A 57,671-nucleotide genomic window follows, 5' to 3' on the forward strand; every position below is an offset into this window, starting at 1 on the left:
TTCATGAGGGGAATTATTCTGTGCCTGATGAAGTTTCTCGTGTATTTGACATCGTAGTTGGTTTCGTCAACGACGTATGGAACACCGTTCTTCCTGGCGTACTCTTCTATTTCAGACCTCTTGAAGACAAGAAGAGGTCTGATGAACTCTTCTCTTTTTGGAGAAATGCAGGCAAGACCGAGAGGGCCTGTTCCTCTTACCAGCCTGTGGACGACCGTTTCCAGAAGATCGTTCTTGTGATGTGCGAGGGCGATCTTCGTGGCACCGACTTTCTCTGCTGTTTTCTTCAGAAAATCATATCTTATCTCTCTTGCGATCTCTTCCAGTGTCTTACCCGAATCTCTCCAGAGGGAAGGAACATCCACCTCTGCTATTTCTACAGGAACGTTCCACTGGCGACAGATCTTTTCCACAAACTCCCTGTCCCTTTTGGAAGACTCTCTTATCCTGTGATCGAGGTGAGCCGCTGTGACCGTTATTTTCAAAGGGAGGGAGAATTTTTTCAGAACGTACAGGAGGGTCATCGAATCTATTCCGCCGGAGACTGCTACCAACACGTGTTCTCCTTCTTCAAGCAGCTTTTCTTCCTTCAAAAAATTCAGAAATCTTTCTTCAAATTCGTCGGAAATGTTTCACACCCCTCCATTAAAAAGAAATGGAGCCAGCGGTGGGACTCGAACCCACAACCTGCGCATTACGAATGCGCCGCTCTGCCGGTTGAGCTACGCTGGCCTCCCTCTGGTTTCTATTTTACCAGTCACACAGGAATTTTCAAGACCTCTTCAGGTTGTATAATATCCAAAAAGACCGGGAGGGAAGATCATGACGATCGGTATCGTCGGTGTTGGAAACATGGGTTCAATCTTCGCAGAGAAATTCTCGAAAGAGGCTGAAAGGATTTTCCTTGTTGAAAAAGACAGAGAAAAACTCTCCCGATTCAATGCGTTTCCATACGAAGTTGCCGATCTGGAAAAAGTTCGTGAGGCAGATCTGATAGTTCTCGCGGTCAAACCTCAGGATTCCCACATTGCGCTCAGTACACTGAAGGGTTTCGACGGAATTTTTCTTTCGATAGTTGCCGGCCTGAGAATCGAAGAGATAAGAAAGTACGATATTCAAAAGGTGGCAAGGGTTATGCCGAACGTCGCTGTGAGAGTGGGAGAAGGTGTGCTCGCCGCAGCCTTCAGCACCGACATGAGCCTTGAAGAAAGAAATCTCGTCAAATCACTCCTTGAAAAACTCGGTTTCGTCGTTGAAATAGAGGAGAAACTTTTCTCAGCCATCACCGCTCTAACCGGAAGTGGCCCGGCCTTCATCTTCGTCATGGTGGAGGCATTCCTCGATGCTGCACTGAAGATGGGGATCCCATTTGATACGGCAAAAAAACTCGTTTACAGGCTCTTCAGAGGTTCCGCGGAGCTTTTAATAGAGACGGACGAACATCCGGCTCTGTGGAAACACAGGGTGAGCTCTCCGGCCGGAACAACCATAGAAGGACTCATCACAATGGAGAGGTTCGCCGTGAGAAGTGGTGTTATAGAGTCTCTGGTGTCTTCTTACAAAAGGGCACTCGAACTGGAGGAAAAGTGAATGTTTCCACGAAAGGAACTCCTGAAAGACGGTTCTCTGCTCCTGATAAGAGAAGCCAGCATCTGGGACGCGAAAAGAATCGTGGAGTACATGAAAGAAGTAACATCGGAAACGGATTTTCTGATCACCCGACCGGATGAGGTTTACGATGTTTCCACGGAAAGAAACTACATAAGAATGTACAGAAACAACCCCGGAAAACTCATGATAGTGGGAGAGATAAACCGAGAAATCGTTTCCCTGCTGACCTTCACAGGATTCGGAAGAAAGAGGACGAAGCACGTTGGAGAAATAGGCATAAGTGTGAAAAAGAGATACTGGGGTATTGGAATCGGCACCAGAATGATCACGAGCGCTATAGAATGGGCACGCAAGAACGGTTTCGTAAGGATCCAGCTCGAAGTTCTGAAATCGAACGAAAGAGCCATAAGTCTCTACAGAAAACTCGGCTTCGAACTCGAGGGAATAAAGAGAAAAGCCGTCAGAAGGGACGACGGCTCTTTTGAAGATGTGCTTGTCATGGCGCTTCTTCTGGATTAGAAAAGTGTGAACTGTTCCGTTTCTGGAAGGTCTCTGAGAACCCCCAAACTCTTCATCAGCTCTATGTGATTTTTGTTGACTTTGGTTCTCTTCATGAGGTCTTCCACCGAAGTGAACGGTTTTTCTTCCCTGGCTCTGACGATCGATTCGGCCACACTGTCACCCAGTCCTGGAAGTTTGTTGAAGGGAATCCTCAACGAGTTTCCTTCTATCAGAAATTTTTTCGCGTCGGATTTGAAGATGTCGGGTGGCAGGAAGGAAAAACCTCTCAGTATCATTTCCAGAGCAACTTCCAGAACGCTCTCTTCGTTCTTCTTCTGAGCGTCTTTACCGGGCATCGCTTTGAGTTCTCTCAAGCGCCTCTTTATGGCGTCCTTTCCTTTAAGGACGAGAACCGGATCGAACTGATCACCCTTTATCGTGAAGTAAGCCGCGTAAAACTGAAGAGGGTAGTGAACCTTGAAGTAAGCGATCCTGAAGGCCATGCTCACATAAGCCACAGCGTGAGCCTTCGGGAAGAGATATTTGATCCTCTTACATGATTCGATGAACCAATCTGGAACCTTCAGCCTTCTCATTTCACTCTCCATTTCTTCCGTGATACCCTTTCCCTTTCTGACGTTTTCCATGATCTTGAAGGCGAGGGACGGTTCCATTCCCTTGTGTATGAGGAAGTTCATGATGTCGTCTCTACACGAGATAACCTCGGAGAGCTTGGCGTAGCCGAGGTTTATCCAGTCACGCGCGTTGTTCAACCAGACGTCTGTACCGTGTGACAGTCCTGAGATCCTCACAAGTTCTGCAAAGCTCTTTGGCCTCGTTTCAACGAGCATGCCCCTCACAAATTCGGTTCCAAACTCTGGAATACCGTACGTTCCCACATCGCTTTCCAGCTCAACTGGATCCACACCGAGGGGCTTCACAGAACTGAATATGGCGAGCGTGTCGGGGTCATCCATGGGAATCGTCATAGGGTCAATTCCGGTGAGGTCTTTTAGCATCTTGATGAAAGTAGGATCATCGTGACCGAGTGCATCTATCTTCACCAGATCGTCGTGGATCGTTTCGTACGCGAAGTGCGTGGTGAACACTCCCGCGTTTCTATCGTTGGCTGGATACTGTATCGGAGTGAAATCGTAGACTTCTTTGTCCTTAGGTATGATCATGAGACCGCCCGGATGTTGGCCCGTCGTTCTCTTCACACCAGTGATCATGGAAGCGAGCCTTTCCATCTCTGCTTTTCTGAGCTTCTTTCCAGTTTTTTCTTCGTAGCTTCTCACGTAACCCACCGCACTTCTTTCCGCGATGGTGTTTATGGTTCCTGCCCTGTAGACGTGGTCTTTCCCGAAGAGTTCTTCCACGAAACGATGAGCTCGTTCCTGATACTCTCCCGAGAAGTTGAGATCGATGTCGGGAACCTTGTCACCCTCGAACCCCATGAACGTTTCAAACGGTATGTCGTGACCGTCTTTTTTGAGAGGAACACCGCACACTGGACAGTTTTTGTCGGGAAGGTCGTAACCCGCTCCGTACCTGTCGTCTTCGACAACCTCGAAGTATTTGCACTCCGGACACCGGTAGTGTGGTGGTAGAGGATTCACCTCGGTTATTCCGAGGAGATTGGCCACGAGTGAAGATCCAACGGATCCTCTGGATCCAACCACGTAACCATCGCTCAGAGATTTCTGAACAAGCTCTTGAGCGATGAGATAGAGAACGGCGTACCCGTGATCTATGATGGCACTCAGTTCTCTTTCCACACGCTTTTGAACGATTTCGGGAAGTGGATCACCGTAGATCTCGTACGCCCTCTTCATGGTGAGGTTCCTCACTATTTCGTCGGCGTTCTCTATGATTGGCGGATGGAGCTTCTTCTCAAGAGGTTGCACTTCTTCGATCGTATCGGCTATTCTGTTGGGATTCTCTATTACCACTTCCCTTGCGATCTCTTCATCTTCGAATATCTCCATCGCTTTCTCGAGCATCTCTTCGGTCGTTCTGAGGTAGAGTGCGGGCTGGTTTTCAAAGTTCCTGTTCCCCTGAGGTGCCAGAAGCGCTGCTCTGCCTTTGGCGTCTTCTGGATCTAAGAAGTGAACATCACCGGTCATGACGACGAACTTGTTCAGCTTTTTCGCTATTCTATAGAGCCTTCGGTACACTTCTTTGAGTCTTTCTCTGTCCAGGTCCTCCTCGTCCTCTGCTACAACGTCGAGTGGCATGACTTCTATGTAATCGTAGAACTTTGCGATCTCCTCGAGTTCTGAATCGCTCGCTCCTTCGAGGGCGGCACGTCCGAGTTCACCGGAAATACACGCACTTCCCACAAGCAGCCCCTCTCTGTTTTCGATGAGATCACTCTTGAGGATCCTCGGAACACCGTAGAAGTACTTTATATAGGAGTCAGAAACCAGCTTGTAGAGGTTTTTCAATCCCTTTTTGTTCTGAACAAGGATCGTGCAGTGGAAAGGTTTCAACGCGGTGTAATCTATCGTATCTTTCAACTTTTCCATTTCTGAAAGCTTCGTGATTCCGATCTTCTTCATCATCTCAACGAACCTGAGGAAAACCTGAGCGGTGACCCTCGCGTCATCCAGGGCCCTGTGGTGCCGGAAAGGACCCAGTCCGAGCTTTTCCACAACGGAATCCAGAGAGTAGCTTCTCAGTTTTAGAAGGGATTTCGCGAGGGCGAGCGTATCTATGTAGGGTCTTTCCCAGTTCAACCCCATCACTTTTTTGATCCACAGCCTCAGAAATCTGTAGTCGAAGTTGGCGTTGTGGGCAACGATGATGGAATTTTCCAGAAAACCAAGGAATTCCGGCAGAACTTCCTCGATGCTTCTTTTGTTTTCCAGCATCTCTTGAGTGATTCCGGTGATCTCCGAGCTCCTTCTTGAAATCTCCCTGGAAGGCTTTATGAGAGTGTGGTACTCATCCACTATCTGCCCACCCTGTATCTTCACTGCTCCTATCTCGATGATCTCATCCACCTGGGGGTCGAGACCCGTCGTTTCGAAGTCGAGAACAACGAACGTGGCATTTTCGAACGATGAATCGTCGGAAAGATTCCGTATGACGGGTTCTACATCACTCACCAGATACGCTTCGATACCGAAGATGGGTTTTATTCCAGCTTCTTTCGCCGCGTCGTAGAAATAAGGTATCGCCTGAACGTTCCCATGATCCGTGAGGGCTACTGCGGGGAATCCCCATTCCTTGGCTCGTTTCACATATTCGTTCACATCCGTTATCGCGTCCTGATCGCTGAACTTGGTGTGGGCGTGGAGTTCTACCCTCTTAACCGGGGAGTTGTCCATCCTCTTCGCTTCGGGAAGCTTTGTGATTCCCTTCACGTAAAGGGCGGGCTCCCCGTTTTCGAGAAGGAGGTCTCCTGTAGCAACGATGACGTCCCCAACCGATACCTTCCCCTCGACCCTTTCAACGTCGTTGAAAACTTTGCAGATCAGAGAATCCTCTCCGTCCGTCAGATAAATCAGAAGGACCGCCTTTTTACCCTCAACTTTTTCTATTTTGAAGACCTTGCCCTTCACCGATGTCTTTTTGTTGTACTCGAAAACTTTCGAGGGAGTGAAGACGATCTTTCTGGGCTTCTGTCCAAAGATGTGGTTTTCGTCCTCGATCTTCACTTCTTCACCCTTTGGTTCTTCTCCCTTTTCTGGTTGTGGTAATTCTTTTTTCAAGAGATCTTCTGGAAGTTCCACGACTTCAAGCATGATCTCCGTTCCGGGAGGCAGCAATTCATCGAGCTGTTTTTTCGTACTCCTGAGTTTGGAGGCGATCCTGTCCCGTGCGAAATCTCCTAGTACCTTCAGAATCAATCTGTTTCCCTCGAAAACAACATCCTTTATGTAAGGGACGTTACCGTTGAGGAGGGAGAGTATCTTCTCTTTTAGATTCCCGTTGTTTTTTTGTACACCGTTCACGATGACTCGAAACCGCGTTTCCTTCTCAAGTAAACGAACAAGATTCTCCACTTCGGTGGAAAATTTTCCTACAGAAACGAGAACCACACCAGCGTCGGGATCTATCTCTATACTCTCGAGTGTTACATCTTTCCATTTCAGATTTTCAATTTTCTCCATGTGTTACCCTCCTTGTTCTGCTCTGAAGGGCGTGACACCAAGCTATGGCGAGTGCGTCCGCCGCATCGTCGGGTCTGGGAATTTCCGAAAGGTTCAGAAAACGCTTTATATTTTCCTGAATCTGCTTCTTACTTGCCCTTCCATATCCCGACAGCGAAACCTTCACTTCGTTCGGTGCGTATTCAAAGACAGGTATGTTTTTTTCCGCGAGAGCGAGAAGAAGTACACCACGTGCCTCCCCCACACCTATGGCAGTGGTAACGTTCTTCACAAAGAACAGCTTTTCCATGGCGCATTCGTCTGGAGAGAAGCGCTCAAGAACTTTCAAAAATTCTTCGTATATTCGCTTCAGTCTCTTTTCTCCTGGGAAATCTTTGGGAGTCTCTATCGTTCCGTGGAAAACGTGAGAGATCCTGTTTCCAGACACTTCAATGATGCCTATTCCCACAATTCCATAGCCGGGATCTACCCCAAGGATCCTCAAGGAACCCAACCTCCATTATACTGTTCACATATTTTCGTTTTCTATACCTTGTGTTTAAGAGAAGGGTGTTTTTTCCAAACCGTTACAGAATCAGCATCGCATCGCCGAAAGAGAAGAATCTGTATCTTCTTTTCACGGCTTCTCTGTAGGCTTCCATGACGAACTCCTTCCCCGCGAACGCTGCAACCAACATGAGAAGGGTGGAACGAGGAAGATGGAAGTTTGTAACCAGGGCGTCGACGAGTTTGAACTCGAAGGGTGGATATATGAAGAGATCGGTTTTTCCCACGTATTCTTCCTGCTCGGGAAGTCTGGCGATTGTCTCCAAGGTTCTCACCGTTGTTGTTCCAACCGCTACAATTCTGTTTCCCCTTTCTCTCGTCTCCCTGAGTTTTTTGACCGTCTCTTTTGGAACCTGGTAGAATTCCTCGTGCATCTTGTGTTTCTCCACTTCCTCAACCTTCACGGGCCTGAAAGTCCCTATTCCCACGTGCAAAACAACTTCGGCGAATTGGATTCCTTTTTCCTTCAACTTCTCTATGAGCTCAGGTGTGAAATGAAGCCCTGCGGTTGGCGCTGCGACGGAACCTTCTTCTTTCGCGTACACGGTTTGATACCTCTCGAGGGGAACCTCGTTTTTTATGTACGGCGGGAGAGGTGTCCTGCCCTTCTCGAAGATCAATCTGTCGTCCTGCGGCTGAAACTTCAGAATCCTCGTTCCATCTTCACCACGGCCGAGGCAGACAACGGACAGTTCGTCATCGATCACGAGTTCCGTTCCCTTTTTCACCTTCTGACCCGGTCTCACAAGGCACTTCCAGATACCTTCCTCTAAGCGTTCTATCAAAAGAATTTCAATGCTGGCACCCGTTTTCTTCTTCGCGTGAAGACGGGCGGGTATCACCTTCGACACGTTCAGAACGAGCAGATCGCCAGGTTCAAGGTACTCTATTATCTCCCGAAATATGCGGTGTTCTATTCGCCACGTCCTTCTGTGGAGTACCATGAGGCGAGAAGCGTCCCGCGGTTCCACGGGTTCCTGCGCTATGAGTTCTGGTGGAAGTTCATAATCGAATTCCGATACCTTCATCCCTTTCACCTCGCAGTCTGGAAATGAAAACACTGACTCCTGCCAGAATCACAGAGAGGTAAAAGAACCAGTCTCCGTATCTGACGTAGAACGTTTCACCTTTTCTTGCTTTGATGTGGAACTCTCCTGCCAATCTCACCTGCGGAGGAATAGCATCTACTATTCTACCGTACTCGTCAACGAGACCCGTGATCCCGGTGTTCGCCACCTGAAGGAACTGTCTCCTCGTTTCAACGGCCCTGAACACTCCCTGGACGAAGTGATTCAACAGCGCCGCTTTATAGTGAAACCACCCATCGTTCGTCACAACGATGAGGAGTTCGCTCCCGTTTTTCACGAAAGCGCGTGATACCTCCGGAAAGTAACTTTCAAAACAGATCTGAACAGAGAGTGGGGGACTCTCCCCAACGTTGAAGACGGAAAAATTCCGTCCGGGCTCATAGTAGGACAATCCTCTCAAGAAACGGAAAACTCCAAAGACCTTTGGGTACGGCAGTTTCTCCACAAAGGGAAAGAGTTTCACCTTGGAATAGACCTTTCTGAATCTTCCATCTTCCAGAACGAAAACGCTGTTCTGGTTGTCTGCAGGAAATCCTATCACGAAGGTGTTCTCCTTCGAGAGCTCTCTTAATTTCTGTGAGTACCGCACGTCCTCCAGAAAGAACGCTTCAGGAGTGATCACAATACTTCCATGAAAGTTCTTTGTCATCGACTCGAAAAGCTCATGCATCTCTCCACTCGACACAGAATACTTCAAAGAAGTGGGAACATTTGGTTGGAGCGCAACCATCTCGAAAGAACCGCGTTCAGGAACGGGAAGAAGATGCACAACAGAAGAGTTCAGCAGATAGACGAAGAAAATCACAGGAAAGATGAGAAAGCCCTTTCTTTTCTTCAAGAACTCATAGAAGAGGACGTTCAGGAAAACTATCAAGAAAACGAGGCCCAGTGTTCCCGTGATGGAAGCGATCTGTATCAGCCCGGTGTGGTTGTAAAGCGCTTCTGAGATTCTTCCTCCGGTGAATCCGAGTTCTCCCACACCGCGGAGATACTCGAAGATAGTATAGACGGAGGCAAGGTAGAGAGTTTTCAAAACGATCGATCGCGGTGCAAAGTACGAGAGAAATCCAAAACCAAGAAATGGGACAGCTTCAATGATTCCCATCAGCACAAACACCACGATTCCAAGCCAGGAAGGGTATCTTCCAAAGACGAGGGGCATGTTTTCCGTCAGAGTTGGAAGCACCCAGAAAAAGGTCACCAGTATGTGGATGAAAAAGTAAACGAAAGAAAGAAGCGCCCTTTTCCACACACCCCTGCCTTCCATCGCGTACAGGAGTGGAATCAAAGAGAACCAGATCAAAGCTCCGGAGAGGAATCCCGGCATTGAAAGAGCGGTAAGAAGGCCGGAGAGAACGCTGAGAAGAAGGCTAACCAACCTTCTCCACCGCCTCTCTGAGGATCTCAACTACCGTCTTCTGTTCACTTTCTGTGATGCTCGTGAAGAACGGAATGGCGAGTGTCTTCTCAGATTCCCTCTCTGTCACGGGAAGCAATCCTCTCATGGTGCCGAAGAGTTTTTCGTAGAAGGGCTGAAAGTGGACGGGATAGAAGTAGTTTCTAACCTGGACTCCCTTTTCTTCCATGTACCTCATCACACGGTTTCTATCTGGACCTTCCAGTCTCACGACATAGACAAACCAGCTCATCTTAGTGACGTAATCTTCCACAACGGGTACCTTCACCCAAGAAAATTCTTTCAACATCTTTGAATATCTCTCCGCCGCTTCTGCGCGTTTTTCCACGATCTCCTCGATTCTTTCCATCTGAGAACATCCAAGTGCAGCCGACATCTCATCGATTCTGTAGTTGTAACCGAAACGCACATGGTAGAGCCATTCGTTCCCCTCACCTCTCCCCTGGTTGCTCATGCTCTTCACGACGGTGTGTATCTTTTCGTCGTTTGTCACAACAACGCCGCCTTCTCCCGTTGTGATCTGCTTGTTCGGATAAAAAGCAAAGGCACCGGCTATCCCAAAAGTACCCACCTTTTTTCCTCTGTACTCGGATCCGAGAGCCTCACAGGAGTCTTCCACCACCGTGATGCCGTACCTCCGACAGACGTCGAGAATCCCATCCCAGTCGAGGGGATGGCCAAAGACATCAACGGCCATGAAAAGTCGGGGGGGTCCTTTTATCTCAAAGTTTCCCTGTTTGAATCCTTTGAGACACCTTCTCACCGTCTCCTCCAGTGTTTCTGGAGAAACGTTCAGAGTTCTCTCGTCCACATCCACGAAAACGGGAACTGCCTTTTTCATGAGGATCACGTTGACAGAAGCGATGAAGGTGAAGGAAGGCACAAGGATCAGATCTCCCTCGTCAATATCGAGACTCTCCAGGATGAGGTGGAGCGCAGCCGTTCCACTGCTCACCGCCCAACCGAATCTGGTGCCCGTGTATTCGGCCACCATCTCTCCGAAACGCTTTGTGTACTCGCCGAGACTGAGCCTTCCGCTTTTTAAAACTTCCACTACTCTTTCGATATCCTGATCGTTTATATCCGGTCTTGATAACGGGATCATCGATATCACCTCGTCTCAATGATATCAAAAAATCCCCCTCCATCGGAGGGGGAAAGATCACCAAAGGGGGCTGTATTAACATTGAGGGGAGGTTCTCTATCTCTGGTATATGAAACTCACGAAGACTTTCGCTCCATTCCTATAAATGTAAAGGGCGATGTAGTCACCTTTCTCAGCAGAGGCTATAACTTTCTTAAAATCCTCTACAGAATTTATATCATACCTTTTGCCGTTCACGTACACAGTGGTGATGACATCCCCATTCTGGAGACCGAACTTCCCGCTGCTCTCCTTTACTATGACTCCGTTTATCTCTTCTGGGATCGAATAAGTTTCTCTGTCGGCCGGCGTGATGTTTGACACTGTGATGCCAAGAATATCGATTTTTTCTTCACCGGTCGTTGTTTTCTCTTCTTCAGATGAGGAACCGAACGTCACTTGAACCTTCATGATCTTTCCTTTTCTCTCTATGGTGAGAACGGCTGTGTCGCCCGGTTTGTAAGTGTGAATGATGGAGATCAGTTCTTCGTGACTTCTCACGTCCTGATCGTCAACTTTGAGGATCACGTCCCCTTCCTTGAGTCCGGCTTTTTCAGCGGGAGATCCTTTCTGAACGCTCGTTATCAGAGCACCGCTTGTAGATTCAAGCCCCAGAGCTTTTGCTGTTTCTTCGGTGAGGGTCATGACCGTCACACCGAGATAGGCTTTCTCAATTTTCTTCTGGGTGAGTATGGTGTCGAGGAATTTTTTCACTGTGTTGATCGGGATGGCAAAACCAAGGTTCACGGCTTCTTGAGGATTGACGATGGCGGTGTTTATACCTATCACTTCACCGTGTATGTTCAAAAGGGGTCCGCCACTGTTCCCCGGGTTGATCGCCGCGTCGGTCTGAATGAGCCCCACGTAGTAGCCATTCCCGTCCGGTTTTGGAATTCTCCTGCTGGTGGCACTGACCACCCCTACTGTCACCGTGTGTTGGAAACCGAGGGGATTTCCTATGGCTATCGCCCATTCACCGATCTTCACCTTGTCAGAGTCTCCGAATTCCAAATAGGGGAATTTCTTATCACTGGCTCTGATCTTTATGACCGCGATATCGAGTTCTTCATCTCCTCCTATGTATTCCGCATCGTATTTGCTTCCATCGAGCATGGTCACGGTGATGTTGTCCGCTCCACCGACCACGTGGTAGTTGGTGAGAACGTAACCTTCTGGGTCGAAGATGAAGCCTGATCCAAGGCTGGTAACCTGTCTTTCGAAACCGGGAGGAAGTTCACCGAACCATTTTTTGAAGAACTGTTCAAAATAAGGATCGAAGAAAGAAGTCTTCACCGTCTTCACAACGTCTATCTTCACAACGGCCGGTGCACACGCTTCGACCACGTTAACGATGGGACTCTCATAGTCGGGGTTGACGTATGGGAAAACACTGGTAAGTATCAGTGCTACAGCGATGGTCAGAAAGAGTTTCTTCATCTCCTACCCCTCCCTTCGAAAGGTTTCCGGTTTCTTAGACATACACCCTGAAAGACTGGTTCAAAAACGTGTGGTATGCTTAATATTAGTCGGGAAATCGGGAGGTAAAAAGGATGGGACTCTTTGACTTTCTGAAAAAGGGACTTCAAAAGACGAAAGAAACGTTTTTCGGGCGAGTGGTGAAGCTCCTCAAGGGAAGAAAGCTGGACGATGAAACCCGCGAGGAACTGGAAGAGCTTCTCATTCAGGCGGATGTGGGAGTCGAGACAACGGAGTACATCCTGGAGAGACTGGAAGAGAAAAACGGGGACGCTCTCGAGTCCCTCAAGGAGATCCTTCTGGAAATCCTGAACTTCGACACGAAACTGAACGTTCCTACCAAGCCACCGTTCGTGATCATGGTCGTCGGTGTTAACGGAACGGGAAAGACCACCTCCTGTGGAAAGCTCGCGAAGGTGTTTGCTGATGAAGGAAAGAGTGTGGTACTCGCCGCAGCGGATACTTTCAGAGCGGCCGCCATAGAACAGCTGAAGATATGGGGAGAACGTGTCGGTGCCACGGTGATAGCCCACTCGGAAGGGGCTGATCCGGCCGCCGTTGCTTTTGACGCGGTGGCTCACGCTCTCGCCAGAAACAAAGATGTGGTCATAATAGACACCGCAGGGAGACTTCACACGAAAAAGAATCTCATGGAGGAACTGCGAAAGGTTCACAGGGTTGTCAAAAAGAAGATCCCCGATGCCCCACACGAAACACTTCTCGTGATAGACGCCACCACTGGTCAAAACGGACTCGTTCAAGCAAAGATCTTCAAAGAAGCGGTGGATGTCACCGGTATAATTCTCACAAAGCTCGACGGAACCGCAAAGGGTGGAATAACCCTGGCCATCGCTCGAGAATTGGGGATTCCCATAAAGTTCATTGGTGTCGGTGAAAAAGCGGAAGACCTGAGACCTTTCGATCCTGAAACCTTCGTGGAGGTATTGCTTTCAGAATGAGCAAGTTCTGGGAAAAAGAATTCACCTGTCCTTTCTGTGGAACGAAGTTCAAAAAGAAGATGGTCTTCTTCGACTCCATAAAGATCAAAGCCAGGGATATCGACTTAAAACCTGTTTTTGAGGATGTCAACCCGATGTTTTACGAAGTGGTGACCTGTCCGAACTGTTATTTTTCCGCGTTCGATAAAGATTTCGAGACCATTACCATAAAAGGAGAAGAGACGGAAAGAAAGTTGAAAGAACTGCTCGAAGAAGCCCAGAGAAAAGTAGAGTTGAAAAACATGGAGAACCACACAGAAGCGATCAAGCGCTATGCTTTGAGTGGAATAGTGTATTCCGTTTTGAACCAGAGAAAAAAGGTTGCGATCTCTTATCTCAAGATCGCCTGGCTGTTCAGAGAATTGGGAAAAGCAGAAGAGGAAAAGCGCTATCTCGAAAGAGCTTTGAAGGAATTCGAAAGCCACTACAAGTACGACTATTACGAAGAATCGGACGAACCCATGATACTTTTCTATCTGGGTGTTTTGAACCAAATCTTGGGCAAAAGGAAAGAAGCCGCAAGGTGGTACGAACTCCTCCTGAGAAAGTACGACAGCAAATCCCTTTACGCGAAGGTGGGGAGAGAAAGATGGCTGGAATTAAGAAGATCCTAATGTTTTCTCTGATGCTGGTATTTCTTGCAGCCTGCGTTTCTCCTGAACTGAAGGAAAAATTGGACAATTTAGAAAACCAGATAAAACAGCTGAACGCTCAGATAGACTCCATTGAAAAGAAGATGCTGGACTTGGAAAATAAGGTGAAGGCACAGGAAAGTTCTCAGGAAGAACTGGAAGCGCTGAAAAGAGATGTGACATATCTCAAAGAGGATCTATCTTCCCTGCAAGAAGAGTTTTCCAGCAAAATAAGCGATCTCGAGAACAATTACTACTCCATCTCCATGAAACTTCCCGCTGTGGAAAAAGCCGTTTCCATCTTCTCCGAGATAGAAAACATAAAATCGAAGATCTCAGAATTAGAAAGAAAAGTGAGTATTGTTTCACTCGGAAGTTCTCCGGAAGTCTCAGAAGATCTGAAACACATCCTTCTTGATCTCGAAGAAAGGGTTTCCAATTTGGAAAAGAACGTTTCGGTGGTGGATCGAATAGAAGAGAGGCTGGAAAGTACTGAGAAACTTCTCTCCAAAGTGGCCTTGCGCGTTCTTTCACAGGGCGAAACGGAAGCGAAAGTGGTGAACGTTTCAAACGATGAGCTGGAAAGTAGAATTTCTGATATCGAGAAAAAGCTCTCCTATCTCGAAACAAATCAGAAAAATCTGGAACAGATCGTTCAAAACCTGAAAGAGCAGCAACCTTTCGGTTATGCAAACATAGATGTTGAAAGTTACTCACAGCAGCTGAAAAAGTACCTCGACGAATTCAGAAGACTCGTGAGGAGCTATGAAGTCGCGAGGATCCTTGGAATCGAGGAAGGATACGTGTTTGTAAGAGTGGAGCGGGGTGACACCCTCGCAAAGATCAGCGAGGCTTTCAACCTGGGTCCCGAAGGTGTGGAAAGAATCATGAAACTGAACGGTATAGACGATCCGAGGAAACTCGTAGCGGGGAGAATCATAAAGGTTCCCGTTACGAATCTTTCGACGAGTTTTCCCGTTGGAGAAAAGCCCGATCCAAAGGTGATCGTCTCCGGCTTTGGCCTGAAAACCGACGGAACTTTCTCCACGGGAGTTGAGGTGGAAAGCGATGGGCAGAAGGTAAAAGCCGCACTTCCAGGGCGAGTGAAGAGTGTGAGCAGTCAAACCGTCGTCATATATCATGGAAACGATGTAGAAACGGTGTACAGGAATCTCGTCGTAGTTTCGGTGAACACCGGTGATTGGGTGAAAGCGGGCGACACCATAGGATACGGTGGAAAGAACGTTGTCTTCGAACTGTATGTGGAAGGAGAACCTAAGGACCCCATGCTCCTTTTCTTTTCCAATATGGGAGAGTTCGAAATCAGTTTCTACACGGAGTGGGAAGATGGAAAATTACCGGAACACCCCGCCTTCAGACTCACAAAATCCGGCAAAATTCCTGAAGATTGGAAAACAGCGGCCGCGGATACCACCATCTTTCCCCTTGGTTCCGTTCTCTACATACCCGAACTCAGAGACACGCCCAGTGGTGGGGTTTTCGTTGTGGAAGACATCGGCGGGGTGATCAAAGGAAGAAAGATCGATATATACCTGGACAGCATAAGAGAGGCGCTCCAAAACAGAAAGATCGTATCCAGAGTCTTCGTGTGGAGGGATTGAAATGTTCACGATGCGAAGTGAGTACGCGCTCAGGCTCATGATCGTGATGGCAAAGGAGTACGGACACTACCTTTCGATGACAGAAATACTGGAGAAAGCGAAACAATCAGTCCCGAGAGAATTCGCAGAAAAGATCTTGTACACGCTGAAAAAAGCTGGACTGGTGAAGACAAGAAGAGGAAAGAGTGGTGGATACATGTTGGCACGTCCGCCAAAAGAAATAAGGGTTTCCGAGGTTGTTTTTCTTCTGGATAGAAAATCGAAGGTCTTCTTCGACATGCCCGGCTGTCCGGACGAGCTGGATTGCGTTATCAGGTCCCTTTGGAAAAGAGTAGAAAACGAGATAGAGAAGATTCTCAACGGTGTAACTCTCGAAGATTTGATAAAGGAACAGGAGGAGAAAATGAAACAATGAAGCCCGCTTCTGGCGGGCTCATTTTACTTTCAGACTGAGTTTTTCTTCAAAAAAGACCTTCTTTCCATCCACCTCGAACTCTTTTATCCCCGTTCTCTGACTGTACTCCCTCAAAACTTCCTCGATCTCTTTCTTCTCTGCCCTGAGTTCTTTCATGAGATCTTTGATCTCCACATACCTTCTCACCAACTGCTCAATGGTTGGGTTCTCCATGCGCTACACCTCCTCACAGATCGACAGCTTCTCTGTTGAATATAGATACTCTCCATCGTATTTTACCCTGAACACGCCGATCTCAACACCACTGTTCAAAGCGTGCCAGAAAATCTCTGAAAAAGCCGGATCAACGTTTCTGTTCGGAAGAAAACAGTTGCTCTCGAGAAAAACCAGAATCAACAGAAGAGCCTTGAAACCACTTTCCACAGACTTGATCAACTCCCCGATGTGTCTTCTTCCACGGCCTGTGGGTGCGTCTGGAAACATCGCGACGCCATCTTCTTCGTACGTGCATCCTTTCACTTCCACAAAGATCTTTTCGTCGATAAGGAAATCGAACCTGCTGTTTCCAAAGCGTTTCTCATTTTCTATCATGGAACCAGTGAACAGTTCTTCCAGAATTTTCCTGGCCACGATACTGTGGTAGCCTGAATGGACGAAGACGAATTCCCCTCTGTGTTCAACTGCCAGAAGGTCCCAGTTGGTCTTTCTCCGACCGGATTCTGCACGCTTCAGGAGAACTCTTTTTCCTTTTTCAAGAAGTGGGAGGCGCCCTGTGTTGTGGATGTGTATCGGAGTCTCTTTCTCTTCGACAAGAGCAACCCCTGTGAACTTACTCTTTCTTTCCAGAAAGATCCCTTCCGCATCAAATGGAAGTTTCAGTCTCATCTTTGAAGTACCTTTTCGATCCTTCCAAAAAACAAGGTGTGAAATCCATGGTCCTTGTAGAACTTATCGATGATTTCCACGGGAAGAATGAAAGGTTCCACGTTGTTTGCGAAGGTCACAGAACATTCGATCAACGTGTGGGCCTCTTTAATGGGAGCGGTGAATCCCTCTACCTCGTCTAAGTGGAGAAGTCCTTTCTTGAACTTGTCTTCTTGGTATCCACTCACCCGTCCAAAGTAATTCAGCGCCTCTCTGTATTCTTCGCTTAGAAAATTCAGGGTGAATCTTCTGCTCTCTTTGACAAGGCGCCAGGTGAATCTCTGAGGTCTGATAACCGTCACGAAATAATCCTCTGCCCACATCACACCGAAAAAGCCCCATCCGATGGTCATGCCGTTAACTCTGTTTCCCGCCTTGCTCGCCAGTATTACTCTTCCTTCTCTTAGATCTTTCAGCAATTCTTCGTACACGTTCATTCCCCCTTTTCAAAAGAAGATACACATCGAGCATTCTGTCTACGGGGCGTCTCAGAGTGACGGAAAGAGTACTCAACACAAAGACCCTGAATGGGATGTATTGTTTCACCTTGACTTTTCTCAACAAGAACACTGAGGAGAATCTGAAGATTCCTGCCATCAAAAAGAGTAACTGAAGGCCGAAGATTTCGAAACCGTTGAGATTTACGTAAATACCAGAGAGAAATTTCGCCGTGATTCCTCCTGCGAATGAGCCTATAAGACTTCCAGCGCTGGCAAAAGACGCGTTCAGACCGAAGAAAATGGGATCGGACTCGAAAGCAACCTCCATAGGAAGGATGGCGAGTGACAGGTTTATGGCAGACCACGCAATGGAAGAAAGTAAAGCGTCCGCTATCATGAGAGTTCTGTAAGTAGTGGTGTTCATGAAGAACCACATACCGGAGACGAAAGAAGCAAGGATGATACCGAACTCGGCTATCGTTTTGTGCCCGGCCTTGTCAGATATCTTTCCCAGAATCCTGTAAACCAGCATCGCCACAAAGTTATTAACAATCATCATGTAAGCGATATACGTGTAATTTACCCCCAGGTTCTTCAAAAGATGGTAGTGATAGAAGGCAGAAGAGAACGTGACCGCCATGTTCCAGTAAAAAGTGAAGAAGACAAACTTCATAAAGTTTTCGTCCTTGAACACCACTTTGAGAGGTATTCCCGTACCTGTTTCCTTAACTGGAACGTCCGGTATTTTGTTCATGGCGAAGATAGAAAGAACGGTTCCCGCTGTGGATATGAGAAGCACAAGAACGAATCCCGAAGAAAAATGATCGACTATAGAAGAATAGAGGTATATTATGAGGGCGTTCCCTATGGAGAGAAACATGTTTCTGTTTCCAAACACCCTTCCTCTTTCCTCTGGAGGAACAAGATCTCTCATCCAGGAGTTCCATGTACTGCTGGAAAGAGCCGCGAAGACCTGAGAGATCATAAGCGCAACGATGAAAATCAACGGTTCTGCTTTTCCAAGCAGTAGGAAAACGACAAGAGAAGCGAAACTGAATCTACTGAAAGCGTTGAACACGTTGACCAGAAAACGCCTCTTCTTGTATTTCTGAACAAAGAAGGAGGCAAACAACTGAAAAAACTGCATCATGGGAGGAATTGCGGCAGCGACACTCAGGAGAAACTCGTCCAGGTTGAAAAGCATCGCAAGACCTGTGAACACAGGTCCCTGTACTAAAAGCGCGTAGAACAGTGAAAAGACACCCTCGAGCGTGAGAAAGAGATAGGCCTTTTTCATGGATTGGGTCTCCAGAAGAAACGTCCCGTCCTTTTCTTGTACACAATCTTTGCCATCGTGTAGCATCCAAGAAGATCGAATACGAGATCCAGCATGGTGTCGTCCAGCCCTTTTTGTGTGTTATAGCCGGGCAGTATTTCGTCCGTTATGAATTCGGCTATTTCCCACAGAACTCCGGAAAAGACCCCGAGCAGGAATGCCATCAAAACGGCACCCGGAACCTCGTCCCAGAATCTCGATTTTTTCGTCAGAATCTGGTAGAAAAAGTACGTTATGACGAAAGATCCGTAGAAGTGAAGTATTTTGTCCCAGAAGAAAATTCTCTCGTAGAAGTTCAAAAACTGTCCCATCACAGAGTGGAAAAATATCGATGAAGAGAGCATCAACTTCGTTTTTTCAGGTATCTCCTGATGGATTATTTTCTCATAGATGTACGGTGAAAAACCACCGAGCCAGAATATGAAATATCCTATCGTTTCAACGATTCTGGTTCGAATAATGGAAAAAACAACTGGAATTCCCAGAAGGGTCACTAAAACTCTGTTAAATTTTTCTTCTCGCTTCTTCACCGGTACTTCGTTTATTTTCTCATCACCTCCATGTGCTATTATATTTCACTGGAGGGATGAAAAGATTGAAATATCTGTTACTCTTCTTCGCAACGTTTCTTTTCGACAACTCGGGCACTCCCGTTCCTATTCTAACAGCAACAGCGCTGATTTCCATCGGGAAACTGAAGGTTTTTTCATCTTTCCTTGCGATCTATCTGGGGCTTTTGAGCTGGGATACTCTGACGTTTTTTGCTGGAAAAAAGCTCAAATCGGTGTCTTTCAATCTCAGGTGGAAATTCGTACGAAAGGTTCTCATAGAGTTCTTAAACATCTACATTTCTTCAGAAAAAATACTGCTGCCGCTTTGCAAATTCGTTCCCTGGGTGGGCAAGTTCACCCCGTTTCTGGCAGGCTACACGGGAAGAAACCTCCAAGCACTCCTCATCGTATGGCTTGGAGGCTTGCTCTACGAGAGTACTTTCTTTTTCTCCAGCCTGATAGCTGGAAGAGTTTTCCTGAAATTTTCAAAAATTCTGGGAATCGTTCTTTTTGCAGTTGTAATACTTGTTTATCTTCTCTGGAAGAGAAGAATTTCGAAAGACATTGTGAGGCATCGGGAATAGATCATCTAATGTTCAACCTTTCTTCTGCCGCTTTGAGAATCGCCTCCAGCATCTCTGCGTAAGACATCCCCGCGATCTTTGCCATTTTCGCAAGATGTCCATCCCAGCACCATCCAGGATTCGGATTCACTTCAAGAAGTTTCGGATTACCATCGGCATCGAGTCTCCAGTCGAATCTGCAGTAATCTCTACACTCGAGTCTTTCAAAGAGTTTCAAACAACAATCGATGATGAACTTCTCCGTTTCTTCAGGGAGATCCGCAAGGATGGACTTTATGTTCCAGTACGGGGAATCCGGCAGCCACTTCGCTTCGTACCCGCATATCCTCGGAAGCTCTGGAGGGAGTGCGGAGTAGTCTTCCTCTATTATCGGCAGCACTATGTAAGAATCCGGTGGATTTCCTATTATACCCACACTCAGATCCTTTCCCGTCAGGAATTCTTCGACCAACACAGGCTTGTCGTAACCGAACTTATCCCTTATCTCTGAGACGGCATTTATGAGTTCTTCCGGTGTGTACACAACACTTCTCTGCGTTATTCCAAAACTGGAATCTCCAAAGTTGGGTTTCACGATGGCAGGGAAAGAAAACGGTAGTTCGAAAGTGGTGTCTTCTGGCTTGATAAAAACAGCCCTCGGGACAGGAATCCCCATCTCCCTTGCAATTCCTCTGATGAGAGACTTATCGTAACAGAGGACAAGCGTCTGGGGGCCAGAACCAGTGTAGGGGATTCCCAGCATCTCCAGAAGCGCCGGAACGTGGGCTTCTTTCCTGGGATCGTTGTTGAAACCTTCGTCGCACAGGTTGAAGACATAATCTATTTTCCCTTTCAGCTTCATCAGATCGGTGATTAACGTGTCGTGATTATCGAGATAGGAAAAGTTGTACCCTTTCAAACTTCTGAGAGCCGCTTTCATCTGATCGATGGTGTAAAAATCATCTTCATCGAAAATCGACTTCGGTTTCAGGGGATCGGGTTTTCTGGGATCTCCCAGAACGACCACCACGTTCTTCGTAACCTTCTCGGTTTTCTTTTTGACAGGTGTCCATTCTTTTTTCGCAACGGCCGTTACTAAGATCCTTCTTTCCATCATTCCAAGATCCTGATTTCTCTGCGATGCGGGGGAGAGCTCACCATGGAATTTCACATCGCTGAATCCCGCCGCTTTCAGAAGATGTTCCAGTTCTTCATGCGTGTAAAGACGCTCCGCGTAGAACTGATCTGCTATAACTCCTTTTTCAGCGTTGACAATCACCTCACGTGAAATGAGTCTTTTCCCATCGACTGAAAGAGATCGTTCTCTACAAACGAAATGTTTCTTATCTATCCATTCCCAGGATCTTGGCTGGAAGTTGTTTTTCAAATACTCTCCATTCGCCACATCGATGAGAACTCTTCCCCAAGGCTTCAAAACTCTGAAAACCTCTTTGAGAACTTTTAAATCCTCCTCCACAGCTTCAAAATAACCGAAACTGTTACCGAGGATCAACACCACATCGAACGTGTCAGTAGAGTACGGTAGTTTTCTTGCATCTCCTTCCCTGAACCTGACGTTCAATCCCTCTTTCTTTGCCTGATTTTTCGCTCTTTGAATCAGATAGTGAGAACGATCGAGTCCCTCGACGTTTCGGAAGCCGCGTCGTGCCAGTTCGAGGGAATGCCTGCCGTGGCCACAACACAGATCGAGGATACGATCATCCCGGGAGAGATTCAACACACGTGAGAACAGGTCTACTTCTTCTCTGGTGATGTTTATATCGTCCACCACATCCGCATCTGTTTTCAGATAGAGCGAATTGAAGATACGACTCCACCAGTCGGGTTCCACATGTTCTTCCAGATCCGCAACAGGACCAAGAAATCTTCTGTACTTCTTCTGAATGTTCCTCTTAGGAGATCCGTTGTTCTTCATCTTTTAAATTCCCCCCTGGGTAATTTGTGATTTTCTGAAAGTATTTATTACTCTGATTATCATTACATCTCAATCGACTGTCCAGATAATTTATTATTAAGCAATGATTAAATAAGTATTAAGTTACGAATCACAGCCACTTCTTTTTCCTGAAGTAGATCACCATGATGACAGCGATCACACCCATGACAACGAGAATCACGGGATAGCTCCATCTCCATTTGAGTTCCGGCATGTATTCGAAGTTCATTCCGTAGATACCCGCTATGAAGGTGAGAGGCATGAAGATCGTCGCTATGATGGTGAGCACCTTCATCACTTCGTTTGTTTTGTTACTTACACTCGAAAGATACACATCAAGAAGACCGCTCACGATGTCTCTGAAGGTTTCTACGGTGTCTGCAATCTGGATAGTGTGATCGTATACATCTCTGAAATATGGGACCGTTTCTTTTTCTATAAGAGGAGGAACATCTCTGTAAAGAGAACTCAACACTTCTCTCAACGGCCAGATCGTCTTTCTAAGTTCAACCAGATTTCTCTTGAGTTGATGTATCCTCTGAACTGTCTCTTTTTCAGGTCTTTCGAGCACTTCTTCCTCCAGTATATCAATCTCATCGTCGATCTTCTCCAGCAGGACAAAATAGTCATCCACCAGTGCATCTATCAGTGAGTAGAGGAGATAATCCGCTCCCTTCTTTCTTATGATTCCCCTGTTGTATCTGATTCTTTCCCGTACAGGATCGAACACGTCCCCTCTCTTTTCCTGAAACATGAGAACGCAGTTTTTTGTGAGTATCAAACTGACCTGCTCCGATTCCAGTTCATGAAGATTTTCATCATAGGTGAACATCTTCAGAACGATGAACACGTAGTTCTCAAAAAACTCCACTTTCGGTCTCTGATGCACATTGAGGATGTCTTCGAGCACGAGAGGGTGAATACCAAAGAACTCACCTACCCTTTGAACCACATCCGTCCTGTGTATGCCTGTTATGTTTATCCAGGTAGGTGTTGAAGAATCTCTAAAGGAAAGGACGGATTCAACATCTGTGGTTTTGAACTCGCGAAATTCCTCTACGGAGTAATTCATCACTTCGATCTCAAAATCTTCCCTGTACTTCCCTGTGTAAACGAGCGTTCCTGGAGGGAGACCTTTCTTAGCAGACAGCCTCTTTTCCTCCACTGCGATCCCTCCCGATCTTTTTGATCCTATTTTAAAACAAAAGGCGCACCCAAAGGTGCGCCTGCCTGAATTGTTGAATCTTCACTTGAGGAATTTCGAAACGAACGGCGAAGTTTCACCACGTCTCATGAAATGGCCAGATGGCCCCTCTCCGAGGAACTCGGAGAACCAGGATTCGTGTTCGATCTCTTCGTTCAAAATTGCAAGAGACAGTTCGTAGGTCCTGTGATCTTTACCCGCGGTCATGTTGCATATCTCGGTGTACCCTTTCACCGCGCATCTTTCAGCGGCAACGAGCACCCTCAGAATCTCCTGAACAGTTGGTTTGTCCGGAAGTCTTGCTGGTGGACATGCAGAGAGATCGTGGAACTCCTTCATACAATCTGGAAGTTTCCCACCGAGCTCGTAGATTCTGGGAACAAGCGCTTCGAAGTGATTTCTGTCTTCGATTCTTGCAACTTCCGCAATCTCTTTGATGGTTTCTCCCTCAAGTCCTATGAGGTTCGCTCTCAAGATGGTGTAGTAGTAATAAGTTGTGAGTTCGGCCGCCGCATTCTTGATCAGAAGCTCCAGCAACTTATCGACATCAACCCCTGCTTTTTCCACCATTTCCCTCGCCACTCTCGCCATAGTAACACCTCCTGCTCACTCTCTCGACTCAGTACGCGTTCTTTTCGTGTTTGTAACAAATCGTAGTTGTTCTATTTTTACTTCGAAGTTTCATTCATTGTATCACATCCAACAGATAATTCAACCTGTTTTTTTCTCATCAGATAGATCGCCACATCCGTGTTCTTTCTGATTGCTTCTTTTATCGCTTCTATGTTCTTCTCCGACTTCACAAGGGTTTTCCACGAGTAAACGTGCCAAAGTTCGTGAAAATCGGAGTTCGCCACGTATCGATACTTTTTCACACCAACAGAGTTGAACAGGTCATCACGATTCGCGACTTCCCACGCGTCGAACATGTCCTTGAAACGCTCCATGTTCGCCCAGAGATACCAAGAAAGGTGTTCTTCATCCTGCTTTTTTCTATCCGGATGCGCGGCTATAACAAGAGCGTTTTGCTCCTTCAACTTCTCCACAATTTCTTCTACAGGCAGTGAAGGATCTACGTACTCCTTCACATCCACGGCGACTATGTGGTACAGATCCGTGTTGTTCGTGATTTCGACACCCGGTATGAGGATCATTCCATATTCTTCCCAGGCCCTTTTCTGTTCTCTCCAGAGAAGTTTCAAATAATCCTGAAACTCATCTTCTGTGATCGCTCCGAGTGGTTCACCGCTCCTCTTTCTTTGCTCGAGGGTTCTTCGGTCGACTATATGATCTGTTATGGCAACCACGTCCACTCCATGTTTTCCAAACAGATCCACCACTTCTCCCAGAGGAAGATGCCCGTCACTCATGTTCGTGTGTACATGGAAATCACAAAGAAGCCATTCCGTATCGGTTCTCATTGATCGTCACCTCCTTGTTCAGTTTAGAAAATGATGTTTAAGCTACTGTTCAGTAATTTCTAGAACTTCGCATTTATTGCATGAAAATTCTCAAATTTCAAATGTTTATTCCAAATTAAAGTCCTGTGACTTTCCTTTAATTCAAAGTAAAGAAAAAGATGGGAGGTCCTTTCAGCGGGTATAATCTCTGAGAAAGGGAAGGAGGTGCAGCATGTCCAAGAAGGCACTTCTCGCTTTAGAAGATGGTTCGTTTTTTTTTGGACAGAGTCTTGGTGCAGAGGGTGAAACTTTTGGTGAGCTGGTCTTCAACACGGGAATGACAGGCTATCAGGAAGTCCTCACCGATCCCTCCTACACCGGTCAGATCGTCGTCATGACCTACCCGGAAATAGGAATCTACGGAGTGAACGACGAAGACGTAGAATCAGATGGAATAAAAGTTGCCGGTTTTGTTGTCTACAGAAGCGTGGATACCCCTTCCAATTGGAGAGCCACTATGTCTTTCCCCGATTACCTGAAAAAGTACAACATCGTGGCCATAGAAGGAGTGGACACCAGAGCACTCACCAGGAAAATTCGAGTGAAAGGTGCTATGAAAGGTGCCATATCGACCGTTGATCTCGATCCGGATTCCCTTGTAAAACGGGTGAAAGAAAGCCCCAGTATCGTTGGAAGGGATTTAGCCGGTCTTGTTTCACCGAAGGAAGTTATCGTAGAAAACCCGGAAGGAGATTTCTCAGTGGTGGTACTCGATTCCGGTGTCAAATGGGGTATTCTCAGAGACCTGAAGAGAGTGGGAGCAAAAGTGATGAGAGTTCCTTACAGTGTTGATATAGACGACATCAAAAAGTTGAATCCCGACGGTGTTCTGATCTCGAACGGTCCCGGTGATCCCGCCGCCCTTTTGAAAACCGTCAGATTGATCAAAGACCTTCTGAAAGAAGAAATTCCACTCGCGGGGATCTGCCTTGGGCATCAGCTCCTTGGCCTCGCTGTTGGCGGAAGGACTTACAAGATGAAATTCGGTCACAGAGGCATCAACCATCCCGTTAAAGATCTGAGAACCGGTCGTGTTCTGATCACAACGCACAACCACGGCTTCGCTGTGGATCCAAAGAGTTTCGGCCTTCCAGAACTGGGAAGCGAAGATCAGGACGCGAACGTTCTCACGAAAAATCTTCAGAAGATATCTGTCCTCGAAGGAATCAGTCCTCAGGGAATAAAAGTCGAGATCACCCACATCTCCCTGAACGACGGAACGATGGAAGGAATGAGGCTGGTTGATTATCCAGCCTTTTCTGTTCAATATCACCCCGAAGCCTCTCCCGGACCTCACGATGCCAAGTACTTTTTCGAAGAATTCAAACGCCTCATAAAGGAGGTAAGGTAATGCCGAAGAGAGAAGACATAAAGAGGATCCTCGTTATAGGATCCGGTCCGATCACAATCGGTCAGGCTGCGGAGTTCGACTATTCAGGCACTCAGGCTCTGAAGGCTCTCAAAAGCGCCGGCTACGAGGTGATCATAGTTAACTCCAACTCCGCAACCATAATGACAGATCCGGAGTTTTCCGATGCCGTTTACATAGAACCTCTAACGGTGGAGTTCCTCGAAAAGATCATTGAAAAAGAAAGACCGGATGCCCTGCTCCCCACCCTCGGAGGACAGACCGCCCTGAATCTCGCTGTGGAACTTGCCGAAAGGGGAATCCTCGATAAATACGGTGTTCAGTTGATCGGTGCAAAGCTCGACTCGATAAAGAAGGCCGAGGATAGAGAACTCTTCAAGGAGACCATGGAAAAGGCAGGCCTTGAGGTTTTGAGAAGCAGGCTCGTGAACAATCTCGCCGATGCACTGGAAACGGCAAGAGAATTCGGCTACCCCGTCATAATAAGGCCGAGTTTCACCCTGGGTGGAACGGGTGGTGGAATCGCGTTCAACGAAGAAGAACTGAGAGACATCGTAACAAAGGGTCTCATCGAAAGCCCGGTCCACACGGTCCTCATAGAGGAGTCAGTCCTCGGCTGGAAGGAGTACGAACTCGAGGTGGTAAGGGATGGAGCAGGAAACTTCATCGTGGTGTGTTCCATAGAGAATCTCGATCCCATGGGAATACACACCGGAGATTCCATAACGGTGGCACCCGCACAAACACTCACGGACGTTGAGTACCAGAGAATGAGGGATGCGGCTTACAAAGTGATCGATGCGATCGGTATAGAGACGGGTGGATCGAACATTCAGTTCGCCGTGGATCCAGAGACCGGTAGGATGGTCGTCATAGAGATGAATCCAAGGGTCTCCAGGTCGTCCGCACTGGCATCTAAGGCGACGGGCTATCCCATCGCGAAGGTCGCAGCTCTCCTTGCTGTTGGTTTCACTCTTGATGAGATACCGAACTACATCACCGGCAAAACGATGGCCGCCTTCGAACCTTCAATAGACTACGTCGTGGTGAAGATACCGAGATTCCAGCTCGAAAAGTTCCCCGGGGCCGACCCAAGACTGAACACCCAGATGAAGTCCGTAGGAGAAGTGATGGCGATAGGTAGGACCTTCAAAGAAGCCCTGGGAAAGGCCCTCAGATCCCTCGAACTCGATGCCGCTCCCAAACTGGATCTTGAACACATAAGGGAATATCTTGCAAATCCAACGCCGGAAAGGATCTCCTACGTCTTCGCCGCGTTCAGAAACGGAATGGATGTAGAAGAGGTGCACGAACTCACTAAGATCGACAGATGGTTCCTCAGAGAAATGAAAGCGTGTATAGAACTCGAGGAGGAGCTGAAATCGAAAAAATTCGACGTGGAGATCTTGAAGAAAGCAAAACAGTGGGGATACTCAGACAGGGAAATTGCAGAGATATGGGGTGTTTCAGAAAAAGAAATCAGAAAGATGAGAGAAAACAACCGGATCTTTCCCGTCTACAAGATGGTGGACACCTGCGCTGCTGAGTTCGAAGCACAGACTCCGTATTACTACTCCACCTACAACGGCGTTGAGAACGAAGCGATACCTTCAGACAGAGAGAAGATCATGATTCTGGGATCCGGTCCCAACAGGATAGGTCAGGGAATAGAATTCGACTACACGAACGTCCACGGGGTGTGGGCCTTCCAGGAAGAAGGATACGAAACCATAATGGTCAACTCCAACCCCGAAACCGTTTCGACTGACTACGACACTTCAGACAGGCTCTACTTCGAACCGCTCACCGTTGAAGATGTTCTGGAGATCGTGAGGAACGAAAAACCGAAAGGAGTGGTGGTGGCGTTCGGCGGTCAGACACCACTGAAGATAGCGAGACACCTCGTAGAAGAGAAGGTGAACATCATAGGAACGAGCTTCGAATCGATCGAGATCGCCGAAGACAGAGAAAAATTCGCTAAGCTTTTGAAACAAATCGGGTTGAAGTGCCCTCCATTTGGAACGGCATCGTCCGTGGAAGAAGCGTTGAGGGTAGCGGAAAGCCTTGGATACCCCGTTCTTGTGAGGCCGAGCTACGTGCTCGGAGGAAGGGCCATGGCCATTGTGGACACTCCTCAGGAACTCGAAATGTACGTCAAGGAAGCGGCCGTTGTCTCACCGGGATACCCCGTTCTGATAGACAAATTCCTCGAAGACGCGATAGAACTCGACGTGGATGTCGTGTCGGATGGAAAATACGTGTGGATAGCAGGATTGATGGAGCAGATAGAAGAAGCCGGAATCCATTCGGGAGATTCCGCGTGTGTTCTGCCCCCGGTGAGTCTTTCTGAGAAACTCGTGGAAGAGATAGAAAAGACCGTCTACAAGCTGGTAAAAGCGCTGAAGGTTGTGGGAGTTGCCAACATACAGCTTGCGGTGAAAGACGATGAGATCTATATCATAGAGGCGAATCCCAGGGCATCGAGAACGGTTCCCTTCGTGAGCAAAGCGATCGGTATTCCCGTGGCAAGAATCGCCGCCAAAATCATGGTGGGAAGAAATCTGCCAGAGCTCCTCTCAGAGTACTTCCCCTATCCCACAAGACCAGGGATAAAAGTCGATAAACTGGGAGAGAGCGAGATCCTCCCGACTCCCTGGCCGAAGATGTTCTCCGTGAAAGAGGTGGTGATACCGTTCCACAAATTCCCGGGAACGGACGTGCTTCTCGGACCGGAGATGCGTTCCACAGGAGAAGTCATGGGAATCGGTGAAGATTTCGCAGAGGCATTCGCGAAGGCTCAGATAGCCGCCGGGAACCCTCTGCCACCAACGGGAGCCATCCTCGCAACCGTCGCGGACAAAGACAAGAGGGAAGCCGTTCCTCTCTTGGCTCACCTCGCGGATATGGGCTTTGAGATATACGCAACCAGAGGAACGGCAAAGGCTCTGCAGTCACACGGTGTGGAAGTGAAGGTTGTTCCAAAGGTGGGAGAAGGAAGACCGGACGTGATAGATCTTCTGGAGCAGGGAAAGATCTCCCTCGTCGTGATCACCCAATCCAGTGATGAGCCTGCGCTTGTCGCCGTCTCTCACGGAAAAGAACCTTTCAAAGTTGAGGGAAGAAGAACGGTGGGATACATGATAAGAACCACGGCGTTGAAGAGGAAAATCCCATATCTGACCACAATCGAGTCACTCAGAGCGGCGGTGGCAGCGATCAGAAAGATGAGGAAAGACTCCATCGTGAAGGTAAGAAGACTCACGGATACATGGAAAATGTGAAGGGCCCTGAAGGGCCCTTCACCATATTTCTTCGAGTTTTTTACATACGAGGTCTCCCATCTGAGAGGTCGAAACTGCCTTTTCTGGATCCTCTGCGATGTCTCTGGTTCTGTATCCCTCTTCTATAACCAGCTCAACCGCCCTTTCTATCTTTCTTGCCTCTTCTACCATTCCAAAGGAGTGTTCAAGCATCATAGCGAGAGAAAGGATCTGTGCGATCGGGTTGGCGATGTTCTTTCCGGCTATGTCGGGAGCAGACCCCCCTGCTGGTTCGTAGAGGTTTTTGTCACCGAAAGATGCGGACGGCAGAAGACCAAGAGAACCAGGAAGCGCCGCGCTCTCGTCCGAGAGAATATCTCCGAACATGTTCGTTGTGAGAATCACGTCGAACTGCGATGGTTTCAGGATGAGCTGCATGGCAGCGTTGTCCACGTACATGTGTGTCAGCTCCACGTCGGGGTATTCTTTCGCTACTTCGTTCACGACCTTTCTCCACAGCATGGAACTGTAGAGGACGTTCGCTTTGTCGACGGAAGTGACCTTTTTTCTTCTGTTTCTTGCGATTTCGAAGGCAGTTCTCGCAATCCGTTCCACGGTCTTTCTGTCGTAGATCATGGTGTCGAATCCTTTTTCCTCATCCAATCCCCTTGGTTGACCGTAGTAAATCCCGTAGGAGAGTTCTCTGACGGTCACAAGATCGATCCCGGATCCGATCACCTTTTCTTTCAGGGGAGAGACATGAACAAGGGATCTGTAGACCTTTATCGGTCTGATGTTCGCATAGAGATTGAGCATCTTCCTCAGGGCGAGGAGACCCCCTATTTCCGGTCTCTTCTCTGGAGGAAGATCGTCCCATTTGGGTCCTCCAACACTTCCAAGAAAGATCGCGTCGGCTTCTAAACATATCTTTTTTGTCTCTTCAGGAAGAGGCTCACCGAATCTGTCTATGGCATCTCCTCCGATGTGTCCAAAGACTTTCTCAAAGGTTTTCCCTGTTTTCTTTTCTACCACCTCGAGCACTTTCAGGGCTTCTCTTACAACCTCGGGACCTATGCCGTCTCCAGGCAAAACCGCTATCTTCATCCGTCACTCCCCCACTTCTTTGAGACAGTATTCGAGCCATCCACCCGCTTCCATGATCTTCATGAGAAACTCGGGATAAGGTCTTATTCTGTACTCTTTGCCCTTGGTGAGATTCCTCACCACTCCGTTTTCCAGATCCACCTCTGCCATGTCGCCCTCTTCGAATTCGTCAGCTTCTTTCAGTTCGACGATGGGAAGACCGATGTTTATGGCGTTTCTGAAGAAAATCCTTGCAAAAGACTTGGCTATAACACAGGAGATTCCAGCCGCCTTTATGGCAACGGGAGCGTGTTCTCTCGAAGAACCACATCCGAAGTTCTCCCCTGCCACGATGATCGAGCCTTTTATATCGTCCCGTCTTCCAAAGCCGGGCCTTGCGTCCTCCATACAGTATTTCGCGAGTTCCTGAGGGTCCGAAGTGTTGAGGTACCTGGCCGGTATGATCTCGTCCGTGTTCACGTTGTCCCCAAAGACGAAAACCTTTCCTTTTATCTTCACCACCATCACCTCACAACTTTCTCGGATCTGCGATGTATCCCTTTATTGCGCTGGCCGCGGCAACGGCAGGAGATGCCAAGAAGACCTTGCTGTTCGGATGTCCCATCCTTCCGACGAAGTTCCTGTTCGTCGTGGATATTGCAACTTCTCCTTCCGCGAGCACTCCCATGTGTCCACCAAGACAGGGACCGCACGTGGGTGTGGAAACAGCACAGCCCGCGTCGATGAAGATATCGATGAGTCCTTCCTTTAGAGCCTGTTTGTAAACCTTCTGCGATCCCGGAATTATGATGCATCGAACGTCCGGTGATACTGTTCTTCCCCTCAGAATCTGTGCAGCGAGTCTGAGGTCTTCTATCCTTCCGTTGGTACAGCTTCCTATCACTACCTGATCTATCTTTATCCTCTCTTTCTCCGCTTCAGAAACATCCTTCGCGTTGGATGGGAGGAATGGATAGGCAACCTGAGGTTCGAGTTTAGAAAGGTCCATCTCCACTTCTCTCACGTACTTCGCATCTTCGTCAGGGTACATCTCTTCCACTTCTATGCCTCTTTCTTTCTCGTAGGCAATGGTGATTTCGTCTACCGGAAACAGTCCCGTCTTTCCTCCCGCCTCGATCGCCATGTTCGAAACGGTGAAACGGCCGTCCATACTGATCTCTTTCACACCGGGTCCGGAGAATTCTATCGCCTTGTAGTTGGCCCCATCTACTCCCAGTATGGAGATGAGCTTCAACACGAGGTCCTTGGCAGTCACCAGATCCCCGAACTTCCCACGAAGAGTCACCTTTATGCTCTCAGGGACACGAAACCACACCTTGCCTATGAGGTAGAAGCCCGCTATGTCGGTGGACCCCACCCCGGTCGCGAACGCTCCAAGGGCTCCGTAGGTACAGGTGTGCGAATCTGCGCCTACCACGAGATCTCCAGATTTTACGATTCCTTCTTCTGGAAGCAGCACGTGTTCAATTCCCATCCTGCCTATTTCAAAGAACTTTTCGATCCCCTGCTCTCTTGCGAATTCTCTCATCATCTTTACCTGCATAGCAGACTTTATGTCCTTGTTGGGGGTGAAGTGATCCGGAACGAGCACCACTCTGTCCGGATACTTCACTTTCTTTCCACCGTACTCCTTGAACTTCTTTATCGCAAGCGGAGCCGTTATGTCGTTTGCAAGGGCGACGTCTGGCTCCAGAAGGAGAAATTCTCCCGGTTCCACCTTTCTTCCCGCTTTTTGGGAGAGTATCTTTTCTGCAAGTGTCATATCACTCAGCACCTCCGTTTTTTCTGAGAAAACCTTTGGCGATGAGGTACTTGTTTATCGCGTTTATGTAAGCTATCGCGGAAGCCTCCACTATGTCCGTGGAGACACCCCTTCCACTGTAGAGTTCACCGTTTATTCTCAACGTGAGTTTGACCTCTCCCTGTGCGTTCTTTCCAGTTCCAACCGCCTGAATTATGTACTCCTCGAGCTTCGGTTGAATACCGAGCGCTTTGTCTATAGCCTTGAAGATAGCATCCACTGGACCGTTTCCTGCCTCTGCTGCTTCTTTCTTTTCATCTCCAACCTGAAGCACGACCGCCGCGGTTGGAAGCAGCGTGTTTCCGGTGTGTACATGGAAGTGAACGAGCTTGTAACCGTTGATGGGCTCCCTCAAAACTTCCGAGACGATCGAGAAAAGATCATCGTCGTAAACCTCTTTCTTTCTGTCGGCGAGTTCTGTGAACTTCTCGAACACTTTCTGGAAGGTCTCTTCGTCGAGTTTGATGCCGTAGCTCTCCAGCTTCTTTCTGAGGGCGTGCTTTCCGGAGTGTCTTCCAAGCACGAGCGTCTCGGAAGACCTGCCGATATCGGATGGTTTCATGATCTCGTAGGTCTCCCTGTGTTTCAGCACACCATCCTGGTGTATACCCGACTCGTGAAGGAACACGTTCTCTCCCACTATGGGTTTGTTTCTGGACGGGATGAGCCCCGTTATATGTGTGAGGAGCCTGGAAGCGGGGTATATGAGCTCTGTCTTTATACCCGTCTCGTAGGGAAGTTTGTCTTTCCTCACCTTGAGGATCATCACGAACTCTTCCAGGGCACAGTTTCCTGCCCTCTCTCCGATACCGTTCAGAGTCACTTCGACCTGGGTGGCTCCGTTCTGAACGGCAGCGAGGGAGTTCGCCACAGCGAGTCCAAGATCGTTGTGACAGTGCACAGAAAGATCGACATTCTCTATACCGGGCACACCCTCTCTCAAGGTCTTTATGAGTTCTCCAAACTCATCGGGAAGGGCGTACCCCACCGTGTCCGGAACATTGATCGTAGTAGCTCCGGCTTCGATCGCCGTCTTGTAGGCTTCTATCAAAAAGGGAACCTCCGTTCTCGAAGCGTCTTCCGCCGAGAACTCCACAAGGTCGAAGAACTGTTTTGCGTAGCCGACGTATCTTCTGATCCTCTCGAGGATTTCCTCTTTCTCCATTCTCAGTTTGTATTTTCTGTGAATCGGAGAGGTCGCTATGAAAACGTGTATCATACGTTTGTCTTTTGGTCGATCCTTGAGAGCCTCGTACACCGCGTCTATGTCCTTTTCAACACACCTTGCGAGTCCCACCACTATGGGTTTCTGAACGGCGCTCGCAACTCTTTTTACAGCTTCAAACTGCACGGGAGATGAAACGGGAAACCCAGCCTCGATGAGATCGACACCGAGATCCTCTAACATGAGTGCCATTTCTACTTTTTCCTCAACCGACATCGAAGCCCCTGGGGATTGCTCTCCATCCCTCAACGTTGTATCGAAGATCTTAATTCTCCTCATCGTTTCTCATCTCCTCTTCATCCCTGTGAAGCTTGTACTCTAAGGATTCGAGAAGAGCGGTCCAGGAAGCCTCTATGATGTTTGGTGAGACACCAACAGTTCCCCACCTTCTCTTTCCATCGCTGGACTCTATGAGAACCCGTGTTGTCGCTCTGGTACCCGCCTGCTCGTTCAGGATTCTCACCTTGTAGTCTGTGAGTTTCGTGTCTTTCAGAGACGGATAGAATTTTTCGAGGGCCTTTCTCACCGCTCTGTCGAGCGCTTCTACCGGTCCTTCTCCTTCTGCCGCGGTGTGTTCAAAGGGTTCGTCGTGTCCCAGTTTTTTTGCAACTTCGTCCGGGACTCTGACCTTCACGGTTGCTTCGGAGAAACTCTCCTCATCCCTGTTCTTTATGGTCATCACGGTGAAGCCGAGAAACTCAAAGTACTTCTTTCTTTTCCCAAGCATATCCCTGACAAGGAGTTCAAAAGATGCTTCCGCTCCTTCGAAATGGTATCCCTGCGCTTCCAATTCCTTGATCTTTTCGAGAATCTCCCTGACCTTGGGCGATGATTCATCTACTTCGAATCCCATTTCTCTTATCTTCTCCAGCACGTTGCTCTTACCGGAAAGCTCTGAGATGGATATGATCCTTCTGTTTCCCACAAGCTCTGGGTTGATGTGCTCGTAAGTCCTTGGATCGCGTTTTATAGCGGAAACATGAACTCCTCCCTTGTGTGCGAAGGCGTAATCACCCACGTAAGGCATGTTCTCGATGTGAGGTCTTCCGGAGAGTTCCGCCACGAGGTGTGCCACATCGAAGAGTTTCTTCAAGTTCTCTCTTGGTATAACCTCGAGCCCCATCTTGAGGACGAGATTTGGGATCACCGAGCAAAGATTCGCGTTTCCACATCTCTCCCCAAGTCCGTTTATGGTTCCCTGAACGTGCACAGCTCCTTTTCTCACGGCCACAAGTGTGTTCGCCACCGCCACATCCGAATCGTTGTGAGCGTGTATACCGAGCGGAGCTTTCACGTGTTTTTTCACATCTTCGATGATCTCCTCGATCTCGTGGGGAAGCGTTCCCCCGTTCGTATCGGCAAGAACAAGACAATCAGCACCCGCTTCCTCTGCCACCTTCAGGGTCTTGAGGGCGTATTCTCTGTTCGCCTTGTACCCATCGAAGAAGTGTTCCGCGTCGTATATCACTTCATCGGCGAATCTTTTGAGATATGAAACTGTGTCGTATATCATCTTCAGATTCTCCTCGAGCGTTGTTCGCAGAGCTTTCTCCACGTGAAGATCCCAGCTTTTCCCAAAGATCGTGTAAACAGGTGTTTCTGCTTTTATGAGGGTCTGTATGTTCGTGTCTTCTTCTACTTTCACGCCGGGTCTTCTTGTGGAACTGAAAGCCGCCACTTTCAGGTTTTTGAAGTTCATACCTTTTACAGCTTTAAAGAACGCTATATCTTTTGGGTTGGAGCCAGGCCAGCCCCCCTCCAGATAGTGAACACCGAGACTATCGAGGGCCTCGGCGATTCTGATCTTATCCTCGAGTGAGAAAGAAACCCCAAAAGCCTGTGCGCCGTCCCTGAGTGTTGTATCGTAGACCTTTATACTCAAAAGACCACCCCCTCAGGGCTTCCTGAAGGTCGCCCCTTTGCTTGCTGACTGAACGAAGAACGCGTACCTTCTCAGGTAATCGCTGTCCACTTCTTTAACCAGAGGTGTGAATTCTTTCATTCTCCTTTCGAACTCTTCGTCTGAGATCAAGAGGTTCAGGGTTCTCTTTTCAAAATCTATCTCGATGAGGTCCCCGTCTTTCACGATACCTATAGGACCACCTTCTGCCGCTTCCGGAGAAACGTGCCCTATCACAGCACCGTGTGATCCTCCCGAAAACCTACCGTCCGTGATGAGAGCCACGTCCTCCGCAAGGCCCATTCCCACAATGGCAGAGGTGGGTGAGAGCATCTCTCTCATACCAGGACCACCTTTTGGTCCTTCGTAGCGGATCACGACCACGTCTCCTTTTTTGATCTTTCCTGAGAGAATGGCTTTTGTTGCCTCTTCCCCATCTTCAAAGACAACGGCTGGACCAACGTGGTGCATCATCTTCTCAGGAACACCAGAGAGTTTGGCAACCGCCCCTTCTGGAGCGAGGTTTCCAAAGAGAATTCCGAGCCCACCCTCTTTGTGGTATGGATTATCGAAGGGTCTGATCACGTCTTCGTTCAGGATCTTAGCTTCCCTGACGAGATCACCCATTTTTTTCAGATAGATGGTCATGACGTCTTCTCTCAAAAGACCATTTTCCTGGAGACGTTTCATCACAGCGTAAATGCCACCGGCGTCGTCGAGATCTTGTATGTGGTACGGACCAACGGGAGAGATGTTGCAGATGTGAGGGATCTTCCTGCTGAGTTCATCAAAGACCCTTATATCGAAATCGATTCCAAAACTCTCGGCTATCGCTTTCAAATGCAGAACCGTGTTGGTGGAGCCTCCTGTTGCGAGGTCCACCATAACAGCGTTCATGAAAGAGTCCAGAGTGACGATATCCCTAGGCTTTATATTTCTTTTTACAAGTTCCACAACGAGCATTCCCGCTTCTTTCGCTATTCTCAACCTCTTCGCATGAACGGCCGGGACGGTCCCATTCCCCTTCGGTGCAATTCCGAGAGCTTCCGCCAGGGAGTTCATCGTGTTTGCGGTGAACAATCCGGCACACGAACCGGCTCCGGGGCACGCGAGGTCTTCTATCGCTTTGAGCGTTTCTTCATCGACTTTTCCCACTCTGTGTCCACCAACCGCTTCGAAGACGGTGATGAGATCGATGTCCCTGCCGTTGTAACGACCTGCAAGCATGGGACCTCCGGATATCAGAACGGACGGGATGTTCAATCTTCCCATGGCCATCATCATGCCGGGTGTGATCTTGTCGCAGTTGGGAACGAAGACCAAACCATCGAATGGAAAACCGCTGGCAACGATCTCTATGGAGTCTGCTATGAGCTCTCTCGAGGGCAACGAAAATTTCATTCCCCTGTGGTCCATGGCTATTCCGTCACAGATCCCGATCGTTGGGAAGACAAAAGGAACTCCCCCGGCCATCCTCACACCGGCTTTCACCGCCTCGACGACCTTGTCAAGGTGGACATGGCCGGGAATGATCTCGTTCCACGAAGACACTATACCGATGAACGGTCTTTGCATTTCGTCGTCCGTTATTCCGAGCGCTTTCAAAAGTGATCTATGGGGAGCCCTTTCGAGACCTTTCTTTATCACATCACTCCTCATCCACGTTCCTCTCCTTGAGCCAAGACATCATTTTTCTGAGTTCTTTTCCTACTTTTTCTATGAGATGCTCTGATTCTTTCTTTCTCATGGTGTAGAAGTAGGGTCTTCCCGCCTGATTTTCGAGTATCCAGTCCTTGGCGAACTTTCCCGTCTGAATGTCCTTGAGCATCTGCTTCATGTTCTCTCTCACTTCTTTTGTAACGATCTTTTCCTGACTGATGTAGTCACCGTACTCCGCGGTGTTGCTGACGGAGTATCTCATGAAGGAAAGGCCACCTTCGTATATGAGGTCGACGATGAGCTTGAGCTCATTGAGACATTCGAAGTAGGCGATTTCCGGTTGATAACCCGCATCCACAAGAGTTTCGAAACCAGCTTTTATGAGAGCCGTTACTCCACCGCAGAGGACCGCCTGCTCTCCAAACAGGTCCGTTTCCGTCTCTTCCTTGAAGGTCGTCTCTATCACACCCGCCCTTGTCACACCGATACCTTTGGCATAAGCGAGCGCTATATCTTTGGCTTTACCGGTGTAGTCCTGATAGACCGCTACGAGAGCCGGCACACCCCTTCCCTCAACGTATTCTCTTCTCACGATGTGACCAGGGCTCTTCGGAGCGATCATCGTCACATCCACGTTCTTCGGAGGTATGATCTGGTGATAGTGGATGTTGAACCCGTGGGCGAACATCAGCATCTTACCCTCGGTGAGGTGTTTTTCTATGTATTTTTTGTAGATCTCCGGCTGGTTCTCATCTGGGATGAGCATCATGATGATGTCGGCCTCTTTTGCCGCCTCTTCTATGGTTTTCACGGTTAAACCCTGTTCTTCCGCTTTTTTCCAGCTCTTGCTTCCCTCCCTCAATCCAACCACGACGTTGAGACCGCTGTCTTTCAGATTCAACGCGTGCGCATGCCCCTGACTTCCGTACCCTATGATCGCGATCTTTTTGTCCCTGATCAGTTCGAGATCCGCGTCTTTGTCATAATAAATCACTGCCATCAGAATCCCTCCCCTTCTTTTACATTCCATCTGTTCATGGCCACGATACCTGTTCTCGCTATTTCTTCCACCTGCTTCTGAGGAAGAAGATTTATGAAAGCCTCCACTTTGCTCCTTGCGCCAGTGATCTCTATGATCGCACCTTCTCTGGAAACATCAATGATCTTACCCCTGAATATCTCGACGAGCTGGAAGATCTCCTGTTTGTCCTCATCGAACCTCACCTTGATCAGAGCCATTTCTCTCTCCACACGGTTCTCTGGAAGGGGATCGATGGGAGTTACCTTCACAACCTCCACGAGTTTGTAGGCCTGTTTTTCTATCTGCTCGATCGTTTTGTCATCGCCCTTTACCATGATGACGAGCCTTGAAAGACCCGGAGTTTCTGATTCTCCAACGGTGATACTGCTGATGTTGAATCCCCTTCTGGCGAACAGATTCGCCACTTTCCTCATCACACCAGGTTTATTGTGGACGAGCATGGATACAAGATGTTCCCGAATCTGGTTCGTCATCTTTCATCACCTCTCCTGCCCTCTTCGATGACCTTCAGAACTCTTTCCACGAAAGTTTCATCGTATGGGGCTTCAAGAAGTGGTGTCCCCACGTCTCCTCCCGGTGGCACCATCGGAAGAACGTTCTCAGCGGGATCAACGACGGCGTGGATGAGCATCGGTTCTCTGGACATTGCGAGCTTTTCGATCGCTTCATCGACTTGATCGGGTTTCTCTATTCTCATCGCTTTTATACCAATGGCTTCCGCTATCTTCGCGAAATCCGGGTTGTCAGACAGAATAGTGGCAGAGTATCTGCAATTGAAGAAGAGTTGCTGCCACTGTCTCACCATTCCCAACGCTTTGTTGTCCATCACGATGATCTTCAGAGGGAGGTTGTATCTCTTTATCGTCATGAGCTCCTGTATGTTCATCTGGAAACCACCGTCTCCGGCGAAGACTACAACTTCTCTGTCAGGAACTCCTATTTTGGCTCCTATCCCGGCAGGAAGGGCATATCCCATCGTTCCAAGTCCTCCGGAACACAGGAAAGACCTCTGATGTTTGAATTTGTAGAACTGTGCAACCCACATCTGGTTCTGTCCCACATCCGCAACGACCACCGTGTCATCTGGAAAGACTTCGTTCACCTTTTCCACAACGTACTGAGGTTTTATGAGCTTCCCATCCCTCTTGTAGGTGAGCGGGTGCTTTCTCTTTATCTCCTGAAGCTCTTCGACCCAGTCTGAGAAGTCCGTCTCGATTTCGTATTTCAAGAATTCCTGTAGGACACTCTTCAGATCACCGACTATGGGCACGTCTACCCTTACGTTCTTCCCGATCTCGGCGGGATCTATGTCAACGTGGACTATCTTGGCGTTCTTTGCGAATGTCCTGGGATTTCCGAGGATCCTGTCGCTGAATCTCACACCGAGGGCGATGACAAGATCCGCGTTGGCCACAGCGTAGTTTCCATAGTAAGTACCGTGCATTCCTATTCCGTCATAGTAAAGTCTCTCATCGGAAGGGTTAACCCCACGTCCCATGAGGGTACTGACAGCGGGAACCCTGAATTTGTCGATGAACTGGTTTACGAGATCCATTGCACCGGAAAGATTCGCTCCACCACCTACAATGACAACAGGGCGTTTCGACTCTTTCAAGAGTTCAACCGCTTTCTTTATCTGTTTGGGATGACCTTTCACCGTGGGTTTGTACCCCAATATTTCTACCGTATCGGGATAATTGAATTCTCCTTCGGCCGTTTGTATATCTTTTGGAAAATCCAGGACAACGGGTCCTGGTCTCCCCGTTGTGGCAACGTAGAACATTTCTTTTATCGCGTAAGGAAGTTCTTCTATACTTGTGACGAGATGGTTGTGCTTGGTAATGGGCATGGTGATTCCTGTGACATCCACTTCCTGGAAGGCATCGGTTCCTATTAAAGAAGTTGGAACCTGACCGGTGATCACTACGATCGGAATCGAATCCATGTAGGCTGTGGCTATGCCCGTGACCGTGTTCGTGGCACCCGGTCCGGAAGTGACGATGACCACTCCGGGTTTTCCCGTGACCCTCGCGTAACCATCTGCCGCGTGTGTGGCTCCCTGCTCGTGTCTGAAGAGATAGAATTTTATCTTATCTTCGTAATTGCAGAGTTCGTCGTATACGTTGATGATTGCACCACCAGGGATACCGAAAATCGTATCTACTCCTTCCCTCAGAAGGGCTTCAAATAACATCTTTGAACCTTTCATCTTCACGTGAACCACTCCTCTCGGAGGTTGAATGATTATACCAGATCTGGAATAATAAATAAATCAAGAGGGGTTTTTAGGAATGGTATATCACTCGCTTTAAAATGTCAAGTTGTTGAATCGAATTTTTTGTTAGAAGTAGCATTTTTATCATGAAAATGTAAAATTTAGGATAAGATGCGAACATATCGATCCTTTAAAATGTTCACAAACTCTTCCCAGGGAGTGAGAAAAGTGCGGGTAGGAATCGCGGGGCTTGGAACTGTGGGCGGCAGTATATATCGCATACTGAAAGAAAGAGGAAATGAAATAGAAAAAAGAGTCGGTGAAAAGTTCATCATTTCAAAGGTGATAAATCGCTCTCCTAAAAAATACGAACTACTCGGTGTGTCGAAAGAGGAGATAGCTTTCGATTTCGATGATCTCATCTTGAACAGCGACGTGGTTGTGGAAGCAATAGGTGGGACAGACGTGGCGGTCGATCTCGTGCGACGTGCTTTGGAGCTGGGGAGAATCGTGGTAACCCCAAACAAGAATCTCATCTCCGAGTACGGCAATGAATTCTTAGAGTACATAAAGAAACGAAAGCTTTTCTTCGAGGCATCTGTGGGTGGGGGTATTCCCATAATATCTCTCCTTCAGGATTATCTGATCTTTCAGAAAGTCACAAGGATACGTGGAATAATGAACGGAACAACGAATTACATCCTCACGGAGATGAGCAAGGGAAGATCTTTCGAAGAAGTTTTGAAAGAGGCTCAGGATCTTGGCTACGCTGAGGCTGACCCTACAAACGACATCGAAGGTTACGACGTGGCGTACAAGGTTTCCGTTCTGGCCGGTGTGGTAACGGGAAGGTTCCCGGGCATAGACAGCGTGCAGTTTGAAGGCATAACCAGAATAGATCCGGAGTATCTCAAGGAGATCGTTCGCTCTGGAAGAAAGCTGAAGCTGATCGGAGAACTCGACTTTGCGACAAACAGATACGAGGTGCGTTTGAGAGAAGTAACACCGGAGGATCCGTTCTTCAACGTGGACGGTGTGGACAACGCGATAGAAGTTTCAACCGATCTCGCTGGAGATTTCCTTTTGAAGGGAAGGGGAGCGGGTGGATATCCCACCGCCAGCGCCGTGATAGCGGATCTCTTCAGAGTGGCGAAGTACAAAGTTCTCGGTGGTGCCGAGAAGTTCTCAGTTGTGGTGATGAAGTTCGGTGGAGCCGCCATCTCCGATGTGGAAAAACTCGAGAAGGTGGCCGAGAAGATCATAAAGAGGAAGAAGAGCGGTGTGAAACCCGTTGTCGTACTTTCCGCTATGGGAGACACCACAGATCACCTGATAGAACTCGCAAAGACAATCGACGAAAACCCTGATCCGAGAGAACTCGACCTCCTTCTTTCGACAGGAGAGATACAGAGCGTGGCTCTCATGAGTATCGCACTCAGAAAGAGAGGTTACAAATCGATTTCCTTCACTGGAAATCAACTGAGGATCATAACCGACAAACGTTACGGATCGGCAAGGATCATCGATATCAACACGGATATCATTTCGAGGTATTTGAAACAAGATTTCATACCTGTCGTCGCCGGGTTTCAGGGTATAACCGAGACGGGGGACATCACCACCCTCGGGAGGGGTGGATCGGATCTCACAGCGATCGCTCTCGCTTACTCACTGGGAGCGGATCTGTGTGAACTCTACAAAGACGTGGACGGGGTGTACACGGCGGATCCCAGGATCGTAAAGAACGCGCGGGTGATAAAAGAGCTCTCCTGGGAAGAGATGATCGAGCTTTCAAGACACGGTGCCCAGGTGCTGCAGGCAAGAGCGGCAGAATTCGCGAGAAAGTACGGTGTCAAGGTTCTCATAAAGAACGCACACAAGGAGACTCGTGGAACTCTCATATGGGAGGGGACAAAAGTGGAGAATCCAATCGTCAGGGCGGTTACCTTTGAAGATGGTATGGCGAAAGTCGTTTTGAAGGACGTGCCAGATAAACCAGGTGTTGCAGCACGGATTATGAGAACTCTCTCACAGATGGGAGTGAACATCGACATGATCATACAGGGAATGAAAAATGGAGAGTACAACACTGTAGCATTCATCGTTCCAGAATCCCAGCTTGGAAAACTCGACATCGACCTTTTGAAAACAAGAAGCGACGCAAAAGAAATCATCATTGAAAAAGGACTCGCAAAGGTCTCCATCGTAGGGGTGAACCTCACCTCAACACCTGAAATCTCCGCCACTCTCTTTGAAACACTGGCGAACGAGGGGATCAACATCGATATGATCAGTGCATCGAACAGCAGGATCTCTGTGATCATAGACGGGAAATACGTGGAGGATGCCGTGAAGGCGATCCACAGCAGATTCGAACTGGACAGGGAGTGATGAAATTGGGAATACTCGAAAAGTACAGAGAATTTCTTCCCGTAACAGACAAAACCCCCATGCTCTCTTTGAATGAAGGGAACACTCCTCTCATACCCCTCGTGAACATGAGTAGGGAACTCGGAATAAACATCTACGTAAAATACGAAGGGGCCAATCCGACGGGGTCCTTCAAAGACAGAGGAATGGTCGTTGCCGTCGCAAAAGCACTGGAAGAAGGCTCGAAAGCCATCATGTGCGCTTCGACGGGAAACACCTCCGCGTCCGCTGCCGCGTACGCAGCAAGGGCGGGAATAAAGGCGATCGTTCTGATACCGGAAGGGAAGATCGCGCTCGGAAAATTGGCTCAGGCGATGATATACGGCGCTGTGGTGCTTCAGGTGAGAGGAAATTTCGACAAGTGTCTGGAATTGGTCAAGGAAATCACATCTAAATATCCCATCACACTCGTGAACAGCATCAATCCCTACAGACTCGAAGGGCAGAAAACGGCCGCTTTTGAGATAGTCGACGAGCTCGGCGATGCACCGGATTACCATTTCATACCCGTGGGAAACGCGGGCAACATCTCCGCTTACTGGATGGGGTACAAAGAGTACTACCAGCATGGGTTCTCTACCAAACTGCCGAAGATGATGGGATTCCAGGCGGAAGGAGCTGCCCCCATAGTTCGCGGCCATCCCATAGAAAACCCGGAGACGATCGCCACTGCCATAAGGATTGGTAACCCCGCAAACTGGGAAAAAGCGGTGCGGGCACGCGACGAATCTGGCGGAGACATCGACATGGTGAGCGACGAAGAAATACTACGTGCCCAAAGGCTCTTAGCCCAGAAAGAGGGAATCTTCTGCGAACCCGCGTCCGCTGCTTCAATAGCGGGTCTTTTGAAGAAGCACAAGCAGGGAATCTTCAAAGGTGGAGAAACCGTCGTGTGTACCCTCACCGGGAACGGTTTGAAGGATCCAAACATCGTCATCTCACAGCTTGAGCCCCCAAGGACCATAGAAGGAAGAGTAGAAGAGATTCTGGAGGTACTCGACATATGAAGATCCTGGTGCCGGCCACAACAACCAATCTCGGAGCGGGATTCGATGTCTTTGGACTCGCGCTGGATCTTTTCAACGAGGTAGAGTTTTCCTTCGATACGAAAGAGACAACCATAGAAAGTGTTGGAAAATACGCACCGGATTTGAAAGATCATAATCTGTTTTTCAAAGTCTTCGAGTTCTTCGAAAGAAGAACCGGGTACAGGGTACCACCTGTCTGGATCAAGCAGACGTGCAACATTCCTGTGTCGAGTGGCCTTGGATCGAGCGCAGCCGTGATCGTTGCGGCACTCCACATTGCGAACGAAGGAACAGGTAGGAACCTTTCACGGGAAGATCTCATGAAACTCGCTGCGGAGCTGGAAGGCCATCCCGACAACGTTGTTCCCGCCTTCACAGGAGGTCTCGTTGTTTGTTATCAAAACGGAAGTCACTTTGATTTTGAAAAGTTCGAAATCGACCTTTCTCTCACCTTTCTCGTTCCGAACTTTTCAATGTGCACGAATGAAATGAGAAAGATCCTTCCGGAGAAGGTTCCTTTTGAAGACGCTGTTTTCAACATAAAGAATTCGTGCCAGTTCCTTGCAAAGATCGCAGCCGGAAAGATCACAGAGGCCCTGAAATACGTAGGAGATCGTCTTCACCAGAACTACAGAATAAACGGCAACAGGAAGATGAAAGAGTTTGTGGAAGCCATTTTGTCAAAAAATCCCGAATACTGGTTTGTGAGTGGATCCGGTCCTTCTGTTTGTTCCAGCATAAACAACTTCGACGGAATTCCTTATCTCAAAGACGTTCTGAAGCTGAGAGTGAACAACAGGGGGATGATAATCTCAGAATAGGGGGTGTATCGATGGAGGCAGTGATTGTAAAGGATCTGAAAAGAAGCATTGGAAAGAAAGAGATCCTGAAAGGAATTTCTTTTGAGATCCAAGAAGGAGAGATCTTTGGTCTCATAGGACCAAACGGTGCGGGGAAGACCACCACACTCAGGATCATCTCAACGCTGATCAAACCTTCTTCCGGAACTGTCACCGTATTCGGAAAGAACGTTGTCGAAGAGCCACACGAAGTGAGGAAGTTGATCAGCTACCTTCCCGAAGAAGCGGGTGCCTACAGGAACATGAGGGGAATCGAGTATCTGAGATTCGTTGCGGGTTTTTACGCTTCCAGTTCAAGTGAGATGGAAGAGATGATCGAACGGGCAATGGAGATCGCCGATCTCGGTGAAAAGATAAAAGAAAGAATCTCAACCTACAGCAAAGGTATGGTGAGAAAACTCCTCATAGCGAGGTCTTTGATGGTGAATCCTCGTCTCGCCATCCTCGACGAACCCACCTCCGGTCTCGATGTCCTCAACGCAAGAGCGGTGAGAAAGATATTGAAACGGGCATCTCAGGAAGGTCTCACCATACTGCTCTCCTCTCACAACATGCTCGAAGTAGAGCTCCTCTGTGATCGAATAGCGCTGATCCACAACGGAATGATCGTGGAAACGGGAACCGCCGAAGAACTCAAAGAAAAGTACAGAGCACAGAACATCGAAGAGGTCTTCGAGGAGGTGGTGAAATGTTCGGAAGACTTCTGAAGAAAGAGATAAAAGAGCTTCTCAATCTGGGGACGATCGTCTCTGTCGTTGTGATGGCTGTTCTGTACGCTTCACTGGGTAACGTGTTCAAAAGCGCCGTAGAGAAATCCACTGCTGGTCAAAAGGTGGCGATTGTGAGGGAAGATACGGGAACGATCGCCAAACTCGCAGAGAAAACACTCAGTGATGTGGTAAACGTCGTGTACGCAGGAAGCGATCTGAAAGAAGCGGAAGAAACCGTGAAAAAGGAGAAGGCTTCTGCGATCATTGTGATACCCGAAGATTTTTCTCAAAGTCTGGAATCGGGTGAAAAAGCACGGTTGGAAATTGTGTGGTACCTAAGAGGAACCGGCCTGTCAGAAGCGGTCTCCACAGGTATGATCTCATCTCTGATCGAATCCCTCAAAGTGCAACTCGCTTCATTTGTACTGAATGATCCGAAAAAAGCCCAGCTTCTGTTCAATCCATTCGAAGTCGTTCAACATACCTATTTGAAGGGCAAACTCTTTGAAAATCACTCACCAAAAGAGATAATGAACGTCTTCTACTCTCAAAACATAACGATTCCCATTCTGATCATGATGCTGATTGTCATGTCAGGATCTTCCCTCATCACCTCACTCGCACTTGAGAAGGAGAACAAAACTCTCGAGACACTCCTCACGATGCCTGTGAAAAGGGAACACATCGCACTCGCAAAGATCGTGGGAAGTGCGATCGGTGGTTTGATCTTTGCGGGAATATACATGGCAGGCTTCTACAGCTACCTGAATTCTCTAACGCAGGATGTTCAGGGAATGGGATTGAACTTTAAAACCGTAGATTTTCTACTGATGGGATTGAGTCTCTTTCTTTCCATCTTGGCTGGCCTTTCTCTCTGTATGCTACTCGGTATGATGGCAAAAAACGAGAGCAGCGCTCAGCTTCTCACGTTTCCCATTTCGATACTCGCACTGGTTCCGATGATAGCGAACATGATCATGGATTTTTCGAACCTTCCAGGAATTCTCAAGGTAATTGTTTTCCTGATTCCTTTCTCTCATCCCATAATGTCTCCGAAGCTGACTTTTTATGGGGAATATGGTCTCATTCTCTCGGGAATTCTGTACCTTCTCATCTTTTCCGTCGTCACCACGATCTTTGTATTCAGAATTTTCAACTCAGATTACATCGTTCTTGGATGGCAGGGGGAGAAAAGTTTGAAGTTTTTCTCACGTTGAATCTCTGACAGCGGTATAAACGTTCAGATGAACCTTCATATCGAAGGCTTCTGGAACGATGCGTTCTGGTTCTGGTTTGCATGAACGAGCGATGGCTTCCACGGCGGAGAGAAGCATATTCTTTGTGATCTTAGATCTTTTCTCCACAGCTCCTTTCATAATACCGGGAAAAGCGAGGAGGTTGTTCACCTGGTTTGGATGATCTGACCTTCCCGTCGCCACGATGAAGGCACCCGCTTCCCTCGCGAGTTTTGGATCTATCTCAGGTACTGGATTTGCGAGGGCGAATATCACAGGTTTTCTGTTCATTTTCTCTATCCACGCTGGTTTCAGAATGTTTCCCCTCGAAACACCTATGAAGAAATCAGCGCCTTCTAGGGCTGTTTCAAGATCACCTGACAATCCTTCTGAATTGGTGATGCGTGCGATTTCGAGGTGATACTCGTTCAAACAGGTCTCTGGGTTTCTTTCGTTGAGGATGCCGTTTTTATCGACAGGTACAACGTTTTTCACACCAAGATCGAGCAAAAACTTCACGATGTTGTAGCCGGCGGCTCCTATACCGTTCACAACCACCTTTACTTCTTCGATCTTCTTCCCCGTGAGTTTCAACGCGTTGAGAAAAGCTGCAGAAACCACCACTGCAGTTCCCTGCTGGTCATCGTGGAAGACGGGTATGTTCATCTCTTCCGAAAGACGCTGAAGGATTCTGAAACACTTCGGCGCTCCTATGTCTTCAAGATTTATTCCACCAAAGCTCGGCTCAAGACTCCTAACGATAGAGATTATTTTTTCCTCGTCAGATTCGGAAAGACAGATGGGAAAGGCGTCGAGATCGGCGAAGGCTTTGAAAAGAAAGGCTTTTCCTTCCATCACTGGAAGGGCACCGTAAGGTCCAATATCACCGAGTCCCAGAACGGCGCTTCCATCCGAAACAACGGCAACCATGTTCCATCTCGAGGTGTAAATGTAGGTCTTTTCTGGGTTCTCAGCGCAGATTTTGGCAACGTCCGCGACACCGGGTGTGTAGAGCAGAGATAGCATCTCCCTGTCAACCTTTTCGACAGGAAGGATAGTTCTTATCTTTCCCTTCAGAAATCTGTGTATCTCGAGCGCATCCATATCTCTCACTCCCTGAAAATCGTGTTCCCGCTGCTGTCGATCGCCACAATAAGGGGAAAGTCCTCCACTTCTATTTCATAGACCGCTTCGGGCCCGAGGTCTTCAAAGGCCAAAACTCTCGACTTTTTCACCCTCTTCGAGAGGGCAGCGGCTGTGCCGCTTGGTGTAACAAAATAAACCCTCTTCCATTTTCTGCAGGCCTCTATCGCCTTTTTTGAACGCTTTCCCTTCCCTATCGTTGCGGTGACCCCAAGATCGAAGAGCATCTCCAGGTAATCATCCATTCGAGCACTCGTGGTGGGTCCTATGGCACCCACAGGCTTTCCGGATGGTGTTTTGGCAGGGCCCGCGTAAAAGACAATTTGCCCCCTGAGATCCACCGGTGGTTCTTCTCCTCTATCGACGATCTCTTTCAAACGTCTTTGAGCTTGATCTCTCATCACGATGAGCTTACCGGAGTAACGAATTTCCTGACCGGCTTTCAGATCTTCAATTCTCAAAAGTCACTTTCCCCCTTCTGCAGAGGTAACAATCCACCGAAACGGCAACCGGCAGGGTGGCGATGTGGGTCGGAAAATGTTCTATGTGAACGGAGTAAACGGTGATACCCTTTCCGAGACCTTGAAAGCCTATTACGAGAAAGTTGAGTTCCTCTTCGAGTTCCTTCTCGAGTTCTGCGTATTTTGGATCTTTGTTCCTCTCCTCGAAGCTCTTCGTAAGCGCTAACTTCGAAAGGAGAAGAGCCTTATCGGCTGTTCCTCCGATCCCGATACCCACGTGGAGCGGTGGGCAGGCCTTTGCTCCGTGTGCTTTGATGTGCTCGATAACGAATTCTTTGACTTTCTCCACATCTGAGGTGGGAGTCATCATACGAAGAACCGTGAGATTTTCACTGCCTCCACCTTTCACCAGAAATCTGATCTCAAGGGATTTTCCCTTCACCTGGAAGATGTGGACGATTGCGGGAGTGTTCGTTCCAGTGTTGATTCTTTCAAAGAGTGGATCGGTGACGATCGAATAACGAAAAGGATACTCGCTGTACACCTCTCCAACGGCCCTGTTCAGGGTTTCCTCAATAGGTTCTTCCAGTTTCACCTCGTGACCCATGAAAACGAAGAATTCCACTATTCCTGTGTCCTGACAGAGTGGAAGTTTTTCCTCTTTGGAAACGCGGCAGTTTTCCTTTATTATATCTGAAAAGGGACCTTCGTACCGCTCGATGATTTCTTCTACTTCTGGATTGATCTTTATGTTGGCTTCGATGATGGCTCTCTTGATCTTTTCGGAAATAACGTGTTTGTTTATCAAAGCTCTTCACCTCAAGAGAGATTATATCACTGAAGGAGGGGGAATATGAGAATTGTTGTGAATTTGAAACCTGAGGAAATCCCAAAGCACTGGTACAACGTACTCGCAGATCTTCCGTTCAAACTCGATCCGCCGCTGGACCCCGAAACGAAACAACCCATTTCACCCGAGAAGCTCTCTGTTATCTTCCCCATGAGTTTGATCGAACAGGAGGTCTCAGAAGAGCGTTTCATCGAAATACCCGAGCCCGTTCTGAAAGAATACGCCGTTTACAGACCCACTCCCCTCATCAGAGCCACTTTCTTAGAAGAGTACCTCCAGACTCCGGCGAGGATCTACTACAAGTACGAAGGAGTGAGCCCCACTGGAAGCCACAAGCCGAACACAGCCATCGCCCAGGCCTACTACAACAAGATAGAAGGGGTCAAAAGGCTCGTCACAGAAACGGGGGCGGGACAATGGGGTAGCGCTCTCTCATATGCCGGCGCCAAGTTCGGATTGGAAGTAAAAGTGTTCATGGTGAAGATCAGCTACCAGCAAAAACCGATGAGAAAATACATGATGAACCTCTTCGGAGGAAAGGTAACTCCAAGCCCCAGTGAAGAAACGAACTTCGGAAAGAAGATCCTGAGTGAAGATCCAGACAATCCAGGTAGTCTTGGCATCGCCATCAGTGAGGCACTGGAAGTGGCCGTGTCTGATCCGAACACGAAGTACTCCCTCGGAAGCGTATTGAATCATGTTCTGCTCCACCAGACGGTTATAGGCCTCGAGATCAAGAAACAGCTCGAACTCATAGGTGAAAAACCAGACATCTTACTGGGATGTCACGGAGGAGGCTCGAATTTTGGAGGAACGATACTTCCCTTCGTTCCAGACAAACTTTCCGGAAGGGATATCAGGTTCGTCGCCTGCGAGCCTGCCGCGTGTCCATCCCTGACGAAAGGGAATTACGATTACGATTTCGGAGACACCGCGGGACTCACACCTCTGCTGAAAATGTACACCCTTGGAAAGGACTTCATTCCTCCGAAGATACACGCGGGAGGTCTCAGATACCACGGCTCCGCTCCGATAATCGCAAGACTTGTGAAAGAAGGGCTCGTGGAGGCACAGGCTTTCGATCAGGACGAAACGTTCGAGGCAGCGAAGACATTCGCAAAGCTTGAAGGGATAATTCCCGCTCCGGAATCCGCCCATGCCATTGCAGGAGCTATAAGAGAAGCAAAGAAAGCGAAAGAAGAAGGAAAAGAACGTGTGATAGTATTCACTCTGAGCGGCCACGGTCTGCTCGATCTCACAGCGTACGTGTGAGGAGGTAAAACACGTGAAGAAGAAACTGCTGTTCTCCATATGGTTGAACGCCATCATAACGCTCTCTGAAGTGGCCGGCGGCTTGATATCTGGGAGTCTCGCCCTTCTGGGCGACTCCCTTCATAACTTTTCCGATACCATGAGTCTTATTGGAAGTTTCATCGCGATGAAGATCAGCGAGAAACCGAAAAACAAAAAGTACACCTTCGGTTACAGAAGAAGCGAAATCATTGTGGCTTTCTTGAACTCCGTATCCATCTTCGTTGTTTCAACACTCGTTGTCATCGAAGCGGTGAAAAGATTGGGGAACCCCGCCACCGTTCACACGTCGGTGCTTCTCCTCGTCTCCTCGATAGGTCTCGCTGCCAACTTCTTTTCCGTCATCCTTCTTCACACCCACAGCAAAGAAAGTATGAACGTTCGATCCGCGTACCTGCACCTCATAGCGGACACCCTGTCCTCGATCCTTGTGGTTCTTGGGGCTGTTTTCATGAGGGTCTGGAAAATATACTGGCTCGACCCTGTTCTCGCCTTCGTTATAGCCTTATACATGTTCAAAGAGGCTTATGAAATAGTGAAAGAGTCCTTTGAGATCCTCATGGAAGCTTCACCGAACCTGGACTTTGAGAAAATAAAGGAGGAAATTGAAAAAATAGAAGGTGTGAGGAACGCCCACCATTTTCACGCCTGGAGAGTGGGAGAGAAAGAAATCCACTTCGAGTGTCACGTTGAAGTGGACAACATGGAACTGAAAGACGCCCAGAAGATCATAGACGAAATAGAAAAAAGATTGAAAAAATACGGGATAACCCACACCACCGTTCAGCTCGAATGTGAAAGGTGCAGCAAAGAGATGATCTGCAGTTAGAGTTTCAAAACGGGTTCTTCTTTCAAAAGCCTCCTGTCGCTGGTGAATAGTACAACCTGTCTGGTCTTGGACACCTCTTTCAGTTCCTGCCAGAGTAGGTCTATCTTCTCATCGTCCAGATCGACAAAAGTGTTGTCCACAACAAGGGGGCTCTCAACCTCCAGAACACGACTTATAAACCTCTTCATCTGAAAACTCAGGAGTTTCAAAGCGGAGGTGTTCAACACATCGACAACCTTTTTTTCTTCGGGAACGTTGATCGTCACCATCAGATCCGGAGAAACCTTGAAAACCTGATTTTCCTTGAAGAACCTTCTGTAAACATCCGTCAACTCTACTGCCAGATCCCTTGTGTAACCCCTCAACAGTTCCTCGTGTTCTTTTTTGATCCGATCCTTAAACTCGGGAATGTAACCAATGGCCCGCTCAAAAATCTCGAGTTCAACCTTCTTCCTGAAAAGCGCTTCCAGAACATCGAAAGGTTCTTCGAGAGGTGAAACCACGAGTTTCTCCAGTTCACTTTCTATCTGTTCCACTTCTCTTTTGAGTTCTTCTATTCTCGCGTTTGATCTGCTCGATTCTATCTCTTCTTTTTCTTTCATGAGGTTAGCGATTTCTTTTTCCAGTGAATCTCTGGTTTTCCTCAGATTTGCACGTCTTTCCAGAAGGTCTCTCAACACCTTCAATTCATCTTCGCTGTCGACTCCTATTTCCTTCAGCGTGTTTTTCAGTACTTCTTCCTGCTCTCTGGAGTACTCCTGCAGTTCTTCCAGATTCTTTTTCTTGGCAGATAGAGAAGCCTCAACGGAGCTTTTCAAAATCAGAAGTTCTCTCATCTGTTCTTCCACGTTTTCAACCGCCTTTCGTGGTTCACTTCCGTACTTCGAAAGAAACGGTATTCTTTCGAAGACCTTCTTCACGATCTGATCCCTCAAAAATTTTTCGAGTTCTTCGATGTTATCAACACCTGCGGTTTCCTTCAGCTTGCTCACGATCTGGTTCTTTCTCTCGATCAACGACCTCTTTTGCGTCGAAAGATTCATGAGCTCACTTTCAAGTTCAAACAATTTCCTTCTCAACCTGTAATAGTTCCACATGGAAATCGCAGAGGCACCTGTTCCTGCCAGTGTCAGATAGAAGAACAGGTATCCCGACTTGAGAAAGGCAAAGATGATGGAAACCAGTGCAAAGGTCAGGAAAACGGCAACAAAAATCCTGAAAATAGAAAGTGTTTTGTCGAAGCGCTTCATGTCGTCACCTGTATTTTCGATCTTTGCCTGAGTTTCTTCGAGTTTTTCATCTATTTCCCTGAGAGGCTCTCTGAGATGACCTATTATCTCGTTCAGCTTTGCTTTCTGTTCGTTTTCCACCAGTTCTATCTGTAACTTCATGTTCTCCAACTTGAGTTTCAGTTCCTCAAGACTGCTGACGGAGAAGTCTTTCATGATCGTCTTCAGTCTTTCTTCCGTATCTTTCGATTTTTCCTCGAGTGATTCTATCTCTTTTTCCAGTTCTTTACCGCGCTCTCTCAAATAATCCAGTTTCTGGGCAATCTCGATCGCTTCACGAACTTTTTCTTCGGAAACCGCTGTTTTCCTTTCGATCTCCTCGAGTTCTTTTTCAACACGGAGAAGCTCCGCTTTCATCTCATTGATTCTGGCTTCGATAGAAGACAATCTCTCAGATTTTTCACTCTCGAATCTATTGATCTCTTCCTCCAGAAGTCTTCTCTTCTCCTGAAGATCCCGCGAAAGCTCTTTCTTTCTCTTCAAAACCAGAAGGAGCGATCGCCTTTTTTCTTTCCAGGCCTCAACTCTCTCTTTCAGGTTTGAGATCTCAGCCTCCAGTTCTTTTGTCTTCTTCATCAAGACAGAGAAATCCTCGTTCAATATCCTTTCAAGTTCCACTGCTTCGGGTCTGTTTCTGTAGCTTTCCATAAGGAAGGAAGCGACCTTTTTCGAACCGTTGAGGGTGTTGTCCACTCCCTCCGATATGAAAGAAGTGAAGGAAAACAGTTCGGGATCCAGTCTTCCCTGACCGAATTCCACCCTTCCCTCACTCGTCTCGAGATATCCCCCAAACCTGTTCGAAAACCATGGCCTGTAGTTCTCAAGTTCGGGAAGCTCTCCCGTGAGGCAGTATCTTATAAAATTCGCAAGGGTGGTTTTTCCAGCTGCGTTCCCTCCGAAGATGATGTTCAACCCGCTTTTCAGGGGGAAAGAAAAATTCTCGAATTTTCCAAACCCTTCAACGTGTACACGCTCTATTTTCATGTTTCATCCCCCGTTTCGATTTCTTCCAGCAGCAATGCATCAAGCTTTGGCCGGTTTTTCTTTTTCAAGATTTTACCAGTGAACTTTACGCTTCTTCTGTTCTTTATTCTCTCAACTTCCCTATCCCAGAAGATCCCTTTCAAAAGGGTAAAAGACTCCTCGGGAACTTCCATCAATTCGTCGAAAACGCTTATTTCTTCGAGCTTCACTTTGAAACCCGAAAGATCTATTCTTTCGAATTTTTCACCATCGTACACGAGGCATTCACATTTTTCAGAGAGGGGAGAAGACGTGAACTCAGGGTAGGAAAAATCCAGCCTTCGTTCAACAGAAACATCGAGATAATCCACGATCTCATCCAGAACAATCGAATTCTGAGGAATATAGTCCTTTATGAATTTTTCAGCGATGATAGGATCCACCTCTTCTGAAAAGAGGTTTATAAACACAAACACTCCTTCAAATGTCCTCAAGACGTGGTTCAAAAGTTCAAGTTTTGCGCTGTCCAGTTCTTTCCGAAAAAACAACCAGCCCCCCGGGTAGTCGAAAAACCTCAAATCTTTGATCAAAATGTACTTCATTTCACCCCTCCTTTTTCAAGGGTTTTTCAAGAAAATTTAAGGCGTTCTTTTTGATCGTTTCAAGAGGATGTTACGGAGATCGGTTAAATTCTAACTTGCGTGTCCCTCATCCCCCCGATCCCCCCTGACCCGATGAAGACAAGACACAAAGTATGGGAGGGACGAAAGTCCCTCCTTGTGTTTTTATTTAGGTATGTAAAGCTTCAAATCACGCTCGATGTTGTCTATTCTGGTTTGCTGCACCTGAACGATCTTCGTGGGATGGTAGGTTGTACCAACCCCGAAAACGAGCAGGAACACCCTGTTTGGAATCCCCACTATTAAGGTGGCGTCTCGCGGTATTACAATATCGTATTCTGTGGAGATCTTCGGTTTTTTGTAGTAGAAGAACCTGTAAGGTGAAAGACCTGGCTTCACATCCCTTGAAAAGAGTACTTCATTTCCGTCCTTGACGGTGATCCACACGGGATCGTTCCCTATGACGAAGATCCTCATGTATCCAGTCGTGGTATCGTCTTCGATCTCAGAAAATATCCTTTCAAAATCCACGCTGGCTTTTTCAAAGTATTCGTACGCAGTTATATAGCGACTGATAATGGAATTGGGTTTCAGAAGTTCCTCTACCACCTTCAGTCGTTCCTCGTAACTCTTCAGTGTAGATTGAAACTGTTTTTCCACTTCGTCCATCCTGGCTTCAAGCTTCTTCAAAAAATAGAAATTGAAAACAGACAGCACGAAGAAGAGTAAAATAGCGATGACTATCAAAGAAGCGAAAAACGTTACGAGACTGTCTTTTTTCATCTTCGATCACCCTAATCCAGAAATCATTCTCTTCACCTTCTGAACCGTGTTGTCAACTTTCTTTGTGTTCACACCGAGCTCTTTCGCTATCTCGCTGTATGAGCATCCATCAAGCCATCTGAGAAAGATCTCTTTTTCTTTTTCATTCAATAGTTCAAGGACTGTTTCTAAAATTATGCCAGAAAATGCGCTTCTGGCAACATCGGTCTCGCTATCGGGCACTTCAAAAGGTGCGTCATCTTCCTCTTTTTCCATACCATCCACGTTCACAGCGTCTGAGAGCATCCTGTTCTTCTTTCTGTTCAGATAAGTGAGAAAGGACTTTATCTCGGAGTCAACACTCCTCCATGCAAAAGACGTGAAAGAGCTTTTGGTTTTATCGTAATAGAAAATCGCCTTTATCAATCCCACAAGGCCGTTTTGAACTATATCTTCGTGTTCGGCCCAGCTCGCAAAATACTGGGAAGCGATCTTAACAACCATAGGGTAATACTTCTCAACAATGAGGTCGATGGCTTCTTTGAATCCTGCCTGCGCGTACTCAACGAGTTCTTCAACTCTCTTACTTCTCAGTCTGTATTTCAGCATTCTATCCGAGAGACCTCGGATCCAGAGCGTCTCTCAACGCGTCACCAACGAAGTTGAAAGAAAGCACGGTGATGAAGATGAAGATACCGGGTATGAGAAGCCAGGGGTACTTCGTCATGTAGGTGACGTTCTGAGCCTGTGCGAGCATGAGCCCCCAGCTGGCACTCGGTTCCCTGATACCGAGTCCAAGAAAACTCAAGCTCGCTTCACCGAGAATGTAACCGGGTATTGCAAGGGTCGCGGCAACGATGAGGTAGCTTGCCGTGTTGGGCAGAACGTGCCTGAAGAGAATTCTCGTGTCAGGAAAACCAAGTGCTCTCGCCGCTTCCACGAATTCACGCTGTTTTATTGAAAGAACCATTCCCCTTATAACCCTGGCTCTTCCTGCCCAGCCGATGAAAGAGAGGATGAACACAAGAAGCACATACACCTGTGTGGATGGGATATCGAGTGGTAGAAGAGATCTTAAAAGGATGAGCAGGTAGAAACCCGGCAGCGACATGATGATCTCGGAGAACCTCATCATGAATTCGTCCACGATGCCTCCATAGTAGCCGGAAATACCACCGAAGACGAGCGAAAGGGCGAACGTGATGAACATTCCGATGAAACCTATGGAAAGCGAGATCCTGGAAGCGAACACTATTCTGCTCCACACATCCCTTCCATACTGGTCAGCTCCCATGATGTAGAGTCTCACGTACTCGTTGTTATCGTAGTTGTCCACCCCAAAGAGATGATAGTGGAACGGAAAGATCCAGAAGAGGTACCCTATACGGTTCTTCGCATCTCCACCCCAGGATTTGACAAACCACTTCACCGGATAAGTTTTGTAGTCGTAGTCGATCACCTTTCCTGTGATCATCTCAATGTCTTCGCCTTTTTTCACGAGGATCATGTTGAGCTTCTCTTTTATGACGACCTTTTCGATCTCATCGGGGGAATTCAGGCCAAGTCTGAAACCGTATTTCCCAAAGTACGTGTCTTTCGCGGCTTCGGAAGAGGTTTCTATATCTGCCTCTCCTTTCGTTAGAACCTTTTCGTCGTATCCGAACAGAAGGTAATCAACCACTTTCGTTGTTGAACCGGCGTATTTCATGGTGCCGTCCTTTGGAACGATGTAATACTCTTCGTCCAGCATGAAAGAGAATCCCGTTACACCGTCTTTTCCGATTTCGTACTCAACCTGTGTTCCGAAGACATCGAGAACGAGCCTTTTCGGGAAGAGCATTTCGTAGAATTTTCTCTCGAAAGTTGCTTTGTCCACGTAGCTTATCGTGGGAAGCACGTAGGCACCCACTCGTTCTCCCTTGTACTCCCTGTGTATCTTCGTGGGAGGAGCGAAGGAATGCTTGAGAGACTGTTCGTAGGGATGGTGCGGGGAGAGAAAATCCGCGAACAACGCCATGAGATAGAGGACGATCAGAACGTACAGCCCGAACATTCCGAGTTTGTTTCTTTTGAAGGCTCTCCAGACGAGTTCCCTCCTGGAAAGGACCCTTTCCTTAAACTCTATTTCCCCGTTCTCTATCATCGTCTTTTCCTCAGCCATTGCGATTCCTCCCTCACTCGAATCTGACCCTTGGGTCCACAGCGGCGAGAAGCACATCCGCCACAAGGTTACCAATCACGAGCATTATCGCACTGATCACGGCGGACGCCATAACGATGTAAATGTCCTGCTGAAGGAGTGCCTGGTAAATGAGCCTTCCCATGCCGGGCCAGGCAAAGATGTTCTCTATGATGACCGCTCCTCCGAGAACGTTGGAAATACTGAACCCAAGGAAAGTGATCATGGGGTTGATAGCGTTCCTCAGGGCGTGCTTGTATATCACCACACGTTCTGGCATTCCTTTCGCACGGGCAAATTCCACGTAGTCCTCGTTCAGCACGTCGAGAAGACTACCTCTCATGTATCTCATGAGGGAAGCAAAACCACCGAAACCAAGAGCGATGGTTGGAAGAACAAGATGAGATGCGATATCCTTGAACTTCTCCCAGGTTGTCATCTGGTTGTGATTCACCGAGACCATACCGGCGATTGGAAACCAGCCGGTCTTCGCAGCCATGTAAAGGAGCAGAATGGCCAGGAAAAACCCTGGAAGGGCAATTCCACTGAAAGCGACAACTGTGAGAATCTTATCCCAGATGCTGTACTTCTTCAGAGCCGAGAAAACACCGACGATTATTCCAAGCAACCACTCGAACGCAAGGGAAGAAACGGAGAGTATCACCGTAGCGAAGACCCTCTCCCAGATGAGTGTGGAAACGGGCCTTCTGTAGTAGAACGAGTAACCAAAATCTCCTTTCAAAACGTTTTTCAGCCAGATGCCGTACTGAACGATCCAAGGCTTGTCTAGGCCAAGCTCCTTTTCCATCTTCTCAAGGAACTGCTGAGAAACGGAAGGATCAAGACGGTACATGTCCAGGAAGTCTCCTGGAGCCGCCTCCATGATGATGAAAACTATGAAAGAGATGATTATGAGCTCGGGAATCATGATAATCAATCTACGTGCGATGTACTTGAGCAAGCAAGATCACCTCTTTGAACAGAATTTTAAGGGGAGGGGAAGATCCCCTCCCGATGGATCATTGCTCTTTCCAGACACAATCCTGGTTCCAGCCCCACACACCACCGAAAGCAGTGGGTTCCACGTTGTGGAGTTTGTTGCTATAGGCGTAGAGATAGAGCTGCTGGGTGGTGTAGATGAGCGGTATGTGTTCGGACACGAGCCTCTGGAATTCTCTGAACATATCGACAACTTTCTGCTGGTCGAGTATCTTCACGTTCTCCTCGAAGATTCTGTCGATCTCTTTTTCCCAATCTGGCAGGTAGTAATCGTTGGGATCAACGAAGTCTTTAACTTCCGGATGATAGTTCCAGAAGTGGAGGGATCCTTTGATTCTCCAAACGTTAGCTCCGCCCTGAGGTTCATCGGATCCGGTGAGTCCTATAATGATAGATTCCCAGTCACCGTTCACAACGAGCTTCT

51 protein-coding genes and 1 tRNA gene (2 of these 52 cut by a window edge) are annotated in these 57,671 nt (G+C 47.9%); 16 read left to right on the top strand and 36 right to left on the bottom strand.

Annotation, left to right across the window (positions count from 1 at the left end):
- Together tilS and MC24_RS08535 are read right to left on the bottom strand one after the other, a co-directional pair.
- Positions 1 to 593 carry the 5' end (the start) of a tRNA lysidine(34) synthetase TilS gene (tilS, locus tag MC24_RS08530; RefSeq protein WP_235280360.1) on the bottom strand. 667 nt of this gene lie to the left of the window's left edge, so only the first 593 of its 1,260 coding nucleotides appear in the window; it begins with the start codon at positions 591 to 593; its stop codon lies off the left edge, out of view.
- 63 nt (positions 594 to 656) lie between these two features.
- Positions 657 to 732 (bottom strand) — tRNA-Thr (locus MC24_RS08535).
- Between the two features lie 90 nt (positions 733 to 822).
- Between MC24_RS08535 and proC the strand changes: the two genes are divergently transcribed.
- Together proC and MC24_RS08545 are read left to right on the top strand one after the other, a co-directional pair.
- Positions 823 to 1,590: a pyrroline-5-carboxylate reductase gene (gene proC, locus MC24_RS08540; RefSeq protein WP_038054565.1), complete on the top strand. Its 768-nt coding sequence runs from the start codon at positions 823 to 825 to the stop codon at positions 1,588 to 1,590.
- Complete coding sequence (locus MC24_RS08545; RefSeq protein WP_038054567.1) at positions 1,591 to 2,130, top strand: GNAT family N-acetyltransferase; 540 nt, start codon at positions 1,591 to 1,593, stop codon at positions 2,128 to 2,130.
- Here the strand turns inward: MC24_RS08545 and polC are convergent.
- The 6 genes from polC to MC24_RS08575 form a co-directional block, all read right to left on the bottom strand.
- On the bottom strand, positions 2,127 to 6,230 hold the full coding sequence (gene polC / locus MC24_RS08550; RefSeq protein WP_038054569.1) for a DNA polymerase III subunit alpha: 4,104 nt from the start codon (positions 6,228 to 6,230) through the stop codon (positions 2,127 to 2,129). The genes MC24_RS08545 and polC overlap by 4 nt on opposite strands.
- Complete coding sequence (gene ruvC, locus MC24_RS08555; protein WP_038054572.1) at positions 6,217 to 6,714, bottom strand: crossover junction endodeoxyribonuclease RuvC; 498 nt, start codon at positions 6,712 to 6,714, stop codon at positions 6,217 to 6,219. Before ruvC ends, polC begins: the two co-directional genes overlap by 14 nt.
- 82 nt (positions 6,715 to 6,796) lie before the next feature.
- On the bottom strand, positions 6,797 to 7,804 hold the full coding sequence (queA, locus tag MC24_RS08560; protein ID WP_038054582.1) for a tRNA preQ1(34) S-adenosylmethionine ribosyltransferase-isomerase QueA: 1,008 nt from the start codon (positions 7,802 to 7,804) through the stop codon (positions 6,797 to 6,799).
- A complete protein-coding gene (gene lnt, locus MC24_RS08565; protein WP_038054584.1) occupies positions 7,779 to 9,242 on the bottom strand; it encodes an apolipoprotein N-acyltransferase in 1,464 nt (487 codons plus the stop codon). The genes queA and lnt overlap by 26 nt, the downstream gene beginning before the upstream one ends.
- The gene (locus tag MC24_RS08570; RefSeq protein ID WP_038054586.1) at positions 9,235 to 10,386 is read right to left on the bottom strand and encodes a DegT/DnrJ/EryC1/StrS family aminotransferase; all 1,152 of its coding nucleotides are present in this window, start codon (positions 10,384 to 10,386) and stop codon (positions 9,235 to 9,237) included. Before MC24_RS08570 ends, lnt begins: the two co-directional genes overlap by 8 nt.
- Before the next feature lie 96 nt (positions 10,387 to 10,482).
- Positions 10,483 to 11,862 carry a DegQ family serine endoprotease gene (locus MC24_RS08575; RefSeq protein ID WP_038054587.1) on the bottom strand — a complete coding sequence of 460 codons (1,380 nt, stop codon included), beginning with the start codon at positions 11,860 to 11,862 and terminating at the stop codon, positions 10,483 to 10,485.
- Positions 11,863 to 11,975: 113 nt separating this feature from the next.
- On the opposite strand from MC24_RS08575, the gene ftsY reads away from it, so the two are divergent.
- Genes ftsY through MC24_RS08595 form a run of 4 tightly spaced genes read left to right on the top strand, consistent with a single transcriptional unit; the run spans position 11,976 to position 15,568 of the window.
- Complete coding sequence (gene ftsY / locus MC24_RS08580) at positions 11,976 to 12,860, top strand: signal recognition particle-docking protein FtsY (protein WP_038054589.1); 885 nt, start codon at positions 11,976 to 11,978, stop codon at positions 12,858 to 12,860.
- A complete protein-coding gene (locus tag MC24_RS08585) occupies positions 12,857 to 13,513 on the top strand; it encodes a DUF2225 domain-containing protein (protein ID WP_038054592.1) in 657 nt (218 codons plus the stop codon). The genes ftsY and MC24_RS08585 overlap by 4 nt, the downstream gene beginning before the upstream one ends.
- A complete protein-coding gene (locus tag MC24_RS08590) occupies positions 13,489 to 15,153 on the top strand; it encodes a peptidoglycan DD-metalloendopeptidase family protein (RefSeq protein ID WP_038054594.1) in 1,665 nt (554 codons plus the stop codon). The genes MC24_RS08585 and MC24_RS08590 overlap by 25 nt, the downstream gene beginning before the upstream one ends.
- Before the next feature lies 1 nt (position 15,154).
- Complete coding sequence (locus MC24_RS08595) at positions 15,155 to 15,568, top strand: Rrf2 family transcriptional regulator (protein ID WP_038054596.1); 414 nt, start codon at positions 15,155 to 15,157, stop codon at positions 15,566 to 15,568.
- A gap of 18 nt (positions 15,569 to 15,586) precedes the next feature.
- Here the strand turns inward: MC24_RS08595 and MC24_RS08600 are convergent, their stop codons facing one another.
- The 5 genes from MC24_RS08600 to MC24_RS08620 are packed head-to-tail and all read right to left on the bottom strand — an operon-like array spanning position 15,587 to position 18,798.
- Positions 15,587 to 15,781: a hypothetical protein gene (locus MC24_RS08600; RefSeq protein WP_038054598.1), complete on the bottom strand. Its 195-nt coding sequence runs from the start codon at positions 15,779 to 15,781 to the stop codon at positions 15,587 to 15,589.
- Between the two features lie 3 nt (positions 15,782 to 15,784).
- On the bottom strand, positions 15,785 to 16,453 hold the full coding sequence (sfsA, locus tag MC24_RS08605) for a DNA/RNA nuclease SfsA (RefSeq protein ID WP_038054600.1): 669 nt from the start codon (positions 16,451 to 16,453) through the stop codon (positions 15,785 to 15,787).
- Positions 16,450 to 16,929: a flavin reductase family protein gene (locus MC24_RS08610; RefSeq protein WP_081953076.1), complete on the bottom strand. Its 480-nt coding sequence runs from the start codon at positions 16,927 to 16,929 to the stop codon at positions 16,450 to 16,452. The genes sfsA and MC24_RS08610 overlap by 4 nt, the downstream gene beginning before the upstream one ends.
- A complete protein-coding gene (locus MC24_RS08615) occupies positions 16,850 to 18,229 on the bottom strand; it encodes an MFS transporter (protein WP_038054602.1) in 1,380 nt (459 codons plus the stop codon). The genes MC24_RS08610 and MC24_RS08615 overlap by 80 nt, the downstream gene beginning before the upstream one ends.
- Complete coding sequence (locus MC24_RS08620; RefSeq protein ID WP_235280361.1) at positions 18,226 to 18,798, bottom strand: hypothetical protein; 573 nt, start codon at positions 18,796 to 18,798, stop codon at positions 18,226 to 18,228. Before MC24_RS08620 ends, MC24_RS08615 begins: the two co-directional genes overlap by 4 nt.
- Positions 18,799 to 18,863: 65 nt before the next feature.
- Between MC24_RS08620 and MC24_RS08625 the strand changes: the two genes are divergently transcribed.
- The gene (locus tag MC24_RS08625) at positions 18,864 to 19,403 is read left to right on the top strand and encodes a hypothetical protein (RefSeq protein WP_038054780.1); all 540 of its coding nucleotides are present in this window, start codon (positions 18,864 to 18,866) and stop codon (positions 19,401 to 19,403) included.
- A 1-nt stretch (position 19,404) separates the two neighbouring features.
- Here the strand turns inward: MC24_RS08625 and MC24_RS08630 are convergent, their stop codons facing one another.
- From MC24_RS08630 to MC24_RS08645, 4 genes are all read right to left on the bottom strand, one after another.
- Positions 19,405 to 21,318 carry a methyltransferase domain-containing protein gene (locus MC24_RS08630; protein ID WP_038054606.1) on the bottom strand — a complete coding sequence of 638 codons (1,914 nt, stop codon included), beginning with the start codon at positions 21,316 to 21,318 and terminating at the stop codon, positions 19,405 to 19,407.
- 130 nt (positions 21,319 to 21,448) lie between these two features.
- Positions 21,449 to 22,504, bottom strand: a complete 1,056-nt coding sequence (gene corA, locus MC24_RS08635) for a magnesium/cobalt transporter CorA (protein WP_038054608.1) — start codon at positions 22,502 to 22,504, stop codon at positions 21,449 to 21,451.
- 81 nt (positions 22,505 to 22,585) lie between these two features.
- On the bottom strand, positions 22,586 to 23,134 hold the full coding sequence (gene dps / locus MC24_RS08640) for a DNA protection during starvation protein (RefSeq protein WP_004081317.1): 549 nt from the start codon (positions 23,132 to 23,134) through the stop codon (positions 22,586 to 22,588).
- Between the two features lie 77 nt (positions 23,135 to 23,211).
- Entirely contained in the window at positions 23,212 to 23,964 is a 753-nt protein-coding gene (locus tag MC24_RS08645) for a PHP domain-containing protein (RefSeq protein WP_038054610.1), read from the bottom strand.
- A gap of 211 nt (positions 23,965 to 24,175) precedes the next feature.
- Here MC24_RS08645 and carA point away from each other — a divergent pair, with 211 nt between their 5' ends.
- Positions 24,176 to 25,354, top strand: coding sequence for a glutamine-hydrolyzing carbamoyl-phosphate synthase small subunit (gene carA / locus MC24_RS08650; RefSeq protein ID WP_008192299.1), 1,179 nt, complete (start codon positions 24,176 to 24,178; stop codon positions 25,352 to 25,354).
- Positions 25,354 to 28,653, top strand: coding sequence for a carbamoyl-phosphate synthase large subunit (gene carB, locus MC24_RS08655; RefSeq protein WP_038054612.1), 3,300 nt, complete (start codon positions 25,354 to 25,356; stop codon positions 28,651 to 28,653). The genes carA and carB overlap by 1 nt, the downstream gene beginning before the upstream one ends.
- 18 nt (positions 28,654 to 28,671) lie before the next feature.
- Here carB and leuB read toward each other — a convergent pair whose 3' ends face one another.
- Genes leuB through ilvB form a run of 9 tightly spaced genes read right to left on the bottom strand, consistent with a single transcriptional unit; the run spans position 28,672 to position 39,578 of the window.
- Entirely contained in the window at positions 28,672 to 29,736 is a 1,065-nt protein-coding gene (gene leuB / locus MC24_RS08660) for a 3-isopropylmalate dehydrogenase (RefSeq protein WP_038054614.1), read from the bottom strand.
- A 3-nt stretch (positions 29,737 to 29,739) separates the two neighbouring features.
- A complete protein-coding gene (gene leuD / locus MC24_RS08665) occupies positions 29,740 to 30,240 on the bottom strand; it encodes a 3-isopropylmalate dehydratase small subunit (RefSeq protein WP_038054782.1) in 501 nt (166 codons plus the stop codon).
- A gap of 4 nt (positions 30,241 to 30,244) precedes the next feature.
- Positions 30,245 to 31,498, bottom strand: coding sequence for a 3-isopropylmalate dehydratase large subunit (leuC, locus tag MC24_RS08670; protein ID WP_038054621.1), 1,254 nt, complete (start codon positions 31,496 to 31,498; stop codon positions 30,245 to 30,247).
- 1 nt (position 31,499) lies between these two features.
- A complete protein-coding gene (gene leuA, locus MC24_RS08675; RefSeq protein WP_038054623.1) occupies positions 31,500 to 33,041 on the bottom strand; it encodes a 2-isopropylmalate synthase in 1,542 nt (513 codons plus the stop codon).
- Entirely contained in the window at positions 33,028 to 34,644 is a 1,617-nt protein-coding gene (gene cimA, locus MC24_RS08680) for a citramalate synthase (protein ID WP_038054625.1), read from the bottom strand. The genes leuA and cimA overlap by 14 nt, the downstream gene beginning before the upstream one ends.
- A gap of 12 nt (positions 34,645 to 34,656) precedes the next feature.
- Positions 34,657 to 36,321, bottom strand: a complete 1,665-nt coding sequence (gene ilvD / locus MC24_RS08685; protein ID WP_038054627.1) for a dihydroxy-acid dehydratase — start codon at positions 36,319 to 36,321, stop codon at positions 34,657 to 34,659.
- On the bottom strand, positions 36,311 to 37,321 hold the full coding sequence (gene ilvC, locus MC24_RS08690) for a ketol-acid reductoisomerase (protein ID WP_038054628.1): 1,011 nt from the start codon (positions 37,319 to 37,321) through the stop codon (positions 36,311 to 36,313). The genes ilvD and ilvC overlap by 11 nt, the downstream gene beginning before the upstream one ends.
- Positions 37,321 to 37,836 (bottom strand): acetolactate synthase small subunit, encoded by a 516-nt coding sequence (gene ilvN, locus MC24_RS08695; protein ID WP_038054630.1) that lies wholly within the window; start codon positions 37,834 to 37,836, stop codon positions 37,321 to 37,323. The genes ilvC and ilvN overlap by 1 nt, the downstream gene beginning before the upstream one ends.
- Entirely contained in the window at positions 37,833 to 39,578 is a 1,746-nt protein-coding gene (gene ilvB / locus MC24_RS08700; RefSeq protein ID WP_038054632.1) for a biosynthetic-type acetolactate synthase large subunit, read from the bottom strand. Before ilvB ends, ilvN begins: the two co-directional genes overlap by 4 nt.
- Before the next feature lie 228 nt (positions 39,579 to 39,806).
- Here ilvB and MC24_RS08705 point away from each other — a divergent pair, with 228 nt between their 5' ends.
- The 5 genes from MC24_RS08705 to MC24_RS08725 are packed head-to-tail and all read left to right on the top strand — an operon-like array spanning position 39,807 to position 45,823.
- Positions 39,807 to 41,969: an aspartate kinase gene (locus MC24_RS08705; protein WP_038054634.1), complete on the top strand. Its 2,163-nt coding sequence runs from the start codon at positions 39,807 to 39,809 to the stop codon at positions 41,967 to 41,969.
- Positions 41,969 to 43,015: a threonine synthase gene (gene thrC / locus MC24_RS08710; RefSeq protein WP_038054636.1), complete on the top strand. Its 1,047-nt coding sequence runs from the start codon at positions 41,969 to 41,971 to the stop codon at positions 43,013 to 43,015. The genes MC24_RS08705 and thrC overlap by 1 nt, the downstream gene beginning before the upstream one ends.
- Entirely contained in the window at positions 43,012 to 43,857 is an 846-nt protein-coding gene (thrB, locus tag MC24_RS08715) for a homoserine kinase (RefSeq protein ID WP_038054638.1), read from the top strand. Before thrC ends, thrB begins: the two co-directional genes overlap by 4 nt.
- An 11-nt stretch (positions 43,858 to 43,868) precedes the next feature.
- Entirely contained in the window at positions 43,869 to 44,603 is a 735-nt protein-coding gene (locus MC24_RS08720; RefSeq protein ID WP_038054640.1) for an ABC transporter ATP-binding protein, read from the top strand.
- Positions 44,585 to 45,823, top strand: coding sequence for an ABC transporter permease (locus MC24_RS08725; RefSeq protein ID WP_038054642.1), 1,239 nt, complete (start codon positions 44,585 to 44,587; stop codon positions 45,821 to 45,823). Before MC24_RS08720 ends, MC24_RS08725 begins: the two co-directional genes overlap by 19 nt.
- Here the strand turns inward: MC24_RS08725 and MC24_RS08730 are convergent.
- The 3 genes from MC24_RS08730 to MC24_RS08740 are packed head-to-tail and all read right to left on the bottom strand — an operon-like array spanning position 45,815 to position 48,253.
- Positions 45,815 to 46,945, bottom strand: a complete 1,131-nt coding sequence (locus MC24_RS08730; protein WP_038054644.1) for an NAD(P)-dependent malic enzyme — start codon at positions 46,943 to 46,945, stop codon at positions 45,815 to 45,817. The genes MC24_RS08725 and MC24_RS08730 overlap by 9 nt on opposite strands.
- Positions 46,946 to 46,950: 5 nt before the next feature.
- Positions 46,951 to 47,445, bottom strand: a complete 495-nt coding sequence (locus MC24_RS08735) for a FumA C-terminus/TtdB family hydratase beta subunit (RefSeq protein ID WP_038054646.1) — start codon at positions 47,443 to 47,445, stop codon at positions 46,951 to 46,953.
- Complete coding sequence (locus MC24_RS08740; protein WP_038054648.1) at positions 47,435 to 48,253, bottom strand: fumarate hydratase; 819 nt, start codon at positions 48,251 to 48,253, stop codon at positions 47,435 to 47,437. Before MC24_RS08740 ends, MC24_RS08735 begins: the two co-directional genes overlap by 11 nt.
- 45 nt (positions 48,254 to 48,298) lie before the next feature.
- Between MC24_RS08740 and MC24_RS08745 the strand changes: the two genes are divergently transcribed.
- Both MC24_RS08745 and MC24_RS08750 read left to right on the top strand, forming a co-directional pair.
- Entirely contained in the window at positions 48,299 to 49,567 is a 1,269-nt protein-coding gene (locus MC24_RS08745; protein ID WP_038054651.1) for a TrpB-like pyridoxal phosphate-dependent enzyme, read from the top strand.
- Positions 49,568 to 49,580: 13 nt separating this feature from the next.
- The gene (locus MC24_RS08750; protein ID WP_038054653.1) at positions 49,581 to 50,435 is read left to right on the top strand and encodes a cation diffusion facilitator family transporter; all 855 of its coding nucleotides are present in this window, start codon (positions 49,581 to 49,583) and stop codon (positions 50,433 to 50,435) included.
- Here the strand turns inward: MC24_RS08750 and MC24_RS08755 are convergent.
- From MC24_RS08755 to MC24_RS08785, 7 genes are all read right to left on the bottom strand, one after another.
- Entirely contained in the window at positions 50,432 to 52,708 is a 2,277-nt protein-coding gene (locus MC24_RS08755; RefSeq protein WP_038054655.1) for an ATP-binding protein, read from the bottom strand. The genes MC24_RS08750 and MC24_RS08755 overlap by 4 nt on opposite strands.
- The gene (locus tag MC24_RS08760; protein ID WP_029683202.1) at positions 52,705 to 53,289 is read right to left on the bottom strand and encodes a hypothetical protein; all 585 of its coding nucleotides are present in this window, start codon (positions 53,287 to 53,289) and stop codon (positions 52,705 to 52,707) included. The genes MC24_RS08755 and MC24_RS08760 overlap by 4 nt, the downstream gene beginning before the upstream one ends.
- Positions 53,290 to 53,472: 183 nt before the next feature.
- Positions 53,473 to 54,090, bottom strand: a complete 618-nt coding sequence (locus tag MC24_RS08765; RefSeq protein WP_029683204.1) for a hypothetical protein — start codon at positions 54,088 to 54,090, stop codon at positions 53,473 to 53,475.
- Positions 54,091 to 54,096: 6 nt separating this feature from the next.
- Positions 54,097 to 54,678, bottom strand: a complete 582-nt coding sequence (locus MC24_RS08770; protein WP_004081373.1) for a sigma-70 family RNA polymerase sigma factor — start codon at positions 54,676 to 54,678, stop codon at positions 54,097 to 54,099.
- A 1-nt stretch (position 54,679) separates the two neighbouring features.
- Positions 54,680 to 56,230, bottom strand: coding sequence for an ABC transporter permease (locus tag MC24_RS08775; protein ID WP_004081374.1), 1,551 nt, complete (start codon positions 56,228 to 56,230; stop codon positions 54,680 to 54,682).
- Between the two features lie 13 nt (positions 56,231 to 56,243).
- The gene (locus tag MC24_RS08780) at positions 56,244 to 57,209 is read right to left on the bottom strand and encodes an ABC transporter permease (protein WP_004081376.1); all 966 of its coding nucleotides are present in this window, start codon (positions 57,207 to 57,209) and stop codon (positions 56,244 to 56,246) included.
- Between the two features lie 58 nt (positions 57,210 to 57,267).
- Positions 57,268 to 57,671 carry the end of an ABC transporter substrate-binding protein gene (locus MC24_RS08785; protein ID WP_038054657.1) on the bottom strand. Its footprint extends 1,336 nt past the window's final position, so only the last 404 of its 1,740 coding nucleotides appear in the window; its start codon lies off the right edge, out of view; the stop codon is at positions 57,268 to 57,270.

This window comes from Thermotoga sp. Mc24 (assembly GCF_000784835.1).
Taxonomy (GTDB): Bacteria; Thermotogota; Thermotogae; order Thermotogales; family Thermotogaceae; genus Thermotoga.

Excerpts from the sequence above, each read along its gene's own strand:
- proC (WP_038054565.1), top strand. The coding sequence starts at position 823 with ATGACGATCGGTATCGTCGGTGTTGGAAACATGGGTTCAATCTTCGCA.
- MC24_RS08545 (WP_038054567.1), top strand. The coding sequence starts at position 1,591 with ATGTTTCCACGAAAGGAACTCCTGAAAGACGGTTCTCTGCTCCTGATA.
- polC (WP_038054569.1), bottom strand. The coding sequence starts at position 6,230 with ATGGAGAAAATTGAAAATCTGAAATGGAAAGATGTAACACTCGAGAGT.
- queA (WP_038054582.1), bottom strand. The coding sequence starts at position 7,804 with ATGAAGGTATCGGAATTCGATTATGAACTTCCACCAGAACTCATAGCG.
- MC24_RS08570 (WP_038054586.1), bottom strand. The coding sequence starts at position 10,386 with ATGATCCCGTTATCAAGACCGGATATAAACGATCAGGATATCGAAAGA.
- MC24_RS08575 (WP_038054587.1), bottom strand. The coding sequence starts at position 11,862 with ATGAAGAAACTCTTTCTGACCATCGCTGTAGCACTGATACTTACCAGT.
- ftsY (WP_038054589.1), top strand. The coding sequence starts at position 11,976 with ATGGGACTCTTTGACTTTCTGAAAAAGGGACTTCAAAAGACGAAAGAA.
- MC24_RS08585 (WP_038054592.1), top strand. The coding sequence starts at position 12,857 with ATGAGCAAGTTCTGGGAAAAAGAATTCACCTGTCCTTTCTGTGGAACG.
- MC24_RS08590 (WP_038054594.1), top strand. The coding sequence starts at position 13,489 with ATGGCTGGAATTAAGAAGATCCTAATGTTTTCTCTGATGCTGGTATTT.
- MC24_RS08595 (WP_038054596.1), top strand. The coding sequence starts at position 15,155 with ATGTTCACGATGCGAAGTGAGTACGCGCTCAGGCTCATGATCGTGATG.
- MC24_RS08600 (WP_038054598.1), bottom strand. The coding sequence starts at position 15,781 with ATGGAGAACCCAACCATTGAGCAGTTGGTGAGAAGGTATGTGGAGATC.
- sfsA (WP_038054600.1), bottom strand. The coding sequence starts at position 16,453 with ATGAGACTGAAACTTCCATTTGATGCGGAAGGGATCTTTCTGGAAAGA.
- MC24_RS08610 (WP_081953076.1), bottom strand. The coding sequence starts at position 16,929 with ATGAACGTGTACGAAGAATTGCTGAAAGATCTAAGAGAAGGAAGAGTA.
- MC24_RS08615 (WP_038054602.1), bottom strand. The coding sequence starts at position 18,229 with ATGAAAAAGGCCTATCTCTTTCTCACGCTCGAGGGTGTCTTTTCACTG.
- MC24_RS08630 (WP_038054606.1), bottom strand. The coding sequence starts at position 21,318 with ATGAAGAACAACGGATCTCCTAAGAGGAACATTCAGAAGAAGTACAGA.
- dps (WP_004081317.1), bottom strand. The coding sequence starts at position 23,134 with ATGGCGAGAGTGGCGAGGGAAATGGTGGAAAAAGCAGGGGTTGATGTC.
- MC24_RS08645 (WP_038054610.1), bottom strand. The coding sequence starts at position 23,964 with ATGAGAACCGATACGGAATGGCTTCTTTGTGATTTCCATGTACACACG.
- carA (WP_008192299.1), top strand. The coding sequence starts at position 24,176 with ATGTCCAAGAAGGCACTTCTCGCTTTAGAAGATGGTTCGTTTTTTTTT.
- carB (WP_038054612.1), top strand. The coding sequence starts at position 25,354 with ATGCCGAAGAGAGAAGACATAAAGAGGATCCTCGTTATAGGATCCGGT.
- leuB (WP_038054614.1), bottom strand. The coding sequence starts at position 29,736 with ATGAAGATAGCGGTTTTGCCTGGAGACGGCATAGGTCCCGAGGTTGTA.
- leuD (WP_038054782.1), bottom strand. The coding sequence starts at position 30,240 with ATGGTGGTGAAGATAAAAGGAAAGGTTTTCGTCTTTGGGGACAACGTG.
- leuC (WP_038054621.1), bottom strand. The coding sequence starts at position 31,498 with ATGACACTTGCAGAAAAGATACTCTCCCAAAAAGCGGGAAGAAAGGTG.
- leuA (WP_038054623.1), bottom strand. The coding sequence starts at position 33,041 with ATGAGGAGAATTAAGATCTTCGATACAACGTTGAGGGATGGAGAGCAA.
- ilvD (WP_038054627.1), bottom strand. The coding sequence starts at position 36,321 with ATGAGGAGTGATGTGATAAAGAAAGGTCTCGAAAGGGCTCCCCATAGA.
- ilvC (WP_038054628.1), bottom strand. The coding sequence starts at position 37,321 with ATGGCAGTGATTTATTATGACAAAGACGCGGATCTCGAACTGATCAGG.
- ilvN (WP_038054630.1), bottom strand. The coding sequence starts at position 37,836 with ATGACGAACCAGATTCGGGAACATCTTGTATCCATGCTCGTCCACAAT.
- thrC (WP_038054636.1), top strand. The coding sequence starts at position 41,969 with ATGAAATTGGGAATACTCGAAAAGTACAGAGAATTTCTTCCCGTAACA.
- thrB (WP_038054638.1), top strand. The coding sequence starts at position 43,012 with ATGAAGATCCTGGTGCCGGCCACAACAACCAATCTCGGAGCGGGATTC.
- MC24_RS08720 (WP_038054640.1), top strand. The coding sequence starts at position 43,869 with ATGGAGGCAGTGATTGTAAAGGATCTGAAAAGAAGCATTGGAAAGAAA.
- MC24_RS08725 (WP_038054642.1), top strand. The coding sequence starts at position 44,585 with ATGTTCGGAAGACTTCTGAAGAAAGAGATAAAAGAGCTTCTCAATCTG.
- MC24_RS08730 (WP_038054644.1), bottom strand. The coding sequence starts at position 46,945 with ATGGATGCGCTCGAGATACACAGATTTCTGAAGGGAAAGATAAGAACT.
- MC24_RS08745 (WP_038054651.1), top strand. The coding sequence starts at position 48,299 with ATGAGAATTGTTGTGAATTTGAAACCTGAGGAAATCCCAAAGCACTGG.
- MC24_RS08755 (WP_038054655.1), bottom strand. The coding sequence starts at position 52,708 with ATGAAAATAGAGCGTGTACACGTTGAAGGGTTTGGAAAATTCGAGAAT.
- MC24_RS08760 (WP_029683202.1), bottom strand. The coding sequence starts at position 53,289 with ATGAAGTACATTTTGATCAAAGATTTGAGGTTTTTCGACTACCCGGGG.
- MC24_RS08765 (WP_029683204.1), bottom strand. The coding sequence starts at position 54,090 with ATGAAAAAAGACAGTCTCGTAACGTTTTTCGCTTCTTTGATAGTCATC.
- MC24_RS08770 (WP_004081373.1), bottom strand. The coding sequence starts at position 54,678 with ATGCTGAAATACAGACTGAGAAGTAAGAGAGTTGAAGAACTCGTTGAG.
- MC24_RS08775 (WP_004081374.1), bottom strand. The coding sequence starts at position 56,230 with ATGGCTGAGGAAAAGACGATGATAGAGAACGGGGAAATAGAGTTTAAG.